The sequence below is a fragment of the Kitasatospora sp. NPDC056184 genome, assembly GCF_042268405.1.
GTDB lineage: Bacteria > Actinomycetota > Actinomycetes > Streptomycetales > Streptomycetaceae > Kitasatospora.
In genome coordinates, this window is the sequence record NZ_JBHJUI010000001.1 from 913,688 (window position 1) to 968,932 (window position 55,245).

At 73.2% G+C, this 55,245-nt stretch carries 53 protein-coding genes and 2 pseudogenes (2 of these 55 only partly in view); 32 read left to right on the forward strand and 23 right to left on the reverse strand.

From position 1 onward, the window contains the following. The 6 genes from ACFC0B_RS03395 to ACFC0B_RS03420 all read left to right on the forward strand — a co-directional run. Positions 1–43: the 3' end of a 4-hydroxybenzoate 3-monooxygenase gene (locus ACFC0B_RS03395; RefSeq protein ID WP_376081466.1), read on the forward strand. Its footprint begins 1,145 nt before the window's first position; only the last 43 of its 1,188 coding nucleotides appear in the window; its start codon lies off the left edge, out of view; its stop codon occupies positions 41–43. 92 nt (positions 44–135) lie between these two features. Next, positions 136–1,881, forward strand: coding sequence for a methyltransferase (locus ACFC0B_RS03400; protein WP_376081469.1), 1,746 nt, complete (start codon positions 136–138; stop codon positions 1,879–1,881). Positions 1,882–2,041: 160 nt separating this feature from the next. After that, a complete protein-coding gene (locus ACFC0B_RS03405) occupies positions 2,042–3,445 on the forward strand; it encodes a uracil-xanthine permease family protein (protein ID WP_376081471.1) in 1,404 nt (467 codons plus the stop codon). Positions 3,446–3,617: 172 nt separating this feature from the next. Next, positions 3,618–4,364 (forward strand): heparin lyase I family protein, encoded by a 747-nt coding sequence (locus ACFC0B_RS03410; RefSeq protein WP_376081474.1) that lies wholly within the window; start codon positions 3,618–3,620, stop codon positions 4,362–4,364. A gap of 28 nt (positions 4,365–4,392) precedes the next feature. Beyond that, positions 4,393–4,956 carry an OsmC family protein gene (locus ACFC0B_RS03415; RefSeq protein WP_376081477.1) on the forward strand — a complete coding sequence of 188 codons (564 nt, stop codon included), beginning with the start codon at positions 4,393–4,395 and terminating at the stop codon, positions 4,954–4,956. A gap of 89 nt (positions 4,957–5,045) precedes the next feature. Continuing rightward, complete coding sequence (locus ACFC0B_RS03420) at positions 5,046–6,617, forward strand: phytoene desaturase family protein (protein WP_376081479.1); 1,572 nt, start codon at positions 5,046–5,048, stop codon at positions 6,615–6,617. A 76-nt stretch (positions 6,618–6,693) separates the two neighbouring features. Here the strand turns inward: ACFC0B_RS03420 and ACFC0B_RS03425 are convergent, their stop codons facing one another. The 4 genes from ACFC0B_RS03425 to ACFC0B_RS03440 form a co-directional block, all read right to left on the reverse strand. Then, complete coding sequence (locus ACFC0B_RS03425; protein ID WP_376081482.1) at positions 6,694–7,401, reverse strand: hypothetical protein; 708 nt, start codon at positions 7,399–7,401, stop codon at positions 6,694–6,696. 9 nt (positions 7,402–7,410) lie between these two features. Then, entirely contained in the window at positions 7,411–7,752 is a 342-nt protein-coding gene (locus tag ACFC0B_RS03430; RefSeq protein WP_376081485.1) for a hypothetical protein, read from the reverse strand. Positions 7,753–7,895: 143 nt separating this feature from the next. Next, a complete protein-coding gene (locus ACFC0B_RS03435) occupies positions 7,896–8,528 on the reverse strand; it encodes a hypothetical protein (RefSeq protein WP_376081488.1) in 633 nt (210 codons plus the stop codon). Positions 8,529–8,700: 172 nt separating this feature from the next. Beyond that, on the reverse strand, positions 8,701–9,840 hold the full coding sequence (locus ACFC0B_RS03440; RefSeq protein WP_376081491.1) for a hypothetical protein: 1,140 nt from the start codon (positions 9,838–9,840) through the stop codon (positions 8,701–8,703). Between the two features lie 543 nt (positions 9,841–10,383). Between ACFC0B_RS03440 and ACFC0B_RS03445 the strand changes: the two genes are divergently transcribed. After that, positions 10,384–11,823, forward strand: coding sequence for a hypothetical protein (locus ACFC0B_RS03445; protein ID WP_376081493.1), 1,440 nt, complete (start codon positions 10,384–10,386; stop codon positions 11,821–11,823). Between the two features lie 211 nt (positions 11,824–12,034). Here the strand turns inward: ACFC0B_RS03445 and ACFC0B_RS03450 are convergent, their stop codons facing one another. Both ACFC0B_RS03450 and ACFC0B_RS03455 read right to left on the reverse strand, forming a co-directional pair. Next, on the reverse strand, positions 12,035–12,271 hold the full coding sequence (locus ACFC0B_RS03450) for a hypothetical protein (RefSeq protein ID WP_376081495.1): 237 nt from the start codon (positions 12,269–12,271) through the stop codon (positions 12,035–12,037). 30 nt (positions 12,272–12,301) lie between these two features. Continuing rightward, complete coding sequence (locus tag ACFC0B_RS03455) at positions 12,302–12,613, reverse strand: hypothetical protein (RefSeq protein ID WP_376081498.1); 312 nt, start codon at positions 12,611–12,613, stop codon at positions 12,302–12,304. Positions 12,614–13,171: 558 nt separating this feature from the next. Between ACFC0B_RS03455 and ACFC0B_RS03460 the strand changes: the two genes are divergently transcribed. Together ACFC0B_RS03460 and ACFC0B_RS03465 are read left to right on the forward strand one after the other, a co-directional pair. Next, positions 13,172–13,519 carry a hypothetical protein gene (locus tag ACFC0B_RS03460; RefSeq protein ID WP_376081500.1) on the forward strand — a complete coding sequence of 116 codons (348 nt, stop codon included), beginning with the start codon at positions 13,172–13,174 and terminating at the stop codon, positions 13,517–13,519. Between the two features lie 227 nt (positions 13,520–13,746). Beyond that, the gene (locus tag ACFC0B_RS03465) at positions 13,747–14,385 is read left to right on the forward strand and encodes an HAD family hydrolase (protein ID WP_376081503.1); all 639 of its coding nucleotides are present in this window, start codon (positions 13,747–13,749) and stop codon (positions 14,383–14,385) included. Here ACFC0B_RS03465 and ACFC0B_RS03470 read toward each other — a convergent pair. After that, complete coding sequence (locus ACFC0B_RS03470; RefSeq protein ID WP_376081506.1) at positions 14,365–15,672, reverse strand: helix-turn-helix domain-containing protein; 1,308 nt, start codon at positions 15,670–15,672, stop codon at positions 14,365–14,367. The two genes, ACFC0B_RS03465 and ACFC0B_RS03470, sit on opposite strands and share 21 nt — an antisense overlap. A gap of 254 nt (positions 15,673–15,926) precedes the next feature. Between ACFC0B_RS03470 and ACFC0B_RS03475 the strand changes: the two genes are divergently transcribed. Beyond that, on the forward strand, positions 15,927–16,313 hold the full coding sequence (locus ACFC0B_RS03475; RefSeq protein ID WP_376081509.1) for a hypothetical protein: 387 nt from the start codon (positions 15,927–15,929) through the stop codon (positions 16,311–16,313). Between the two features lie 195 nt (positions 16,314–16,508). Here ACFC0B_RS03475 and ACFC0B_RS03480 read toward each other — a convergent pair whose 3' ends face one another. Next, positions 16,509–17,879: a tetratricopeptide repeat protein gene (locus ACFC0B_RS03480; protein WP_376081510.1), complete on the reverse strand. Its 1,371-nt coding sequence runs from the start codon at positions 17,877–17,879 to the stop codon at positions 16,509–16,511. Positions 17,880–18,132: 253 nt separating this feature from the next. Here ACFC0B_RS03480 and ACFC0B_RS03485 point away from each other — a divergent pair, with 253 nt between their 5' ends. The 6 genes from ACFC0B_RS03485 to ACFC0B_RS03510 all read left to right on the forward strand — a co-directional run bounded on the left by ACFC0B_RS03485 (position 18,133) and on the right by ACFC0B_RS03510 (position 22,552). Beyond that, positions 18,133–18,543, forward strand: coding sequence for a hypothetical protein (locus tag ACFC0B_RS03485; RefSeq protein WP_376081513.1), 411 nt, complete (start codon positions 18,133–18,135; stop codon positions 18,541–18,543). Then, positions 18,540–18,746 carry a hypothetical protein gene (locus ACFC0B_RS03490; RefSeq protein WP_376081515.1) on the forward strand — a complete coding sequence of 69 codons (207 nt, stop codon included), beginning with the start codon at positions 18,540–18,542 and terminating at the stop codon, positions 18,744–18,746. Before ACFC0B_RS03485 ends, ACFC0B_RS03490 begins: the two co-directional genes overlap by 4 nt. Positions 18,747–18,763: 17 nt before the next feature. After that, positions 18,764–19,213 carry a hypothetical protein gene (locus tag ACFC0B_RS03495; protein WP_376081516.1) on the forward strand — a complete coding sequence of 150 codons (450 nt, stop codon included), beginning with the start codon at positions 18,764–18,766 and terminating at the stop codon, positions 19,211–19,213. Between the two features lie 42 nt (positions 19,214–19,255). Continuing rightward, positions 19,256–19,903, forward strand: coding sequence for a hypothetical protein (locus ACFC0B_RS03500; RefSeq protein WP_376081518.1), 648 nt, complete (start codon positions 19,256–19,258; stop codon positions 19,901–19,903). A 533-nt stretch (positions 19,904–20,436) separates the two neighbouring features. Further along, positions 20,437–21,432 carry a hypothetical protein gene (locus ACFC0B_RS03505; protein WP_376081521.1) on the forward strand — a complete coding sequence of 332 codons (996 nt, stop codon included), beginning with the start codon at positions 20,437–20,439 and terminating at the stop codon, positions 21,430–21,432. 73 nt (positions 21,433–21,505) lie between these two features. Then, positions 21,506–22,552, forward strand: coding sequence for a hypothetical protein (locus ACFC0B_RS03510; RefSeq protein ID WP_376081523.1), 1,047 nt, complete (start codon positions 21,506–21,508; stop codon positions 22,550–22,552). 36 nt (positions 22,553–22,588) lie between these two features. On the opposite strand, the gene ACFC0B_RS03515 is transcribed toward ACFC0B_RS03510, so the two are convergent. Further along, on the reverse strand, positions 22,589–23,239 hold the full coding sequence (locus ACFC0B_RS03515; RefSeq protein ID WP_376081526.1) for a hypothetical protein: 651 nt from the start codon (positions 23,237–23,239) through the stop codon (positions 22,589–22,591). A 53-nt stretch (positions 23,240–23,292) separates the two neighbouring features. On the opposite strand from ACFC0B_RS03515, the gene uppS reads away from it, so the two are divergent. Beyond that, positions 23,293–23,916, forward strand: a complete 624-nt coding sequence (gene uppS / locus ACFC0B_RS03520) for a polyprenyl diphosphate synthase (RefSeq protein WP_376081529.1) — start codon at positions 23,293–23,295, stop codon at positions 23,914–23,916. Continuing rightward, entirely contained in the window at positions 23,913–24,785 is an 873-nt protein-coding gene (locus ACFC0B_RS03525) for a hypothetical protein (protein WP_376081532.1), read from the forward strand. The genes uppS and ACFC0B_RS03525 overlap by 4 nt, the downstream gene beginning before the upstream one ends. Before the next feature lie 20 nt (positions 24,786–24,805). On the opposite strand, the gene ACFC0B_RS03530 is transcribed toward ACFC0B_RS03525, so the two are convergent. Continuing rightward, positions 24,806–25,594 carry an isoprenyl transferase gene (locus ACFC0B_RS03530; RefSeq protein ID WP_376081534.1) on the reverse strand — a complete coding sequence of 263 codons (789 nt, stop codon included), beginning with the start codon at positions 25,592–25,594 and terminating at the stop codon, positions 24,806–24,808. Positions 25,595–25,687: 93 nt separating this feature from the next. Here ACFC0B_RS03530 and ACFC0B_RS03535 point away from each other — a divergent pair, with 93 nt between their 5' ends. The 5 genes and pseudogenes from ACFC0B_RS03535 to ACFC0B_RS03555 all read left to right on the forward strand — a co-directional run bounded on the left by ACFC0B_RS03535 (position 25,688) and on the right by ACFC0B_RS03555 (position 28,569). Next, positions 25,688–26,362: a hypothetical protein gene (locus ACFC0B_RS03535; protein ID WP_376081537.1), complete on the forward strand. Its 675-nt coding sequence runs from the start codon at positions 25,688–25,690 to the stop codon at positions 26,360–26,362. Further along, positions 26,359–26,961, forward strand: a complete 603-nt coding sequence (locus tag ACFC0B_RS03540; RefSeq protein ID WP_376081540.1) for a hypothetical protein — start codon at positions 26,359–26,361, stop codon at positions 26,959–26,961. The genes ACFC0B_RS03535 and ACFC0B_RS03540 overlap by 4 nt, the downstream gene beginning before the upstream one ends. A 208-nt stretch (positions 26,962–27,169) precedes the next feature. After that, a pseudogene (locus ACFC0B_RS03545) lies at positions 27,170–27,325 on the forward strand (glycerol-3-phosphate dehydrogenase); the annotation flags it as partial. Between the two features lie 148 nt (positions 27,326–27,473). Then, a complete protein-coding gene (locus tag ACFC0B_RS03550) occupies positions 27,474–27,929 on the forward strand; it encodes a hypothetical protein (RefSeq protein ID WP_376081542.1) in 456 nt (151 codons plus the stop codon). Between the two features lie 94 nt (positions 27,930–28,023). Continuing rightward, complete coding sequence (locus ACFC0B_RS03555) at positions 28,024–28,569, forward strand: NUDIX hydrolase (protein ID WP_376081544.1); 546 nt, start codon at positions 28,024–28,026, stop codon at positions 28,567–28,569. Positions 28,570–28,825: 256 nt separating this feature from the next. Here ACFC0B_RS03555 and ACFC0B_RS03560 read toward each other — a convergent pair whose 3' ends face one another. Together ACFC0B_RS03560 and ACFC0B_RS03565 are read right to left on the reverse strand one after the other, a co-directional pair. Continuing rightward, positions 28,826–29,494, reverse strand: a complete 669-nt coding sequence (locus ACFC0B_RS03560; protein WP_376081547.1) for a hypothetical protein — start codon at positions 29,492–29,494, stop codon at positions 28,826–28,828. A gap of 208 nt (positions 29,495–29,702) precedes the next feature. Next, positions 29,703–30,725: a hypothetical protein gene (locus tag ACFC0B_RS03565; protein ID WP_376081549.1), complete on the reverse strand. Its 1,023-nt coding sequence runs from the start codon at positions 30,723–30,725 to the stop codon at positions 29,703–29,705. A gap of 96 nt (positions 30,726–30,821) precedes the next feature. On the opposite strand from ACFC0B_RS03565, the gene ACFC0B_RS03570 reads away from it, so the two are divergent. After that, positions 30,822–31,094 (forward strand): hypothetical protein, encoded by a 273-nt coding sequence (locus ACFC0B_RS03570; RefSeq protein WP_376081552.1) that lies wholly within the window; start codon positions 30,822–30,824, stop codon positions 31,092–31,094. A gap of 294 nt (positions 31,095–31,388) precedes the next feature. Next, entirely contained in the window at positions 31,389–32,102 is a 714-nt protein-coding gene (locus ACFC0B_RS03575; protein ID WP_376081554.1) for a hypothetical protein, read from the forward strand. Between the two features lie 384 nt (positions 32,103–32,486). On the opposite strand, the gene ACFC0B_RS03580 is transcribed toward ACFC0B_RS03575, so the two are convergent. The 7 genes from ACFC0B_RS03580 to ACFC0B_RS03610 form a co-directional block, all read right to left on the reverse strand. Beyond that, positions 32,487–33,770: a hypothetical protein gene (locus ACFC0B_RS03580; RefSeq protein ID WP_376081557.1), complete on the reverse strand. Its 1,284-nt coding sequence runs from the start codon at positions 33,768–33,770 to the stop codon at positions 32,487–32,489. Then, positions 33,767–36,238 carry a hypothetical protein gene (locus ACFC0B_RS03585; protein WP_376081560.1) on the reverse strand — a complete coding sequence of 824 codons (2,472 nt, stop codon included), beginning with the start codon at positions 36,236–36,238 and terminating at the stop codon, positions 33,767–33,769. Before ACFC0B_RS03585 ends, ACFC0B_RS03580 begins: the two co-directional genes overlap by 4 nt. 310 nt (positions 36,239–36,548) lie before the next feature. Next, positions 36,549–37,625 carry a cell division protein ZapE gene (gene zapE / locus ACFC0B_RS03590; RefSeq protein WP_376081562.1) on the reverse strand — a complete coding sequence of 359 codons (1,077 nt, stop codon included), beginning with the start codon at positions 37,623–37,625 and terminating at the stop codon, positions 36,549–36,551. Between the two features lie 215 nt (positions 37,626–37,840). Then, the gene (locus tag ACFC0B_RS03595) at positions 37,841–38,299 is read right to left on the reverse strand and encodes a hypothetical protein (RefSeq protein ID WP_376081565.1); all 459 of its coding nucleotides are present in this window, start codon (positions 38,297–38,299) and stop codon (positions 37,841–37,843) included. Positions 38,300–38,324: 25 nt separating this feature from the next. Then, positions 38,325–39,638 (reverse strand): UDP-glucose dehydrogenase family protein, encoded by a 1,314-nt coding sequence (locus tag ACFC0B_RS03600; RefSeq protein WP_376081568.1) that lies wholly within the window; start codon positions 39,636–39,638, stop codon positions 38,325–38,327. Continuing rightward, positions 39,635–40,021, reverse strand: coding sequence for an NUDIX hydrolase (locus ACFC0B_RS03605; RefSeq protein ID WP_376082397.1), 387 nt, complete (start codon positions 40,019–40,021; stop codon positions 39,635–39,637). The genes ACFC0B_RS03600 and ACFC0B_RS03605 overlap by 4 nt, the downstream gene beginning before the upstream one ends. Further along, complete coding sequence (locus ACFC0B_RS03610; protein ID WP_376081569.1) at positions 39,937–40,254, reverse strand: hypothetical protein; 318 nt, start codon at positions 40,252–40,254, stop codon at positions 39,937–39,939. Before ACFC0B_RS03610 ends, ACFC0B_RS03605 begins: the two co-directional genes overlap by 85 nt. Before the next feature lie 271 nt (positions 40,255–40,525). Between ACFC0B_RS03610 and ACFC0B_RS03615 the strand changes: the two genes are divergently transcribed. The 3 genes from ACFC0B_RS03615 to ACFC0B_RS03625 all read left to right on the forward strand — a co-directional run bounded on the left by ACFC0B_RS03615 (position 40,526) and on the right by ACFC0B_RS03625 (position 43,850). Then, on the forward strand, positions 40,526–41,917 hold the full coding sequence (locus tag ACFC0B_RS03615) for a sporulation protein (protein WP_376081571.1): 1,392 nt from the start codon (positions 40,526–40,528) through the stop codon (positions 41,915–41,917). A gap of 202 nt (positions 41,918–42,119) precedes the next feature. Then, positions 42,120–42,278 carry a hypothetical protein gene (locus ACFC0B_RS03620; protein WP_376081574.1) on the forward strand — a complete coding sequence of 53 codons (159 nt, stop codon included), beginning with the start codon at positions 42,120–42,122 and terminating at the stop codon, positions 42,276–42,278. A gap of 303 nt (positions 42,279–42,581) precedes the next feature. Beyond that, positions 42,582–43,850: a hypothetical protein gene (locus ACFC0B_RS03625; protein ID WP_376081577.1), complete on the forward strand. Its 1,269-nt coding sequence runs from the start codon at positions 42,582–42,584 to the stop codon at positions 43,848–43,850. 421 nt (positions 43,851–44,271) lie between these two features. Here the strand turns inward: ACFC0B_RS03625 and ACFC0B_RS03630 are convergent, their stop codons facing one another. Beyond that, on the reverse strand, positions 44,272–44,961 hold the full coding sequence (locus tag ACFC0B_RS03630) for a hypothetical protein (RefSeq protein ID WP_376081579.1): 690 nt from the start codon (positions 44,959–44,961) through the stop codon (positions 44,272–44,274). A 311-nt stretch (positions 44,962–45,272) separates the two neighbouring features. Between ACFC0B_RS03630 and ACFC0B_RS03635 the strand changes: the two genes are divergently transcribed. Together ACFC0B_RS03635 and ACFC0B_RS03640 are read left to right on the forward strand one after the other, a co-directional pair. Then, entirely contained in the window at positions 45,273–46,580 is a 1,308-nt protein-coding gene (locus ACFC0B_RS03635; RefSeq protein ID WP_376081582.1) for a DUF1254 domain-containing protein, read from the forward strand. 189 nt (positions 46,581–46,769) lie between these two features. Further along, positions 46,770–46,994, forward strand: a pseudogene (locus ACFC0B_RS03640) (transposase); the annotation flags it as partial. A gap of 539 nt (positions 46,995–47,533) precedes the next feature. Here the strand turns inward: ACFC0B_RS03640 and ACFC0B_RS03645 are convergent. Together ACFC0B_RS03645 and ACFC0B_RS03650 are read right to left on the reverse strand one after the other, a co-directional pair. Next, positions 47,534–47,953, reverse strand: a complete 420-nt coding sequence (locus ACFC0B_RS03645; RefSeq protein ID WP_376081584.1) for a hypothetical protein — start codon at positions 47,951–47,953, stop codon at positions 47,534–47,536. Between the two features lie 393 nt (positions 47,954–48,346). Continuing rightward, positions 48,347–49,537 carry a cytochrome P450 gene (locus tag ACFC0B_RS03650; RefSeq protein ID WP_376081587.1) on the reverse strand — a complete coding sequence of 397 codons (1,191 nt, stop codon included), beginning with the start codon at positions 49,535–49,537 and terminating at the stop codon, positions 48,347–48,349. A 209-nt stretch (positions 49,538–49,746) separates the two neighbouring features. Here ACFC0B_RS03650 and ACFC0B_RS03655 point away from each other — a divergent pair, with 209 nt between their 5' ends. Together ACFC0B_RS03655 and ACFC0B_RS03660 are read left to right on the forward strand one after the other, a co-directional pair. Beyond that, positions 49,747–50,406, forward strand: coding sequence for a helix-turn-helix domain-containing protein (locus tag ACFC0B_RS03655; RefSeq protein ID WP_376081589.1), 660 nt, complete (start codon positions 49,747–49,749; stop codon positions 50,404–50,406). Positions 50,407–50,537: 131 nt separating this feature from the next. After that, positions 50,538–54,671: a DEAD/DEAH box helicase gene (locus ACFC0B_RS03660; RefSeq protein ID WP_376081591.1), complete on the forward strand. Its 4,134-nt coding sequence runs from the start codon at positions 50,538–50,540 to the stop codon at positions 54,669–54,671. A 33-nt stretch (positions 54,672–54,704) separates the two neighbouring features. On the opposite strand, the gene ACFC0B_RS03665 is transcribed toward ACFC0B_RS03660, so the two are convergent. Beyond that, on the reverse strand, positions 54,705–55,245 hold the 3' portion of the coding sequence (locus tag ACFC0B_RS03665) for an NAD(P)-binding domain-containing protein (protein ID WP_376081594.1). Its footprint extends 230 nt past the window's final position; 541 of the gene's 771 nt are visible here — the last part of the coding sequence; the start codon falls outside the window, past its right edge; it ends in the stop codon at positions 54,705–54,707.

The window sequence follows — 55,245 nt, forward strand, 5'->3', positions numbered from 1 at the left end:
CGCCCAGCAGGACTGGTTCGCGGAGAACTACGTCGGCCTCTGACCGCCGCCGCGAGCGCCCCCGGCCGCTCTCCGCACACCCTCCCCGCACACCCTCCCCGCACCACCCCGATCCCGTACCGAGGACGCACCACGATGACCACCGAGGACGACACGTTCCGCCTCCGTGCGACGGCCGACTTCGTCCGCCGCCACGACACCGCCGCCCTGCTCCCGCTCCTCCTGCCCGACCTCGATGCCGCGCACCTGCGCACCCTCACCCGCCACCTGCGCTTCGTCCACGCCGCGCTGCTGGTCTTCCCGCCCACCGCGGACGCCCTGTGCGCCGACCTGGCCGCCTGCGGCCTGGCCGCCGACACCCCGCCGCTCCCCAGCACCGTCGTCCGCGACCGGCTGGCCGCCCGCCACCGCCGGGAGGCGGCCGCGCTCGACGTCACCATCCGGCGCCCCGCCGTCCCCGGCACCGGCCCGACGCCCCGCACCGTCGAGGTGTTCGCGCTGACGGTCCCGCCCGGCTCGGAGCTGCGCGCGCTCGCCGACCACGAACGGGCCCACCGGCACGAGGCCCACCTCGCCTTCGAGGTCCGCGACCCGGAGCCGCTGCTCCTGCGCGGCCTGTGCGGCCTGCTCGCCGAGTACGGCGCGACCCCCGACGGCGGCGGCCACAACCCCCACGAGGACGGCACGGTCCTCTACTTCACCGCCCCCGCCGCCTCCCGGGCGGGGTACCGACGCCTGGAGCTGTACGCGCCGGGCGACCACCGCGACACCCTCGCCGCCCACCTGGCCGCCCCCGGCGCCCGCCCGCCCGCCGAGACCCTGCTGCGGCTGCTGACCGGTGCGTGGACCACCCAGGCCCTCGCGGCCGCCGCCCGCCTGGGCCTGCCCGAGGCCCTCGACCCGGACGTCCCCGCAGGTCCCGTCGACCCCACCGACCCCACCGACCCCACCGATCCCGCCGACCTGGAGACGCTCGCCCGCCGCACCGGCACCGACCCCCGCGCCCTGGCCACCCTGCTGCGCTACCTCGCTATGCTCGGCGTGGTCGCGCCCGAGGGCGACGGCCACCGCCTCACCGCCGTCGGCACCCTGCTGCGCGAGGACGCCCCGGGCTCGATGCGCCCGCTGGCCCTGATGTACGGCGGCCCCTTCTACCGCTCCTTCGGCGCCCTCGACCACGCCGTGCGGACCGGCGAGCCCGCCTTCGACCACCTCTTCGGCGAGAACCACTTCGACCACTTCGCCCGCGACCCCGAACTCGCCGACCTCTTCGACCGCTCCATGGCGGCGAGCGCCCGGATGTTCGACCCCGTCCCCGCCCACCCGGTCCTCACCGCCGCGGCCCGGTCGCCCGCCGGCGCCACCGTCGTCGACGTCGCCGGCGGCAACGGCGAACTGCTCGCCCGCGTCCTCACCGCCCACCCCCGTCTGCGCGGCGTCCTCCTGGAGCGCCCGCACGCCGTCGAGGCCGCCCGCCGCACCATGGCGGCCGCGGGCTGCGCCGACCGCTGCGACTGCCGCTCCGGCGACTTCGCCGACGTCCCCGGGGGCGGCGACGTCTACCTCCTCTCCCGGGTGCTGCACGACTGGGACGACGACCGCTGCCGCGCCATCCTGCGGCACTGCGCGCGCGCCATGCCGGCCCATGCCGACCTGCTCGTCCTCGAACGCCTGCTGCCCGCCGACGGCTCGCCGTCCCTCGCCACCGCCTGGGACCTCCACATGCTCTGCAACGTCGGCGGCCGTGAACGCCGCGCCGACCACTACGCCGCCCTGCTCGCCGACGCCGGCCTCGCCCTCCTCGCCCACACCTCCCTCCCGCTCGGCGCCGCCCTGCTCCACGCCCGCAAGGACTCCGCCCCCTCCCCGCAGCGGAACTGATCCCGGGTCAGGACGTCCGGGGCCGTCCCGACCGCCGGGCGCGACCGCGGCGGCCGGGAACCGCGCAGGTCAGCAGGGGGGCGGTGGCACGCGAAAGGCCGGGTGACCAGGACAATGGTGCGGACAGTCCCCCGGAAGTACAGAGAAAGCGAACCCCCACATGGATCTCGGCGTGCGCTGGAAGCTGCACGGTGACGGGCGTACGCCCGCACCGGGAGCGGTCGTCCGCCCCGACGAACGGCTTTCCTGGCCCCGAACGGCAGGGCTCGGCGCCCAGCACGTGGTGGCCATGTTCGGCGCGAGCTTCGTGGCGCCGGTGCTGATGGGGCTCGACCCCAACCTGGCGATCATGATGTCCGGCGTCGCGACCGTCATCTTCCTGCTCGCGACCCGCGGCCGGGTGCCCAGCTACCTCGGCTGCTCGCTCTCCTTCGTCGGCGTGGCCGCGGTGATCCGGGCGCAGGGCGGCACCAGCGCGACGGTCACCGGCGCCGTCTTCGTGGTCGGCGTGGCGCTGTTCCTGGTGGGCGTGGCGGTCCAGCGGTTCGGGGCGCGGATCATCCATGCCGCGATGCCGCCGATCGTCACCGGTGCCGTCGTCATGCTGATCGGCTTCAACCTCGCGCCCGTCACCGCCTCGACCTACTGGCCGCAGGACCAGTGGACGGCGCTGCTGGTGATGCTGTTCACCGGCCTGGCCGTGGTCTGCCTGCGCGGCTTCTGGTCCCGGGTGGCGATCTTCCTCGGCCTGCTCTTCGGCTACGGGATCTCCTGGCTGTTCGACCGGGTCTTCGGCATGATCCACTCGGCGGACGGGAGCGGACAGCTCACCGACCACTGGCGCCTGGACCTGTCGGGCGTCGGCAAGGCGGACTGGATCGGCCTGCCCGCCTTCCACGGCCCCTCCTTCCAGTGGTCCGCGATCCTGGTCGCGCTGCCCGTGGTGATCGCGCTGGTCGCCGAGAACGCCGGGCACGTCAAGGCCGTGGGGGAGATGACCGGCGACAACCTGGACGACAAGCTCGGCACCGCGATCTCGGCGGACGGCGTCGGCTCCATGCTGTCCACCGCGCTCGGCGGCCCGCCGAACACCACCTACTCCGAGAACATCGGCGTCATGGCCGCCACCCGGGTGTACTCCACCGCCGCCTACTGGGCCGCGGCGGGCTTCGCGCTGCTGTTCGGCATCTGCCCGAAGTTCGGCGCGATCGTGGCCGCGGTCCCCGGCGGGGTGCTCGGCGGCATCACCGTCATCCTGTACGGCATGATCGGCCTGCTCGGCGCGCAGATCTGGACCAGGTCCGGGGTGGACCTGCGCAACCCGCTGAACCTGGTGCCGGCCGCCGCGGGCATCATCATCGGCATCGGCAACGTCACCCTGAAGTTCACCGACACCTTCAGCCTCAGCGGCATCGCGCTCGGCACCCTGGTGGTCATCACCGGCTACCACGTGCTGCGGGCACTGGCCCCCGCGCACCTCAAGACGCAGGAGCCGCTGCTGGACGAGGGCACCTCCTCCTACGACGCCGGCTCCGAGGACCCGGGGGAGCGGCACACTCCGTAGCGGCGCACCCCTTGGTGGCGCCCAGAGGCGCCCAGTGCCGCCGCCCGGTGGCCCGCCGGCCGGAGAGGTGCCCGAAAGGGCCTTCTCCGGCCGGACCGCTTGGTCCCGCCGCACACGGGGTGGTCGAATCTTCTCCTACGTCCGGAGCGGCCACCCATCCACCGGGAGAAGCATGTCCCTTCTGCCCCGCCACCGCAGGACCACCGTCGGCCTCGCCGCCGCCACCGCGCTCGCGCTCTCCTGCGGCTGGGCCACCACCGACAGCTCCGCCGCCGACGGTCCGGCCGCCGGAGCGGGCACCGTCCTGTGGACCCCGAGCACCGTCAAGGGGCCGTCCTCCTTCACCGGCGTCCAGTGCGCCGCGGGCGGCTTCGGCGTCGTCCAGGACCCCGCCAAGGGCAGCGTGTGGCGCGCCTTCCAGGCCGCCGGCGAGGAGCGCTGCGAGACGCTCGGGCCCGACCTCAAGGAGGGCGACACCTTCTACCTCGGCTGGTCCTCCAAGCTGGACATCAAGGACACCAACAGCCGCTACGTCTTCCAGCTCAAGTGCTCGCCCAGCACCGGCACGGCCAACCACCCGATCGAGATCGACGCGACGACCAAGCGCATCCGCCTCCAGGAGTGGGACACCGACCACGTCGCCCACACCCTCTGGACCGCGCCGACCGCCAACGGCCAGTGGCACTCCTACGCGTTGAAGATCCGCCTGGGCCGCACCGACGGCACCATCGACCTCTGGTTCGACGGCGTGAAGCAGACCTTCACCACGGGCTCGGGCACCTTCACGGGCACCACCTGGGACGGCGACCGCAACTACCTCAAGTGGGGCTCCTACCACCTCTCCACGGGCGACGCCACGAACACCTTCACCAGCCCGGTCATGGCGACCACGCTGGAAGCCGCCACCGCCGGATCATGACCGCGCCCCGGCCCGTACGCTACGGGCCATGACGTACACACCTGCGATACCCCGGCCCGGACTGGCCGAGCACCTGCGTGACAAGGGCGCGGCCATGCGCGACGCCGCCCGGCGGCGGCCGGAGAGCTCGGACTGGGAGGAGGAGGTCGGCGCGGTCTGCGTGGCCGACGACGCGACCGGGGTCCGCAAGGTCCGGGTGGGGGACTGGTCGTTCATCGGCGACGGCGGGCCCGACATCGGCGGGTTCGGCCTCGGCCCGTCCTCGCCGGAGCTGTTCTGCGCCGTGGTCAGCACCTGCCTGACCCACACGATCCTGTGCGTCGCGGCGCTGGCGGACGTCTCCCTGGACCGGGTCGAGGTCCGGGTGAACGCCCGCAACAACGACGCCCGGTTCTTCGGCGTGCCGACCGAGGCACCCGCCGTGCCCTACGACCTGACGGCGGAGGTCGAGCTGAGCGGCCCGGCCGCGCCGCAGGAGCTGGCGGACCTGCTGGCCACCGCGGACGCCCGCTGCCCCATGCTGCGCCTGGTCCGCTCCGAGCACAGCGTCACCGTGAAGCTCGCCGCCGAGGACCGACCCGCCGGGCCCTGACCGCCGGGGACCGGCCCGGCGGGACCGACCCGCCGGGCCGCCGCCCGCCGCTGTTCCCCGGACCGCCCGGGTGCCGTACCGTGCCGGACATGGCGAACTCGTCCTCCCGGCACGACGTCGTGATCGTCGGCGGCGGCCACAACGGCCTGGTGGCGGCGGCGTACCTGGCCCGCGCCCGCTACCGGGTGCTGCTGCTCGAACGGCTCCCGCGGCTCGGCGGCGCGGCGGTGTCGGCCCCGGCGTTCACCGGCGTGGACGCCCGGCTGTCGCGCTACTCCTACCTGGTGAGCCTGCTGCCCCGCACGGTGGTGCGCGAGCTCGGCCTGCGCCTGGAGCTGCGCCGGCGCCGGATCTCCTCGTACACCCCCGCCGTCCGGGACGGGAAGCCCACCGGACTGCTGGTGGACGCGGCCGACGCCGGCCGCACCCGGGAGTCGTTCCGGGCACTGACCGGCACCGACCGCGAGTGGGAGGCCTGGCGGCGCTTCTACGCGATGACCGGGGGCATCGCCGAGGCGGTCTTCCCGACCCTCACCGAACCCCTGCCCGGCCGGGCGGAACTGCGCCGCCGGGTCGGCGACGACGCGGCCTGGACGGCCCTGTTCGAACGGCCGCTGGGCGAGACCATCGAGGAGTCCTTCGCCGACGACCTGGTCCGCGGCGTGGTGCTGACCGACGCCCTGATCGGCACCTTCACCCGCGCCCACGACCCCTCGCTGCGCCAGAACCGCTGCTTCCTCTACCACGTGATCGGCAACGGGACCGGCGACTGGGACGTCCCGGTCGGCGGCATGGGCGCGGTGACCGGCGCCCTCGCGGAGGCGGCCCGGGCGGCCGGGGCCGAGCTGCGCACCGGCTGCGAGGTCACCGCCGTCGCCACCGGCGGTGCCGGAGAGACCGAGGTGACCTACCGCCACCGGGACGGCGAGGCGACGGCCGCGGCCCGCCGGGTCCTGGTCAACGCCGCCCCGGCGACCCTGGCCCGGCTGCTCGGCGAGGAGCCCGGGCCCGCGCCGGAGGGCGCGCAGCTCAAGGTCAACATGGTGCTGCGCCGGCTGCCGCGCCTGCGCGACCCCGCCGCCGACCCGCGCGAGGCCTTCGCCGGCACCTTCCACATCGCCGAGGGCTACCGGCAGTTGGAGACCGCCTACGCCGAGGCCGCGGCCGGCCGGATCCCCTCGGCGCCGCCGTCGGAGATCTACTGCCACTCCCTCACCGACCCGTCGATCCTGGGCCCGGACGCCGTCCGGCAGGGCCTGCAGACCCTCACCCTGTTCGGCCTGCACCTGCCCGCCCGGCTGTTCGCCGACCCGACCGCCAAGGAGCGCGCCCTCGCGGCGAGCCTGGCCCAGCTCGACGCGGTGCTGGCCGAGCCGATCGCCGGCTGCCTGGCCGAGGACGCCGACGGACGGCCCTGCGTGGAGGCGAAGACCCCGCTCGACCTGGAGCGGGAGATCGGCCTGCCGGGCGGTCACATCTTCCACCGCGACCTGGCGTTCCCGTTCGCGGCCGAGGAACCGCAGAGCGCCGCCGCCCGCTGGGGCGTGGCGACGGCGCACCCCGACATCCTGCTGTGCGGCGCGGGAGCGGTCCGCGGCGGCGGCGTCAGCGGGATCCCCGGCCACAACGCGGCCCGCGCCGTCCTGGAGGACCTCCGCTAGCGCGGCACCCGGATCGGCTGCGACCCGGTGGGCGCGGCCGATCCGGCGGAGGCGGGCGCGCCCACCCGGGGTCCGGTCACACGTGCAGCTGCGCGGCGAGCTTCTCGGCCAGCGCGCGCAGCGGCTCCCCGGTCAGGGCCGGGTCCGGGGCGGTCGTCCCGGTGCCCTGGCTGACCAGCAGGGCCAGGTCGCCCTTGCCGGCGACCGGCAGCCGGGCGATGCCGACGGACCCGCGGCCGGGGGTGGTCCGGGCCGTGCCGGGGGCGGGCTGGTCGGTGGAGGCCGCGACCACCTGGTCGGTCGTGAGGCCGCCCGCCCGCTGGATGTAGGGCAGGGCCAGGTTGACCGCGATCCGCTCGGCGGGGGCGGCGAGCACGCCGATCTCCACCGGTGTCGTCCCGGCGGTGTAGGAGCACCACACCTGGAGGGTCTCGGGCCGCGCGGGGATCGAGGCCGCCGCCGGGGTGGGCGTGACGCCGGACGGAAGCGGCCGGGCCTCCTCGGGCGGCACGACCTCGGCCCGCACCGGCCGGCCGCCCGTTCCGTCGGCCGGGGTGACACCGCGCTCGATCCCGACCGCTCTCAGTGCGCCGGCCAGGTCCAGGCCGAACGGGCACGACGCGTCCGGACCGAGGCCCTGCACCGTCGACTTCAGCTTGGCGAAGGTGGGCTTCCCACCGTCGAACGCGGCCTCGGCGCCGCCGGACGACGCGCAGGCCGCCGTCCCGAGCAGAAGTCCGGCCAGGACCACCGGAACGAGCACGGGCTTACGGTCAGTTGTCATCCGGTCAGCCTACGGCGCCGCCACCACCTGCCCGGGGGAGGGGCCGGTGGCGGCGGCACCGTCACCGGGCGTGCCGGGGACGGCGGCCTCCCCGGCGTAGCGGCACGCGCTGCAGGTGTGCCAGTGCAGCCGGGGCCGGGGCCGGTCGGGGTACTCGGCCCCGTGCGGCGCGAGGGTCATGTCGGAGGTGTCCAGGCCGCACAGGGTGCGGGGACCGCAGGCGCCGGAGGCCTCCGTCGGGGCGGTGTGCGCGCGGCGCACCGGGACCTCCGGCTGCGCGGGCGTGTGGTCGGGCCCGAGGAGCCGGATGTTGGTCGGTGTGTCGGGTTCCAGTACGACGACGATGTCCATCTCCTCAACGTGGCCGCAGGACCGGCCCGCCGCACCCGCACGAGGGCATCCGGACCAACCGGACCGCTCCCGCCCGTTCCTGCCCGCTCGCCGTCCGCTCGCCGTCCGCTCCTCGCCCGCCCGCCCGCCGTCCGGGCGCGGCGTCAGAGCCGGTGCTCGGGGCAGGGCGAGTACTCGAACGGCGTCTTGAACCCCTGGACCTGGCGGAGCTGCGCCGTCCAGCGGTGGCCGATGGTGGTGCGGCGCAGCACGAACAGCTGGTTGGCCCGCCGGCGCAGCAGCGCCCGGTACGCGGCCACGGTCTCGGCCCCGTTGTCGGCGAGTTCGCCGACGATGCCCTCCAGGTAGCAGGTGGCGCAGCCGGGACCGGGGCGGTGGCGGTGGCGCGGGATCCCGGCGGCCTCCAGGCCCCAGACGGTGATCGTCCCGTCCGGGCCGACCCCGGCGAGGAAGGCCTCCGGAGCGCTCGGCGCGGCGCAGGCCTCCAGCAGCCGCCGCCGGAACTCGGCCGGGTCGACGGTGACCAGCGGCTTGCGCAGCACGGCGGTGGCGACCACCAGCAGGTGGGCCGCCACGGTGGCCGCGGCGGTCGTGCAGCCGGCGGGCAGCAGCCAGCCGGGTCCGTCGGTCAGGCCGAGTCCGATCGCCACGCCGGACCAGAACACGGCGGCGGCGTAGTCGCGCACCCGGGAGCCGTCGCGCAGCCAGATCCGCAGCGCGGACCAGCCGGCCAGGACCGGGACGGTCACCAGTCCCGCGGTGCCCAGTACGTCCATCGGCCCCCGCCTCCGACTCTCCCCTGTCCGGGTTGTTCCACCCGGGCCCGCCCGCGAACCCGTCTCCCGCGAACTCGCCTACCGCGCAACCGCGTTCGTGGACCCGTTCCCGCGGACCGGGACGGTGCGGACCCGGGACGGCGCGGGCGCCGCCCCGGATCCGCGTGCGGGATCAGACCGCAGAGGTGTACGCGGTGAAGAAGCGGGACGGGACCGGCGAGCCGGAGGCGTTGAAGCAGATCGGGTAGAGGTTCACCGTGCCGGCGCTGCGGTTCCACGGGGTGGCCAGGGTGCAGTGGTCCGGGCCGGGGCCGAAGGCGGTGACCTGCGCGGTGTCCGAGGGCACGGCGATGTTCGGCAGGTTGACGGTGTAGGGGACGGAGCCGGCGAGCGTGTTGACCGCGCCGGAGGAGTTGAAGTTGGTCCCGCCCGGCACGCCGCCGTTGAACCAGAGGTAGCCGTAGGAGTTGGGCGGCAGGGCCGGCCCGTGCACGGCCCGCTTCTCCGAGTAGCTCAGCGTCCAGCGGGTGTTGTACAGGACGTTGCCCGCGTTGTAGCAGTTCACGATGACGGTCTGGCCGGTCGATGACGGCGACCAGTCGGCGACCTTGCAGCGCGCGCCGTTGGCCGCGTCAACGGCGGTGACCTCCAGGTTGCCGGCCGGGGTGGGCTGGCCCAGGCCGGGCAGCCAGACCTTCCAGACGCCGGTGCCGCCGGAGCCGACGGCGTTGGTTCCGCCGGTCGAGTTGTACTGGGTGACCACCGACCCGGTCGGGTTGGCGAAGACGTAGCCGTAGCCGCCGACGGCCGGGGACGGCGCGCCGCTGCTGGTGGTGTAGAGGACGGTGAAGCGGTTGTCCTCGGGCGCCCCGCCCGTGCGGTAGCAGCCGACGGCGACGTCCTGGCCGGTGCCGGCGGTGGCCCAGCCCCGGACCTGGCACCACGACCCGGTGCGGGCGACGGCGGTGACGTGCGCGATGCCGCCGGGGCCGGCGATCAGCGGGAAGTGCACGACGTAGGACCCGGTGCCGACCTTGTCGACCCTCACGGGGTTCGTGGCCGGCGACGGCCAACTGCCCCACTGGCGGCTGGTGTCGGGGACGTACCCCGGCGGCGGGGCCGGGTTGTCGAGGTAGGCGAAGCCCCAGCGGTCGGGCACGGCGGCGTGCGCCGGGCCGGCCGCGGGGAGGCCGACGCCCACCAGGGCGGCCAGCACGGCGAGGACGAACAGCAGGGCGCGGCCGGCGCGGAACGCGCGGTCGGCGGGGACGGGTCTGACCGGTGGTACGGCGGTGCCGGCGTGCATGGGCATACCCCTTGGATGGGAGGAGCGACGGGTGGCCTGCGCGGTGGTGCCCGCCCTGCCGTTCCGCTCGTGCCCGGGGTGAGCCGGCGCGCGGCGGCCGACGGGACGACCGGTCCATCAGGGGGGACCGGCGCTACCCGGTGTCGGCCGGCAGTGTCGGGGTCGGGGGTCAGGCCCGACGGCGCTCACATCGTAGGGGCGCACAGGGCGGCGGCACAGGCCTGCAGCAAGCGCGGCCCGGCCCTTCCCGGCGCACCCGGAGGCCGTCCCTCCGGACACCGGCCGCCCCGGCCGCCCCGTCCGCCGCCGCACCGGCACCACCCGCCCCACCACCGTCGCGCGGCCCCACCCGGGGCCTGACCGGAAACCGCCGTTCCGGCCGGGCCGCCGGGGGAGCCGGCGCGATCCCGCCAAGCTGCCCCGCGCGCCATTGACCCGGGCCGCCCCCGGCGGTTGGCTCGTCCCCAGCCGACCGCCGAGGGGGGCGGGCCGCGCGGCGGCGCTGCGCCGGTCGCGCGGTGAGGGCGCGAGCAGGGGAGGGAGCCCGCCATGACCACCGCACCACGGAGTTCACGGAGTTCACGGAGCTCACGGACGACGAGGGCCGTACGAACGGGGGCACTGCTGGCCGCCGCCGTTCTGGCCGGGGCCGCGGCGACCGGGACGGCCCAGGCCGACCCGGCGGGCAGCGGCCCGCCGTGGGCGCGCACCGCCCGGATCAGCACCGGCCTCGGCGGCGCCCAGCCCGACGGGCAGACCTCGCCCACCGGCCTGAGTGCGGACGGCCGTTGGGCCGTGCTCGGCTCCGACGCCGGCAACCTGGTGCCCGGCGACACCAACGGCGTGACCGACGTCTTCGTCCGCGACCTGCTCTCCGGCCGCACCGAGCGGGTCAGCCTCACCGCCTCGGGCGGACAGGCCGACGCCCACTCCTCCGAGGGCGCGATCGACGCCATCGGCCGCCACGTCGTCTTCACCTCCGACGCGGCGCTGGTCCCGGGCGACACCAACGGCGCCGAGGACATCTACCTCCGCGACCGCTGGACCGGCCGCACCGAGCGGATCACCGCCGGCGACCCGGCCCGCGAGGAACCCGCCCGCGGCTCCTTCACCCCGAGCATCAGCGCCGACGGCCGCTACGTGGCCTTCGCCTCGACCCGCACCGACCTGGTCCCCGGCGACACCCCGCCGCGGGACAACGTCTACGTGACCGACCGCTGGACCGGCACCACCCGCCTGATCACCGTGGGCGCGGACGGCACCCCGGCCAACCGGCCGTCCTTCTGGCCGGTGATCAGCGCCGACGGCGGAAGCGTCGGCTTCATCTCCCGGGCCACCAACCTCCTGCCGCCCGGCGAGGGCGGCGAGCCCGCGGCCGAGCCCGAGCCTGAGCCCGCCGACGCCCCCGGGCACGGCCTCGCCAAGCCCCGCCTCTACCCGTTCTACGTCCACGACCTCGCCACCGGCCGGACCAGCGGCGCCAGCACCGACGGGACCGGCGCGCTGCGCGGCGTGAACAGCGGCACCCTCAGCCCCGACGGCCGCCTCGCCGCCTACTCCCTGCTCGTCCCCGACGAGCCGGACGGCAGCGGCTGGCGGACCCACCTGGAGATCCTCGTCCGCGACCTGCGCACCGACACCGTGCGCCGCCTGCCGACCGCCCTGCCCGGCACCCGCACCACCGGCCACTCCTACGACCCGGTGATCGCCCCCGGCAACCGCTGGGTGTACTTCACCTCCTCCGCCGACAACTTCGTCGCGGACGACACCAACGGCGCCGACGACGTCTTCCGCCACGACCTGTGGACCGGCCGCACCGAACGGGTCAGCCTCTCCTCCGACGGCACCCAGTCCACCGGCGCCTCCTACACCGCCGTGGTCGGCGGCCTCGGCACCACCGTCCTCTTCTCCTCCGAGGACGGCACCCTCGTCCCCGCCGACACCAACGGCTGGACCGACGCCTTCAGCCGCCACGTCCTGCCCTTCTGACAGCGAGGATGCTCATGGGCGTCTCCCGGTGGGGTCTGCCCCGTCTTCCGGCTGACCCCGGGTCCTCAACGGGATCTGTCGGCCCCACCCGGGAGGCGTTCGTGTTGCATCCGCCGGTCCGGCTTGCGTGACGACGGTGTCCGCCTCGACTGCATCCTCGCCGCGCCGTGCCACCGTGCCGCCGGTGGCCTCGTCGGTGGGAACGCCCTTCTCAGGTCCGTTTGGAGGCGAGTGTCCGGGTGGCCAGGTCGACGCGGTAGTTCTCGACCACGTCCGTCAGGCGTCCGACCACCTCCTGAGGGTCGCCGTCGGTGCTGACCTCCGGAACGTCCAACTCCGTAACGCGCTCACCCGCCTGCGGCCGAAGGCGGGCCACCGGTGCGCCGGGAGGGGACGCCACGAGGGCGGAGATGAATCCCTGCTCGTCGTGTACGACAGAAACGCGCATGTCGAGTTCCTCCAGCGATCTCGGGCGCGGTCAGGTGGTGGTACGGGTGAGGTAGGCGGTGTAGGACGTGACGGTCCCCTGCCCGCTCAGCCCGCTGTTCCTCGGCTTCGCCCAGAGGTAGGACTGGACATTGCCGATGTCCCCGGAGCCGATGTCCGTCTTGCCCACCGAGACGTCGTCGAACGTCAGCCAGTAGAGGGTCTGCCGCAAGTCGGTGACGGGGTGGGCGGACAGGGTGAAGGTGCCCTGGTCGAAGAACGGATCAGGGCCCCACGTGACCTCTGAGCGGGACCCCGGGGGCAAGGTCTGGACGAAGTAGTAGGAAAACGTCTGAGTGGCCATCGCGTCCTCCTGGATGCGCGGACGTCCGGATCGGCGCCTGCCGCGGTTCCCGGAGCCCTGCCACTCGTGTGCCGCGCGTCGTCCGCGCCGGCTGCCCGAGGTACTCGCGATCGGGCCTCATGTGCAGCCGAACCGCCGGCCGCGCCGTTTACCTTCTCTCTTCACGGTCATTCCCCCGGCCCAGTGCCGCAAGTCGATCAGGCCGGTGCGGTTCCACACCGGCCGGAGTCCGCGCGGCCCCAGGTCAGGCCGAGGGCGTCATCCTCCATGTCCTGCTTCACCGGTGTATCGGCGGGCCCGCCATTGCCAACTCCGACCCGGCTCAACCGCACGGTCGGAAGCACCCCACCGCCTGGCCCGTCCGGGGCGGCGGAACATCGGGGCGAACGCCGGAACACGGCCGCCCTCGCCACGGCGCGGGCCCGTGAGGCTCGGGCTGCCGCCTCCTCCTCTTGCTGGAGCGCCTGCGACCGCACCTGGCGGCCGGCCACATCACGGGGCTGGACATCTCCGCGGTGGTGCTGGCCGCAGCCAGGTACCGCATGCTGGGGTGGCGACTTGGACCTGATGGAGAGCGGTGTACTGTCCCGGCCCGAGCTGCCCGACAACATGGAGCTGTACGCCTCCTACGCCGAGATGGCCATTGCCAACGGCGTCAGCCCCGATCTGCCCTCGCCGCACGTTGCTGCCGCGTCGCGGCTCCCGGACGACTTCCTCCCGTGTGCCCCGGGCAGCGCCACCGGCCGGACCCGGCCGGACATCGGGTGCCCTCAACGGCGTCAAGGTCTTCGACGGGGGATGAAGGCCCGCGGGGTGTCCAGCCCGGACCGCGCCTACGGCGCGCTCATGGCCAGCTACGAGCCCGAAGACCTGTTCGGACACCGCCGCATGGGCCTGATCAACTGAGTTGGCCCAACACCATGGCGCCGTGGGTCGGCTGATTGTCGATGATGCAGGTCAGAGTGGTGATCGGCTGGCTACGGCCGACGACTGGAGGCTCGGCCGGGTCGCCCGCCGAGGACGGGCCGCAGGCTCCTCCTGCTCCCGCGCGGCCTTCAGGGAACAGGGGCCGGCGTAGTCACATCTGGAGGGAGCTTGTTCCCGAAACGTGCTGGGCGGCCTAGGCTTCCGGGATGACGACATCTCCGGCGACTCGGTTCGGCGCGGTGGTATTCGACTTCTTCGGTGTCTTGACTTTTAACATGGTCGAGGTGATCCAGGGATTCGAAAGCCGGGAGAAGATCGTCCACGGTACGTTCCTTCGCGGGTGGGCCTCCCCCGAGGGACAGGAGCTGTTCCGCCGACTGGAGCTCGGCCAGATCACGCAGGAGGACTGGAACTCGGGTTTCGGCGAGCTGATCGGTGTCGAGCCTGCCGACTTGATGGCGCGGTACCTCCACGACGCCTTCCCCGCCTACGCGGTGCTCCAGGTCGCTCGTCAGGCGCGTGCAGCCGGGATCAAGACGGCGGTGCTGTCGAACTCGCTCGGTCGCCAACCGTTCGACCCGTACTCCGGGTTCGACCTCACCGGTGTGTTCGATGCGGTGGTGCTCTCCGCGGACGTCGGCGTCCGCAAGCCGGATCCGGCTGTCTTCCGGATCGTGTTGGACCGGCTTGGTGTGAGCGCGGATGAGTGCGTGTTCGTCGATGACAGCGAAACGAACCTGGAGGTTGCGGCGCGGCTCGGCTTCACGCCGTTGCTCGGGCTGGACGAAGACGTGGTGGCCCGGCGCCTGCGCGAGCTGCTGCACCTACCCGGCGGTGGCCTGTAGGAAGTCCGCGACGGGCCGGTAGGCGGCGTGCGGGGCAAGTTTGGCCCGCAGCCCCTTGAGCTGGGAAGAGGAGCGGGCCGAGTCGACGGAGCCGAGGCAGGTAGCCGCCTGCCAGGCGGCGGCGACGGCCGCATCGAGGTCGGTAAGGGCGAGGCGGGCCTCAGCGGCGCGGGCCAGGTAGATGACGTGGCTGCGGGGGAACTCCTCGTTGACGCTGGGGTGTGCCCGCATGCCGGCCTCGAAGCGGCGCAGCGCCTCGGCCGGGTCGCCGAGGTCGAGCGCAGACGAGCCGGCGATCATCTCCACCTCCGAAGCGGTCACCCAGTAGAGGAAGTCGGGCTCGTCGTCCTGCGGGCCTTTGTCGAGCATGGCGTGTGCCAGGTGAAGTTGGCGAGCGGTCGCCGCCTTGGCCCCGGTCTTCGACAGCGCGCGGGCGGTGCGGGCGGCGAGCATGGCCTCCATGAGGGGGGTGCTGTGCCGCCCGAGCTGCGATCGGGCTGTCTCCAGGAGCGCCACCGCGCTGTTGGCCTGGCCGGTGGAGTAGAGCTGGACGGCCGCGAACGAGAGCGTGTAGGCGCCCCCGGCCGTGTCGCCTGCTTCGGCGGAGGCGCGCAGGGACGCGTCGAAGTACCGCTGGGCATCGCCAGGGCGGTGGCCTTGGTCGAAGGTGCACCAGGCGACCTGCCGCGCCGCTTCGCCGGCGAGACGGAGCAGGCGGTTCGCGGCGGCCCCGTGGTAGCGGCCGGCTTTGAGGAGGGTCACCGCGAGGGACAGCTCCCCGGAGGCCTGCTCGCGGACATCCTTGCTGCCGAGCTCGTCGTCCATCCGACGCAGGAGCTCAAGTCGACCCGCCATGTTGGCGAGCAAGGCCGTGCCCCCGGTGCTCCGCGTGCCCTCGGCAGCAGCGCTGGGGCGGGTGGGAAGGGCCTTGGCCCAGTTCCCCGCTGACACCGACAGTGCGGCTCCGGCCTTGACGAACCCCCGGCGATCCACTCGTCCGCTTCTCCCGTTCACGAGGTCAGTGAGGACCGGCAGAGTCGCCCCGTCCTGACCCCACGGAACGGCGGCCGGCACGGTCCCGTCATCGGCCAGCTCGCTTGCGAACCGTCCGTCCGTTCGCAGCGCCCGGTCGTAGGCCGCGGCCACGTCGACGGTCACCGACCTGTTCCCGTTCTCCACGTTGCGCAGGTACGCCGGGGTGAAGCTCGTTGCCTGGGCGAACTGCTCCCAGGACATCCCGGACTCCCGGCGCGCCTGGCGCAGATCGTTCCGTAGTCGCTCGGACATCGCGACGCTCCTCAGGATTTGGGATCGCTCATGGATCGGCATCCGCCATTGTTCCGGGGACGCTGGCGGTGTGTGCTTGGTTCAGCACAGATCGCCACCTGCACCAGCTGACGATTCGTCATCACTATCCCCCTGGAATCGTGTTGGCCCTGACCTCGAAGAGATTCCTCTCTAGCTCTTCCCCGCATCTGTGCCGTCCGCCCGCTTCGTCGCCGCAATCGGGCAGGTCCCCGTCCCCCTTTCGGAGTAACACCATGCTCAAACCCGCTTCACACAGCAACGGCACCACCAGAGTCGCCCTCTACGCCACATCGGAGGAGATCTCGCGCCCGCTGACCGCGCTCGGGCAGTGCGCGGAACTGGCGCAGCTCCGGCGCTGGGCGGTCTCGTCGTGCGAGGAATTCTGGGACTGCGCGCCGGTCGGTCGTCAGCGGCTCGACGCCAGGATGCAGTGGGGGCGGGCCTTGCAGCAGGCCGAGATCGGCATGGTGCAAGGGGTGGTCGTGCACCGGCTGGCGGACATGGTTCCGGACGCGGAGGCCTACGCCCGGCTCGCGGACTGGGCGGCCGACAACAGCGGCTCCTACGGCCAGCTGCACCTGGTGGGCCGGGCGCGGACGTCGTCGCTGGTGTCGGCGTGAGCACCGGGAGCGCGGTCGAGCAGGCACAGCAGGCCGCAGCGGAGCCCGCCGCGACTTTGGAGAAGCTGGCCTACGCCGTGATGCCGCAGGTGTGTGGTGGTGGACCTGATGGAGTGCGCGTATCCCCCGTACGTGCGGCGGCTGCGCGGCCGAGTCGTGACCAGGGCAGAGCGTCCTGGCCCGAGGTCCGTACGGTCAGGCCGCGAGCAGTGCGTCCCTGGCCTTCTCCGCCAGGGTGCCCGCCCCGCGTACGCCGCGGGTTCGGTAGCCGGCCATCGTCTTGCTGACGGTCTTGATGGACGCCGTGTTCCGCTCGGATGCGATCCCGTCCATCAGGTCCAGTGCCTCGTGCCATGCTGCCACCGCCTCGTCCATGCGGCCCTGCTTGTCCAGGGTGCTGGCCAGTTCATGCATGGTCAGCGCGTGGATCCGGCGGAACTCCTCCGGGTTGCGGCCGACCAGGGCGGCGCGGCGGTGCCGTTCGGCGCCGCTGTGGTCGCCGAGTTCGGACAGCGTCTTGCCGGTGTGCGAGCTGATGGTGGCGGCGACGGGTCCCACGGCCAGGGCGTACTGCGCCACCGGGTCGCCGGTGCGGCCGAGGGCGTCCTCGGCCGCGATCAGCGCGGCCGCGGCCTTGGTGCCCTGCCGTGTCGCCCCGTAGGCGCGGGCGGTGGTGATGAGCAGCAGTGCCCGGGTCTGGCTGTCGATGTGGCCGGCCGAGCGGCGAAGCGACTCCTCCGCAAGGTCGACGCAGTGGGCGGGCTGCTTGAGGTTCAACGCCTGGTGGGCGAGGGCGCGGAGCATCCACGCGCTGTGGCCTCGGTAGTCGGACTCGCACGCCAGCTGGTAGCCGAGCAGGTAGTAGCGCTGGGCGGCGCCTTCCTGGCCAAGATCGTGGTGCTTCCAGGCCAGGAGGTAGGCGAGTTCGGCGGTGGCGTCGAAGGCGTCCCGGCGCACGGTGTCGTCGCCGAACTGGCCGCGCAGCAGCGGTACCGCGGCGTCGGTGAGGTAGAAGGTGGCGGCCGCCAAGCCGTGGCCGCCGCCGAGCTGTTCGTCGGCGGCCCGGAACGCGCGAATGGTCTGGCGGACGGCCGCGATGTCGGCTCGGCCGACCCTGGTGCCACGCTCGTTGCTGCGCAAGGTGCGGGCGACGGCCTCGTGGTCGTAGCCGAGGGGCAGGGCGAGGGCGGCGGAGACGTAGACGGCGCGCTGCAGGAATGTTCGGCGGCTGGTGTCCATCAGGGTCCTCCCCAGGTCGGTGGTCGCGGCGATCGGATCCCCGGCCAGCACGGGAGCGTCCTGCGGCTGGTCGCCGTAGCCGATCTCCTCCAGTGTGACCACCTGCCCGGTGAGCTGAGCAAGGGCCTGCACCAGGTAGCGCGCGGACCGCCCCTTCGGGCGCCGGCCACTGCACCAGTTCGCGACGGTCGACTTGGTCGTCCGGACGTCCGGTTCGCCGTTGATGGCGGCCTGCTGGCAGTGGGCACGGGCCACGGCGTCGAGCCTCAGGCCATGGTCGGCGATGAACCGGTGCAGTGCGGTCCTGGGCTGCTCGGATGCCGTCATGAGTCCCACTCCGTGCTCGGCTGAAAACCCGGAAAACCACTTTCCGTGGTGACGACTGTACCCAGAGGAAGGAACCCGGTGTTGAGTATCACGTGTGCCGCTCAACGGCCACACGGTCGTCATCAAGGCGTCTGAGGCGCCGAGTTGGCCCCCCCGAAAAGGGGCGCCCCTCCAGCTCTTCCCCCGTATCTGCGCCGTCTGCACGCTTCACCATTGCAGTCGGCCAGGCTCCCGTCCCCTCCGGAGTATCGCCATGCTCAAATCTGCATCACACAACAGCCCCATCAGCAGAGTCGCCCTCTACGCCACGTCGGAGGGGATCTCGCGCCCGCTGACCGCGCTGGGGGAGTGCGCGGCCGCGGCGCAGCAGCGCCGTTGGGCGGTCTCGTCGCGTGAGGAGTTCTGGGACTGCGCGCCGGTGGGCCGGCAGCGGCTCGATGCCCGTACGCAGTGGGCGCGGGCGCTGCAGCAGGCCGAGATCGGCACGGTCCGGGGGATCGTCGTGCACCGGCTCGCTGACGTCGTCCCGGACGCCGAGGCCTACGCCCGGCTCGTGGAGTGGGCGGCTGACAACAACGTCTTCCTGCTGTTCGTGGACGGCGGCCCGTACGGGCCGTTGCACCTGGTGGGTCGGGAGCGGGCGTCGTCGGCGGTGTCGACGTGACGGCCGCAGGCGCGGTGGAGCGGGCGGAGCAGGCGGCGGCCGCGCTGTCCGCGGCGTTGGCCCGGATCGGCTGCGCGTTCCCGACGGTCGACGCCTACCCGGAGCCGGTGGGGCCGGCCGGGGAGGCGATGGTCCGGATCGGGCTGGTGCCCGCCGCGACCGCGACGGAGCTGGCCCGCTTCATCGACGAGCACTCGCCGTAGAGGAGGAGGGGAGCGGGATGCACGCGATGGACCTGATGGAGACCGCGACCAGGGCGAACGCCCCGCGTCTGCGCCGCAGGGTGATCGGGACGCTGCGGTCCTGGGACGTGCCACTTGACGACGACACTGCCTTCGCCGTCGGCGTCGTCGTCAGCAACGTCTTCGGCGCGGCTCTGCGGCCTCCGAGGTGGCAGGGGCAGTTGGCCACCGTCCGGCTGGTCCTTGTCGGCCGGGCGCTGACCGTCGAGGTGCTGACCGGCACGGGTGCCTTCCCGACGCGGCGCACACCGAGCGCCGGCCGGCTCCCGGAGATCCTGGCCATCCACACCACCGACACCGGGATCGAGCAGCGTCTGCGCGGCACGCGGGTGTGGGCCACCACCCTGCTGCCCGCGGGCGCGCCTCGGCGCCGTGCCCGCCACCGCTTCCGGCGCCTGCGGCACCGGTGGGCCCGCGCCTTCTCCTGAACCAACTCGTGCTTCCGACTCATCGATGTGAGGGATCCGACCGTGTCCGCCCCGCTCCAGGAGTTCGCCTCCGCCCCGTTCCCGCCGCTGGTGTCGGCCCTGCCGCCGGCCAACCCGGATGGCTTGCGCCGGCTCGCCGGCCTGCACCCGGACCCGCCGTCGTGCCTGGACGCCTGGGCGGACGGGCGCCTGGCCGGGATCCCGTACGAGCGGGTGTGGGCGCTGCGGGTGACCGCGACGGTCGGCTACCGGCTGCTGCACGTGCTGGCCGAGCACGGGCCCGTCCTGCACACCTTCTCCACCGGGACGGTGTCCTTCCTGACCGTTCCGGACCGGTGGGTGGCAGTGCCACCGGAAGTGGGCGAGCTGCTCACCGAGGGGGTGCTGCCGTGTCCGGCGCCGGGCCGCGCGCTGCCCAGGCGCAGGCCGGCGCCGCCCGTCGCCCACAGGAGTCCCGGCGGGGAGGAAGCAGTCGCCCGGGCCGCGGACAGGCGGCCGTACTGGATGGTGGAGCCGGACGGCAGCGGCGGTCTGTGGGACCCGCCGGCGCTTCTGGCCGCCGTGTGCGACGAGTACGACTTCCTGCACGGCCTGCCCGACGACGAGCGGCACGACAACGCGCCGACGCCGGTCGCGGGCCCGGACGCGGATGCCTTCGCGCGGTTCCACGCGGCCGCGCGAAGAGCCTGAGACTCCCCGGGGCGCTGTCGGCGGGGGCCGCCGGCACCTCGGGGGTTCACCTTCCACCGCGTTCGGGGCGGGTGGAAGGGCGGGGCGGGAGAGCAGCGCGCCGACGGCGCGCCAGGTTCACCGCTCCCGGCGGACACCCGGCGCGCCTTCGCGCGGGGTGCCTCCGCGAGCTGCCGCCGCCGGCGGGAACGGTGCGGGCGGCGGCACCCCGGGTGGGGGCCGGCGTCATGAGGGTGGGCCGGCCCCCACCACCTCCTTCACCCCACCCCGGCCCGCGCCCACCCTCGGGCCGGGCCCCCGAATGCCGGGCTGCCCCGGCGTGATGACCACCCCGTGTGCCGAGCGGGCACACGGGGCGACGGCCGACGGCCAGGGCGCGACCCGCCCACGCCGACCGGCACCGCGACGGCCCGGCCAGCCCGGTGTTCTGGGGAGGACATCGGACCGGGACGGCCGGGCCGCCGCGGCCACCGAGCCGATGCAGAGCCCCTTCCCCTTCCCCTACCGACCCGCGACCGGACGGCCCTCTCACCGTGACCGATACCCCCGGCCTGCCGCCCCTGGGCGACGACGTTCTCGGCCGCCAGCTGCGCCACCTGCGCACATGCCAGAACCGCACTCCCGGCGACATCGCCCACACCGCCAACCGCCTCGCCCCCGGAGCCCCGCCCATCACCCCCCGGGACGTCCAGGAGGTGGAGGCCGGCCGCGGCAGGGCGCTGCGCGAAGCGGCGGCCGCCGGCCGCCTGGGCGCCTTCCTGGGCGCCTACGACACCGGCCTGGTCGCGCTCGCCGACATCCACCACGCCGCGACCCAGGCCGCCCGAACCGACCTGGGCCGTAGCTGGTGGGACGACGGGCCCGGCGCCCCGCACCGCTACCAGCTCCTCGAACGCGCCGCCGAAAGCCTGCTGCTGGCCGCCGTCACCGCCGTCCCCGCACCGCTTCTGCGCACCCACCTGGCGAGCCGGGCGCTGGTCCTGGAGGAACCCGACGGGCCGGCGACGGCCGCGGCGCTGAAGCCGCGGACGCTGGCGCCGGGCGGCTGCCCGGTATGCCGGATCTACCGGGCGGACCTGCTCGTCGACGGCGGGCCAGTCCTGGTGTGGCGCCAGGCCCTCGCGCGGGCCCGCAAGACGGCCTTCGACCATCGGATCCTGCGGTCCGGCGCCGACACCGTCCTGCTCCTGGCCGAAGACCTGCTGCACCCCGAACACAGCGGACTGCCCGTCGGCGTGCACGCCGACCAGATGTCCCACCTGGCACACCTCGCCCGCACCACCCGCCTTCAGGTGCGCATCCTGCCCCAGACCACCGGCACCGACCTGCGGTTCGACACCACCGAACTCGTCCTGAACGGACGCACCGTCACCGCCAGCCCCGACGACACCCTCGTCGACTACCTCGACGGCCAGGACACCACGCTCCACCAGGCCGTCGAGACCTCCCACGACCCCCAGGACAGCCTCCGCCTCCTGGAGAAGGCCGCCACCGGAACGCTGCGCCGAGGAGGACGTTCCCCATGGTGACCACGCGCCCACCCAGGAGGAGCCAGGCCGAGGCGACCGTCCGCGGCCACGACGACAAGGTGACCGGGCGGCCGTGCCCGACCTGCGGGCGCGCCGTCGCGCTCACCGCCGACCAGCACTCCGTCCTGCTCTACATCGCGGCGGGCTGGACCGCCGCCGCCATCGCCGCCCACACCGCCGGCGCGAACGCGACATCCACAGCCAGTTCGTCGCCCTGCGCACGGCCCTCGACGCCGCGACCATCGTGCAGGCCGTCGACACCGGCTGCCGCCTGGGACTGATCCCGCTCGCCCTGCCCACCCCCGACCTCGCCTCCCTCGGCGACACCCACATCACGGTCATCGCCCTCGCCGCCGCCGGCCACACCATGGCCGAGACCGCCCAGGTGACCGATCTGAGCGAACGCGAGGTCGGCGCGCTGCGCAATGCCGTCTACGGCGCGCTCGGGGTGTCCGACCCGGCGGCCGCGGTCGTCGTGCTGCACGCCCTCGGCAGGCTCCCGGCCACCCACCCCTGCGCGCGCGCCGGCTGCATCGAGGCGAACCGCCAGACGGGACCGGAGGCCGTCCGGGACGCCGTCCGGCGCGGCTTCGAGCAGCTGCTGCGGAAGGCCGACACGCAGGCGGCGTACGCCACCGCGGTGCGTCGCCTGCACGCGGTCACCTCCCGCCTTGACACCGCCACCCGCGACCTGCAGCACGCGACCGACATGGTCGCGGCCGCCGAGGCCCAGGCGCAGCAGGCCCTGGGGCAGGCCCATTCCGTCGCCGAAGCCCTGGACCGTCTGGCCGGTGCGTTTCCGCTGGTGCAGGACGCGATCCGGCAGGCCCGGGAGGCCGGCCGCATCGCGGCCAAGGCCGACGAGCGGGCCCGTGATCTGCTGGTCGCGGTCAAGGAGGGCAGGCAGCAGGCGGAGGTCCTGGGCGAGCTCATCGGGGACGCGCGGCTGATGTGGATGGACATGGGCCCGGCAGTGAAGACGCTCGCCGAGCACCGCACGACCACCGGGCCCGCTGTGCCCGGGCGGGTTCCGGACGATCCTGCCTTCGGCGGCCGGCCGCCGATCCCGCAGGAGTGCCGGCCGTGGCGCCGCTGGGCGGCCGACGGGCAGGAGGGGTAGTCCGTGGCGGTGTTCTTCTTCGACCGGGCGAGGATCTCAGCGGCCTGCGAGGACCCGACCGGCGTGGTGGACGAAGTCCTCGACGTCCGATTGCCCGCGCCAGGGCCCGAACGCGGTGGTGGCCTCGCGCAGGTAGCCGCGGGCGCGAGCGGAGCGCACCGGCGAGAGGATTGCCACTGCCCGGGTGCCGGCGGTCAGCGCGGAGGAGAGGTCGCCGATCTGCAGGTGGGCGACGGCTTCGACGGTGTGGCGGATGCCGGTGGCGCGGGCGAAGTCACTCGCCGACATGGGCCCGGCCTGGACACTCCAGCGCAGCGCGGCCGAGGGCTGGCGCAGGTCGGTGTGGATCTCGGCGGCGTCCGTGCTGAGCCGCTGGTGGGTCATGTAGGCGAGGTGCACCGGATCCCGGTCGGGTCGTACGGCATCCAGCAGGTGCTCGCACTCGGCGAGCGCCCGGCCGGCCGCCGGGGAGTCGCCGGCCCGGCCGTGCGCGCGGGCCTCGGCCAGTTTGATGAACGCGAGCGTGCGGGGCGCGGCGTGGCGGCGGGCACGGTCGAAGGCGCCCTGGGCCATGTCGATCGCCTCCTGCGGGTAGCCGCGAAGCATCGCCTGAAGGCTCATCGTCGCCAGGGTGTACGCGCCCGCCTCGACGTCCCCCGCTGCCCGGGCCAGGCGCAGGGACTGCACAGCACTTGGGGATCGTCCTTGACGGGAACCGGCGCTGGGCCCGCCGCCACGGAATGGCCACCCCCACCGACGGCCACCGCATCGGCTTCGCCCGCACCCCCCAGGTCCTGGACTGGGTGGACCGGGCCGGGATCCCCCACGTCACCCTGTGGGTGCTCTCCACGGAGAACTTGCGCCGCGACCCGGCCGAGGTCGAGGTGGTCATGGACGTGCTCTGCGAGACCGTGCGCCGTCTCGCCCTTCAGGAACGGTGGCGCGTACGACACCTCGGCACGACCGACGGCCTGAGCGAACGCCTCAAGCGCATCCTCGCGCTCGCCGAAGAACACACCGATCGGCCCGCCCGGATGACCGTCAACCTCGCCATCGGCTACGGCGGGCGCCGCGAGATCGTGACCGCCGTGCGCGCCGCCCTCGCACACACCATCCAGCACGGCGCCACCGCGGCCGAGGCCGCCGAACACCTCACCCCCGAACAGATCACCCGCCAGATCGGCAACGGCCGGCCCGAGCCGGATCTGATCATCCGCACCAGCGGCGAACTGCGTTCCTCCGGCTTCCTGCTGTGGAGCGCAGCCGACGCCCGCTGGTGGTTCACCCCCACCCTGTGGCCCGACTTCGACCGCCGCCACCTACGACGCGCCCTGATCCACTACCGAAAGGCCCAGCAACGATGAACACCACCGCCACCCACCCCCACGACCACAATGTCGGCGGTGGCCGGATCGTCACCCTTCTCGGGACCGACGCCGCAGGCAAGGACACCGTGGCCACCGCCCTGTGCACCAGGATCGAACAGCTGGGCGGCAAGGCGGAGAACATGGCCCGCCGCACCTACCTGCTCGACCAGCCTGCCGGCCACGCCGCCGACCTCAACCGCACCCTCTACGACGGCGCACTGAGGGCCTTCTACTCCGGCGCCCTCACCCACAACGGCACCGAACTGGCCGCCGAGATGCCCTCCACCGGCGACCTGCGCGACCGCACCCTGGAACAGCGACTGGCCGGTTCCGAGATCACCCGCAACGACCCGCGCACCATGCTCACCAGCGCGGTCACCGAGATCGCCGGAGCCATGGCCTACTGGCAGACGGTGCTCCACCCGCGCGCCGCCGAGACCGGCAACGTCCTCGTCGACTCCTGCCACCTCATCCGCTCCGTCATCAAGACCTGCGCCATCGTCCAGCACCACTGCGGGCCCGGCTCACTGCTGCACCGGCAGGCCGAACAGACCATGGACACCGCCGCCACCCTGCTGCGCCCGACGTCGGGACTGGTCGTGCCGGTGGTGCTGCGGGTGCGCCCGGAGGTGGCGTACGAGCGGCGCACCGCGCAGTTCGGGCGGCTGGGCCCGCTGGAGCACTACGGGGCGGTCGGCGGCTACGCGACCCGCGAGGCCTTCCTCGACCTCCAGCACCGGGTGCAGCGGGAGCTGGACGAGCGGGTGTGCGCCGACTGGCGGTGCGTGGTGGTGGACATGAACGGCGACGTCTCGTGGCCGGCGGCGGTCGACCAGATCCTGGCCGACGGGCGGATGCGGCCGTGACCGCCGCCGGCCCGCCGCGGCTACTTGCCGAAGCGGCGTTCCCGCAGCCCGTACGAGCGCAGCGCCCGCAGGAAGTCGACGCGGCGGAAGTCCGGCCAGCACACGTCCTCGAAGTACATCTCGCTGTACGCGCTCTGCCACAGCAGGAAGCCGGACAGCCGCTGCTCGCCCGAGGTGCGGATGATCAGGTCCGTCCGGTCGGCGCCGTGGCTGTTGTAGAGGTTCGCGCTGATGTGGTCGATGTCGATGGTGTCGGCGAGTTCGGCCGGATCGCCGCCGGCCTCGATGTGGCGGCGGAAGGCGGTGCGCACGGCGTCCACGATCTCACGGCGGCCGCCGTAGCCGACGGCGACGTCCACCAGCATGCCGCCGCGTGCCTCGGTGGCCGCGGCGGCCTCCTTGAGCGCGGCGGCATGCTCGGCGGGCAGCAGGTCGAGACTGCCGATGACCCGCACCCGCCAGGGCATCCCGGATGCGGCCAGGCCGGCCACGGTGTCCTGGATGATGCCGAGCAGCGGAACCAGCTCCTTCTCCGGCCGTCCCGCCATGTTGTCGTCGGACAGCATGAACAGGCTGACGTGCTCGACACCGGCGTCCTGGCACCAGCCCAGGAACTCACCGACCTTCGCGCCACCGACGCGGTACCCCTCGGCGACGTCCCGGTGGCCGGCCGCCCGCGCCCACCGCCGGTTGCCGTCCAACATGATCCCGACGTGCCGCGGCGGCTCCATCCCGGCGAGCCCCTTGATCACCCGGCTCTCGTACAGCGGCATCACCGCGTCACGCATCCACGTGGGCAGCAGGCCCATGACCCCTCCTCGGACAAACCCGGATCAACTGGACGATAAGGGTAGCAGGGAAACCGTCAACTCCCTTACACGTCAAGGCGCTTAGGAGTGAACTTGAAGACCGTGACCGACCTGGACGTCCGCCTGGACGCCGTGGACTGGGGCGACCCGCGGGAACACGTCATCGACGCCGCCGCCATCCTGCGCGACCTCGCCGACAACCGGGAACTGCTCAGCTCCCTCGTCCACGGGGTGCCGGACACCCCGCGCCTGATGGCGCGCTCCGAACAGCACCCGGTGATGACCCGGCTCCTGCTCACCGAGCACCCCGAAGCCCGCTGGTGCCTGCGCCTGCACTACTTCCACGGCGCACTGCGCGACCTCACGCCGCACACCCACAAGCGCCCCTTCGTCGCCCGCACCCTCACCGGGAACTACCTGCACGCCTGGCACCGCCGCACCGACGGCCGAGAAGCCGGCCCCTTCACCAGCGCCGAGCTCACCCCCGGGATCATCGCGGTGGAGAACGCCGGCACCGGCTACGGCCTCGGCGACCCCCTGATCCACCAGACCATCATGGAGGCCGGCACCGCGACGCTGTTCCTGTCCGGCCCCGACGGACAGCCCACCTGGTGGGCCGCCGAGGACGACCTCAACGGCGGCGTCCAGCAGATGAAGCAGGACGACGCCTCCGGACGCTCCTTCCCCCTCACCCCCGAAGGCCACACCACCGTCGCCCGCGACCTCGCCGAACGCGGCATCATCACCGCCCGGACGGAGCTCCTGTGACCCCCGCCCCCGCCTACACCGCCGTTCCCAAGCCCGTCCTCGACCTGCTCGACCTCTCCGGCCACGCCCGCGACGTCCCCGCCGCCGGCGCCCCCCTCGCCCCTGGGTGGCTCCCCTCCATCATCACCGTCGTCCGCGCCCTGCTGGCCGACGCCGACCCGAACAACGCCCACCGCTCCTACACCGGCCACGGCCGCACCGACCTCTACCTCGGCACACACGACCAGGACTCCTGGTACCTGCGCCTCGCGGCCGACAACCACACGGCCCCCACCGCCGCAACCGACAAGGCCGCCGTCCTCACCCTGACCGGCACCGCCCTCCTGGAGGGCTACGCCAACGAGACGCGGGCAGAGGCCGGCCAGCCCCAGTACATGCGCGAGTTCGGACCGGAGTCGGTGCACTTCGTCTACCCCGGAACCGTGCACACCGCCGAGCTCAGCCACGACGCCTGCCAGCTCGTCGTCGTCCGCGGAACCCTCACCGTCCACGGCACGGTCCTCACCGGCGACCAATACCTCGACGCAGCGCTCGAAGCCCGCGAATACCTCGCCGCCACGCTCACCACCACCTCGACCGCCTCTCTTCCCACCACATAGCCGTAGCGCAACGCGGGGCGGCCGAACGTGCGACCGGCCGCCCCGCGTAGTCCACCCAGACCGAGGTCATGCTCACAGAGGCCGAACGCACACTCCCCACCCTCGCCGCCGCCCCTGACCGGCACGCCCCCGTCTCCGCCGCTCAGTACGCTGCCGTGAACGGGCCCGCCGGCGCGGGCACCGGATCCACGACCCCCTGGAGGTAGGGATGACCCGCGTCGCAGTGCTGTGGGCCGGCTCGTGGGGAACCGCGTTCGCGCAGGTCCTCGCCGACGCCGGGTGCGACGTCGTCCTCCACGCGCGCCGGCCCGAGATCGCGGACACGATCAACACCCGCGCGCAGAACCCCGACTACCTGCCCGGTATCGTCCTGCCCCACGCGGTGAAGGCCACCACCGAGGCGGACGACGCGCTCATCGGCGCCGTACTGTCCGCCCTGCGCTTCAAGGCCCAGACCCTCGACCCCGTCGACCGGACCGCCGCCGCCCCACCTGCGCGAACGCGTGATCCCGATGGTCGGTGTCCACACCCGCGCGCTCCTGGCGGCCGGCTACCCGGCCGCCGCGTTCTTCTCCCGCGACTTCACCATCGACACCGGCCAGATCGTCAACCAGGGACGCTCCCTCCACCTCTTCCGGGGCCTGGCCGCCACCGACGGCGAGCCCATGACCCTGCGGGAGGAACGCGGCTTCGGGCAGGCCAGCCTCTCCACCGTCCGCGGCCCGATCTGGCGGATCACCCCGCTGCCCTGGACCGACAGCCGCCTGCCGCTCGCCGTCACCGGCCGCAAGAACCCGCCGACCGAGCAGCCCACCGTCCTCATCGAGGAGATGGACCCCTGCCACCTCGCCCCCGTCATGCGCTCCACCGGCCGCCGGCTCCGCCAGTTCACCCTCACCGGCGTCGAGATCGAACACATCGCCCAGACCGACGCACGCGCCGCCCAAGGATTCCCCGGGGCAAGCTAGAACACCCCAACCTACCGACTCCTCCCAGTCGTTGATTCGGGAGACCGCTGGAATCCCCCGGCACACGCCATCCCCACCGAGGAGAACCAACCCCATGAGCACCACCGAAGCGACGACGCCCGAACCGTTCAGCAGGATCAAGGTCCGCGTCACCGGCCTGGTCTTCTGCGGCAACGACGTCGCGCTGCTGCGACGGGACCGGGCCGACTCCGTGCACTACACCACCATCGGCGGCAACGTGCACGACGGCGAGGACTACCGCGAGGCCTTGTACCGCGAGCTCGAAGAGGAACTCGGCCTCGGACGCGACCTGGCGTCCACCGAGCCGGAGCTGATCTGGATGGCGGACGCCATGATCAGCCGGCCCGGCTCGACCCCGCCGCCCCGCAAGTTCCACCTGATCTACCGCCTCCACGTCACCCCCGAGGTCCGCGCCCGCCTCGCCACCCAAGAGTTCGATGAACTCCCCGACGGCAGCCACGAGATCGGCACCATCGAGTGGCACGACTACCGCAAGGTCGACGACCTGCCGCTCTTCCCGCCGATCGGCAAGCAGATCGCCGAGCTCGACAACCCCACCGCACCGGTCCGTAGCTTCGAGCTGGAACCGATCACCGACGAGAACTACACCTGGATCTGACACCGGCCAGCCTGCGGGCCCGACGCCCACGACCCCTCCGAGGGCCTCACGTTCGAGTGGGCCCCTCGGAGGGGTCCGGTGTCCCCCAGCGCAAGGGCGCGAGGATGCCGACCACCACGCCGCAGCGGCAACCAGCCTCGCCACAACCATCCGCTCCGCCCGCCTCGACCTTGCCCCCGCCGAGATGCGTACGATCGCCACCGCGGCCCAACCACCACCAACGCTCGCGGATACCCGCAGGCGCCCGGGCCGCTGATCAACGCCCCGAGAGCAACTCGGAGAGCGTGGACGCGGCGATGCCCAGCTCCGCGCGGGCCGCAGCCTGGGAACCGTGGTGCTCGACGAGGCGCTGCGCGGCGATCCCGCGCTGCGCTCGGATGTCGGCGGCGACAGTGTGCCGCAGCAGTTCGGTGACCGTGGCGGCCGCGCGTACAGCGGCCCGGGCCTGTTCGGCGTCGGCGCCGGCCGGGAGCGCGAGGGCTTCGACGAGACGGCGGGCGTGCCGGGCGGCGAGCAGCACCGGCGGAAGCCGGTCCTCCCACGTCTCGGGCAGGCGGTAGACGAGCCGGGCGGCGGTGGCCCCGTCGATCTCCGCGAGTTCTCCGTCGTGCTCCACCACCGGGTAGCGGCCGCAGCGGGTGACGAGCATCATCGCGAGGCCCGGGCCGCTCACGCGGTGCGCGTCGTGGATGTCGACCACCCGGGCTTGCCGCCATTCGTGGTGCGGGCCGGTGACGACCTGGAGGTGCCGGCCGTTGGTCGGGCCGGTGATCCTCCAGGAGTCGTTGGCGACCAGCGGGTCGGTGAAGGTTTCGCCGGCGGCGAGCCGCTCGTGCAGTGCCTCGGCGTCGATAGCGACCAGGCCGTCGTGCCAGCCGTCCGGCTCGCGCTGTGCGAGTTCCCAGCCGCGGCCGCCGACCTGCACCGCGCCGGGCCGGTTGCCGACGGCGGCAGGCGGATCACCGTCAGGGTCGCCGCCGGCCCGGTGGCGCGCACGCGGGATTGGGCCGACGGGTGCCGCCGCCCCGCTGGGCTTCGCTCGGAGGCAGCGACGACGCCCTACCGGGCGCCTGCACCACCAGCCGCCCGTCGAACCCCCGCAGCGTTCCGGGGCCCGGCCCTCGCCCGACTCCTCACCGCTCCCTCCGGTCGCCGGACTCCAGCTCACGCAACTTCTCGGCCGCGGCCAGGGCGGCCTCGCTCGCCCGCCCCGCCAGATCCTGGGCCTGCCCGGCCTCCTTCTGCGCGGCCAGCACTCGCTCCTCGGCCGGGCCGAGATCCTCCCGGGCGCGCTCGTCGCGCCGCTCGGCGGCGGCGAGCGCCTCCCGGGCCTGCTCGGCCTCGTCCCGCGCCTTCTGCCGAGCGGACTCGGCGTCGGCGAGCACTCGCTCGGCGGCATCGCGCAGGTCGGCCGCTTCCCGCCCGGCCCGCTCCGCCGCCTCTGCATCCTTGCGCGCCTGCTCCAGGACACGCTCGCGTTCCCGGTCGCGTCGGCGCTGTTCGGCCTCGGCCCGCTTCCCCGCGCCGTCCGCTCCATCGGCCGCCCGGTGCGACGGCGCCGAACCGGCATCCGACGATGGCCGGGTGCCGTGCACCCGCGCCGGTCTCCTCCGTCCCGGGGCAGCCGGCCCGGGCGCTGCCTCTGCCGCGCTGATACCCGGCCCGTTGGCTGCGGTGCCGGGCCAGGCCACCGGCTCCAAGGCGGCAGCGAGGCGGCCCGCGGCGAAGGCCTCGGCGGCGTCCGGATCCGCGAGCGCCGCGCTCAACGTCCGCTCCACCTCGTCAGCGGCCTCCGTGCCCAGCGGATGCCCGGCATCCTCGGCCGCTCCCCTTGCCCGGCTGAGCAGCTCCCGCACCAGCTGCCGGCGCCGCTCGCCGAGCACGCGGAGCCGGTCGCCGGCGAGCTGCTCCTGCGCGGCCCGCAGCTCCTCCCCGAGGTCCAGGAGTTCGGCGACGAGGTCTTCGTGGTGGTGGGCGAGGAGGTTGGCGGCCCACGCGGCCTGGGTGGGGCGGCGCAGCGCCCGGATCCGTGCGGCGAGGGGCCGGTCGGTCTTCTTCAGCCGGTCGGCGTGCCGGTTGCGGGCGGCGGTGAAGTTGCCGGGAGCGAGGGTGTAGAGCTCGTCGGCGATCCGGTCGAAGTCGCTCTGGGCGGTCATTGCCTCGGACTCTACGGCCGGCGGGCCGTGCGGGCAGGTGGTGGCCGCGGCCGAGTGACGGCCCGGGTGTCGGTGGTGGTTGGGATGCTGGCGGGCATGGACGACGACGAGGTGCTGATGCGGGGCCGGGTGTACGGGGCGGACTACGACGAGGACTGCGGCCCGCGGCCCGGGCGCGAGTACCGGGAGCTGTGCGGAGGCCCCCTGGACGGCCTGCTGCTGGAAGTGACCGGCTGGAGCGCCGGGCAGCTTGCCGACGGTGCCGCGCTGCTGACGGAGATCGGCCGCTACGGTGCCGGCGGCCGGGCCCGCTACGTGCTGCGGGCCGCAGACCCACGCCGCTGGGACTGGGCCGGCGACACCCCTTGACCGGTCTGGCGGGGCCGCGCGCGGGGAAGGTCGGCGTCCTGGACGCGAGCGGGCGAGACCTTCCGGCTGTCCCCGTTCGGGACCGTCACCACGTACCGGACCACCTGCATTCACGGGGGCGTCGGTGTGATGGGCGGGGAATGGGGAACGTATGACCTTCACAACCGGGTTCCACCGTGTACGGCAGCGGCCCGAGATGATCATCGGCGGCGGGGTGCCGAAGGCGGGGACGGGCCGGTGGGCCGGTGGCGTCGTCGGCTGGTGCCCCTCCCCACTCGACGAGGAGGGACCCGGATGAACCTCAGTGCAGCCGCCAGGGCGACGGCACTTCTCGCCGCTCTGCTGGCGGGGGTGGCCGCCTGCGGTCCGGCCGGGAGCGGAACGGTCGCGGATCCCTCCGCTACGGCCGCCGCGCCGGCCCCGCCGTCCGGGGACGCCCCCTCCGGGGACGCCTCCGCCGGGGCTGTCGCGGTCGGCGGCTCGTCGGCCGGGTTCCCGGACGCGCTGAGGCGCACGGTACTGGAGCAGGCGGCGCGGGACGGGCGGTCGCCCGCGGGCGACCGGACCGTCCTGGCCGATTTCGACTCCGGGCACCGGCCCTACCTCGTCTGGCAGACCGAGGACACGGGTGACATCTGCGTCGCCCGGACGAGCGACGGGGGGTCCGCCGTCACCCAGTGCTCCAACGCCGCGGAGCTCGCGACCAGGGCCGTGCCGGGGGTCGCGCTGTTCCTGAGTGCCCGATGGGCCGAGGTCGAGGGCCGGCCGGTGTGGAACGTCCTGCTGCTGTCCAGCGGCGAGACGGTGGACCGGGTCTCCTGCGGACAGCGGGACTTCGCCGTGCGGAAGGCCTTCACGGCCGAGGCCGGCGGGGTGGAGCGGACCGTCTACACCGCGACCGTGCCGGACGCGCTCGGGGGCGAGTACCGGGCCGCGGTCCGGCGCGGCGACGGGCCGGCGGTGGACGTGGCGCAGATCGACCCGGGGAACCACGCCGGCCAGTGCTGAACACGGCCCCGCCGTGTGGCGCGGACGCCACCCCGGCTCCTCTCCGGGAGAGAAGGGGCGGCGATTGCGCCGCCGAGGGCCGGCTCCGCCACGGAACCGATCGCAACGGCCCCCAATGTGACCGGTCCCGCAGACGGCCCTCCCACCGTCGATCCTCCCCAGCGCCAGATCCGGACCCAGGCTGCCCGGGAGGTGTTCAGCGCTCCTGCCCCGGTGCCGACCGGCCTGTCCTGAAGGCCGGCGGGCGCGTAGTCCGACACACCTCGCCGCGGGAAGGAAGCGATGCTGGTCCGGGCTCGGTCGTCGTCGCCGTCGGCCGCGGGGTCCTGCGCGCGACTTCGCGGAACCGCGACAGCCGTCGGCGGCTCGACGCGGCGGACCGGTTCACACCGGTAGTCGGCCGACCACGATGGAGTAGCCGCCGACCAGTTCGCCCTGGGGTGAGGTGAGTGTGAAGCGGAGGAGGTGCTGGGCGTCCTCCGGCCCGCCGAAGCGTTTGGCCAGGGTGGCGGTGCGCAGGTCGTCGATGCCGAGCGCGTTCATGAGGCCGGGGACCAGCGCGTGGGTGAGCGGTGCGTCGATGACCTGGCCGATGTCCCTCCAGACGTTGGGTCCGAGGTGCTCCAGCAGCATTCGGGTGCCGCCGGGTTGTGCGAACGGGTGCACCTTCGCCGGTTCGAGCCCGACCAGCCGCGCCAGCCGTTGGCTCGGGACCACGACCGTGTTCCCGTCGAACTCGAAGGCCGTCAAGAGGTGCGCCGATGCCCCGATGTCCACCCCGCCTTGAATCTCGCCCAGTTCCGGCACGGTGGCCTCCCGTCCGCCGACTGCCATGAGCAGCGGCCGGGCCGCTGGTCCGCCGTGGGTGAGTTCGAGCGTGAAGCCCCGTGGCAGTACGCGTCCCGCGAGCAGGGCGATCAGCGGCTGGGCGTCCTCCTCGGGGCCGAGCACGGTCAGGTTCCGCTGCCCGACGTGGCGGTACTTGTTCACGAGCAGGGCTCCGGTGAAGTGGTCGGCCGGGCAGCTGACCGAGGCCAGCATGCAGGAATGACCGATCAGCTCCGGATCGACCCTCCAACGGCGGTCGAGCTCGACGATCGCGACGCAGCCGGGATCGCGGCGGTCCTTCAGATCGACCCACGCGCCGCCCAGATGATGCTGCTGGTAGTACGGGTCATCGGTGTTGGCTGCGCCGAAGAACCCCGTCGCGACCGCCCACGCCTGCACATGCACGCCGACGCCGGGGAACAGGCCCAGGTTCCACACCCTGACGAACACCCGGTAGGCGCGTCCCGCAGCCGGCGAGACGACCAGCCGCCCCGGGTCGAACGGCCCGGTGTACGAGGCGTCGATCAGCAGCAGGTCGGGGGACTCCCAGCAGGGCGTCGGGGGCCAGATCGGGCGCTGGCCGCGGTCGCCCGGCGAGAACGCGCGCACCAGCAGGTACGGATAGACGTCCTCCCGGTGGGGCCGGTGTTCCTTGGCGATGGTGGAGGCGAGCTTGCGCCACTCTTCGGCGCGGCCGGGATCGGGGACGAAGTCCTTTTTCGGGTCCGGGCCGTCGGGGTGCTCGGGTGGACGGCCGACCACCTCGGGCGGGTCCTCGCCGCGCTGGCGGCGCAGTTCGTCGAGGTCGAGCGCGGGGTGTTCGGGCCGAGAGCCGTTCATCGGTCTCCTCCGAACGTTCCCTGGGGCCACTGCCGGCCGAGGTTCAGATCGTGCGGTTTGCCGGCGGGGCGGCACGGGTCGTCGCCGTCCTCCGGCGGCGGGACGTTCTTGCGGGCCAGGTAGTGCGCCTTGAGATCGAGGTGCGGGTCGTACCACTGGCTGTCCAACGGGTGCCCGGCGCCGTCCGCCTGGCGCGGGTTGTCGTGGCCGGCGTGGAAGAACTGCGGCGGCGTGCAGGGTTGCGGATAGCTGAAGTCGCTCTGCGCGGTCGGGGAATGGTCCGGGACGCACTCCCACACGCCGCGCTCGCCCGGTCGGGGACGGCCGAGGTGGTGGCGGTCCCAGTCCCAGCAGTGCCAGGCGTAGCCGCGGTCGCTGTCCAGGTTGAAGTCCGGTACGCCGAACTCGTCGTTGTGCCGGTCGGCCAGCATCCGGGCGACCAGGTAGGTGCCGTAGTCGACCGGGCCGCCGAGGTGCGCGTCGTCCGGCAGGAGCGCGTCGAGCGCCTCGAAGGTCTCCTGCGGGCTTGCGCATTCCTCCAGTCGTGCGCGCGCGCCGTCGTGGCCGGCCAGCGCGCTGAGCAGGACGGTGCTCGGCTGCCCGGCGAGGTAGGGGCCGACGTGGGAGGGTGCGCCCTCCTGCGGTACCCACCGCCCGGCCTGGTTCCTCAGCGGGTAGCGCCAGGGTGCCACCCATTCGCTGGGTCTGAACTCGGCGCCCCCGTCTCCGGCATACTTCAGGTCTCCGGTCAGGCCCAGCGCGTGGACCAGGTCGATGTCCGAGACGTCGTCGGGGTGGTCGCGCACGATGTTGCGCGGATACGCGGGGTCCAGGCCGGATGCCGTGTGGCGGGTCAGCCGGCCCGAGGGTTCGGTGACGATCTGCTGCGGAGTGCCCGTCCCCAACGGGTCGTCCAGCGCCGAGATGACGGAGAAGATGCCGCCGGCGGTGCCGAGCACGGTGAGCCCGGGAGCGATCTCCTCGGGCTTGGGCATCAGGAAGCCCGACATGACCAGCGCCCGGCGGGCCAGCATGAACAGGTTCCACGCCGGCACGATGACGGTGTAGTAAATGACCTCACGGGCTGGGAACGTGGAGGCGTCCAGGATCAGGCCCGGCAGGACCGTGGCCAGCCAGAGGGCCACCTCGGCGAGGTAGACCGCCCACGCGAAGATCGCCAGGATCAGGTCCAGCAGCGAGAAGTCGTCATCGTCGTCGACGTCCGCGCCGCGTGCCGGGTCGTCGTCGACACCCCCGCCTCCCGGGGGCGTGGGGAAGGAATGGTCGGTGAAGAGTTCGGGCGGTCGGGGTTTCGCGGGACTGAGGCCGTCATGGCAGACCAGCTTGAGGTAGCTGTAGGCGATGTCCCACATCTGGGCCATGGCCTCGGCGTTGGGGCGTCCGTCGGGATCTCCCGCACCGTCGGTCGCGGAGAACGGCGGGTCCTGGGTGAGGATCTTCGGTCCGTCCGGGTGGACAGCCGCCATCGCGGCGAGGACGGCGTCGGTGAGGTGGCCGGGCAGGCCGCCGGAGTCGAGGTCGAACAACGCGGCGCGTTCCGCGGCCGGCGTCGGGCCGTCCGAGGTGTCGTACGCGGGGAATCCGGTGAAGTAGTCGTAGGCAGGTCCGTCGTCCCGTCCGGTGTACGGGGCCTCGCTGCGGCGGCGGAAGGCGAGCCGGAAGTGCAGCGCGCTGGTGCCGTACTCGCCGTAGCACGGGCCGGAGTTGACGGCCGAGTAGTTCTGGCTGTCGATGTGGTTCTCCACCAGGTGGTGGCGCTGCCAGTGGTCGCGGTACGGTCCGCCGGCCTTGGCGTTGGTGAACGGGTGGCCTGCGACGTCGGTCGCGCAGTGCGTCATCCAGCCGACCGCGAAGGCCGTCCGGGCATCCGCGTCCGCGCGTTCCTCGTCGGTGGTGGCGGCTGCGCGGGCGGCCCGGGCCTGGCGGAAGAGGACGAACGGGAACTGGTAGGTGCGCCGGTAGTGGAAGACGTCGGACCAGTAGAAGGCGCTGTCGCCGTAGCCCTGCGGCACACCGGAGGTGAGGGCGCCGAACCAGTCGCCCATCTGAGCCAGGAGCCCTTCGAACGCCTTCATCACGGCAGCCGTGAGCTCGTCCAGAACCTGGGCCAACTGATTGGACAGCCCGCCTGTGAGCTGGGAAGCGAGCTGCGAGGCGTTGGTACTGATCGGACCAATCCACTTCTCCCACTTGCTGACGAACTCGTGGTCGATCTCCTCCCACACGTCCAGCGCCCACCCCACGACCTGGCGGATCACACAGCCGGTGGTGTCCGCGAAGTCGGGCAGCAGGTAGAAGAGGTCGGGCCCGAGCGAACCGAGGGCGAGATAGTTGCGCCAGGTGTGGCAGACCTCGCCGATCTCCTGGGCATCGGCCACACCGATCATCACCCCCGGGGGCACTGAGCCGGCGCGCAGCCGTTCGGCGGTGTCCTGAGCAGCCTGCATGTGAACGTACCAACCGGGCATGCCCATTCCTCCCATCGACGGGGGTGGAGACAGTGCAACCGTCGTGGTGATGGCCGGACCTTTTCAGCCTGGCACACAAGCCCTGCTGCCGCAGCCGGGCCGCCGCCCTGTTTCATCAGGACATCGGATGACCGTGATGACTCCGCCCACCCGACCCCACGTCCGCCTCCGGTCCCGGCCTGCCGCGCTGCTCGCCCTGGCCGGGTCGCTGCAACCGCACCGCCTCCCGCTCAGGCACCGCGTGGCTCCAGCAGGACTTCTCCGTTCCCGATGGTTGCTCGGTGGGCGCTCAGCCGGCGGCCTCCTGAGCCGGCCGGCGGAGGAGGGCGAGGCGGCTGGCGGTGCGGTCGAGGTCGCGCATGAGGGTGGAGTCGGTGGAGAGGCCGGCGAGCGGATCAGCGCCGACCAGGACCAGGCGGACGTCGCGGTCGCAGCAGACGTCGACCAGGTTGGCGAAGCGCCGACGGCCGTCGGGGGATGCCTCGGTGAGCGCTGGGACGCCGTCGAGGACGATGGTGGGGAAGCGGTCCGCGAGTGCGAGGTAGTCCGCGACGGCGGTGAGGCCCTCGCACAGCTCCTGGAAGCCGAACCACACGTGGTCCTCGCGGACTGCCCGGGCCGACAGCTCACGGTGGTGGGCGGCCACCGAACCCGCTTCCCCGGGCCCGGGCGGAGTGAGACCGACCGAGGGCTCGTCGCCGGGGCGGAGACGGGCGCCGAGGCCGAACCCGTGAGCGCGGTCCGACCGGGGCTGCTGCCGGAAGTCGACCGGTCCGGAGACATCGAGCACGTCCATCCGCTCCTCGATCAGCCTGATCGTCGGCTCGAAGAGGTGGTGGTACAGCGGGTCGGGCATCAGCCCGGCGGGCGGGTAGTTGGATGTGGTGACAAGAGTGATTCGCCGGTCCAGCAGGGTGCGGAGGAGATGGGCGACCAGCATCGCGTCACCCGCGTCGTGGGCGTGGAACTCATCGAAGACGAGAATCCGGCAGTTGCCGAGCAGCTCGTCCACGGCTCGGTCCACCGCCGTGCCGTCCGCGGTCCGACTCTCGGTGTGGTGGGCGACACCCTCGTGCAGTCGGCGGAAGAAGTCGTGGAAGTGCAGCCGCCGCTTGCGTGTGGTCGGGAGCCCGTCGAGGAAGGTGTTCACCAGCCAGCTCTTGCCGCGGCCGACGGGGCCCCAGAGGTAGAGATGCCGCGGACTGCGGCGCAGCCGCCAGGCCGGGTGGGCCAGCTCGCCGGCCAGCCGGCTGAGTCGTTCGACCGGGAACTCCTGGGCGGGGTCGAGCGTGAATCCGTGCTGCTCCGCGGCCTGGTGGAAGTGCCCACGCATCGCCTTGTACTGCTTCTGCACCCTGTCCGTCACGGGTCCGGACCATAGCAGGGCATCAGAACCACCGAGATCACGGGGAGTTGCCCGGCCCGCGGCCCCTTCGTAGCTCCTCCGGCCTGCGGCGGGACTCGACCGAACGTCCCGCACCCGCCCGACCGCGATTCCCCTTCCCGGGCCGTTGACCAGCGGTAGTGGAGAAGTCCTGCCGGAGTATCAGCCGGTGTGCGCGTGTGTTTCTCGCCTGCCGGTCAGTGCCAGTGGGCGCGGTGGACAATCCGGTCAATGACGGCCGCAGCCCGATCCGGATGACCCTCCAGCCACCTGCCGAGGTGTTCCCGTACGGCCCGTTCTACGCAGGCGCGCACGACGGCATTGCCCAGCACGTCCCGGATCGCGCCATGGAACTCGGGGTCGTCCAGTTTCACTGACACCACGGCCGTCAGACCGGCGCCGATCCGGTCGGCAGCGAGATCGGGGTCCATTACCGCCAGCAGCCGGCGCTTCCGCGCATACGCGTTGACTGCCGCCGCCACCCCGTCGCGGAAGCCGCGCTCGTGCGTGCCGCCGCCGGTGGGCCGGCTGTTGGCGAAGCTCTGGACGCGCTCTTCGTCGGTGTCGCGCCACCTCAGGGCCACTTCTACTGTTCCCGCCATCTGCGGGTCCTCATGCTCGAAGTCGATGATGTCCCGGTCGCCGCCGGGTGACACGCCGTTCGTCTGCTCCCCCTTCCCGTCAGGGGCGGCCGAGGGCTCGGAAGGTCCAGCCGGCCGCGCGCCAGCGGTTCGCGTCGAGGGTGCCGCGGGCGTCGATGACCTTGGGGACGGCGGTGTGACGAGCGAGGTCGGCCGGGTCGGCGTCGGAGTACTGGGGCCAGTCGGTCAGGTGCAGCAGCAGCCCGGTGCCGGTGACCGCCGATGCCGGGTCGTCGGCGTAGTCGAGCCGGGGGTGGGTGCGGCGGGCGTTCTCCATTGCGGCGGGGTCGTGGACGGTGACCTCGGCGCCGGCACGCTGGAGGGCGTCGGCGACCGCGAGGGCCGGGGAGTCGCGGATGTCGTCGGTGTGGGCCTTGAACGCGGCGCCCCAGACGGCGATCCTCTTGCCGGCCAGGGCGCCGCCGAGCACCTCGCGGGCGAGTTCGACGGTGTGCTCGCGCCGGCGCCGGTTGACCGCCGCGACCTGGCGGAGCAGGCCGGTGTCCGCGCCGAGCTCCTCGGCGCGGTGGGTGAACCCGGCGAGGTCCTTGGGCAGGCAGCCGCCGCCGAATCCGAGGCCGGGCCGCATGCCCTTGGCGCCGATCCGGTGGTCGTGGCCGAGGGCGAGGGCGATCTGCTGGACGTCGGCGCCGGTCTTCTCGCAGAGTTCGGCCATCGTGTTGATGAAGGAGATCTTGGTGGCGAGGAAGGCGTTCGCGGCGCCCTTGATCAGCTCGGCGGTGGGCATGTCGGTGACGATCAGCGGTGAGCCCTTGGCCAGGACGTCGGCGTAGACCCTCCGGAAGACGGCCTCGCTGCGGGTGTCGCCGTCCTCGATGCCGAGCACGATCCGGTCCGGCTCCAGGGTGTCCAGGACGGCGAAGGACTCGCGCAGGAACTCCGGCGACCAGGCCAGGCCGACGCTTGCCCCGGCGCGGACGTGCTGGTCCAGGGTCTGCCGCAGACGGGCGACCGTGCCGACCGGGACGGTGGACTTGCCGATGATCAGCGCGCCGTCGCCGAGCCGGGGGGCCAGGCGGCGGACGGCGGTGTGCAGATGGGTGAGGTCGTACGCGCCGCTGCCGTCCTGCTGGGGGGTGCCCACGCCCAGGAAGTGGACGTCGGCGAAGGCTGCGGCCTCCGCGTAGGAGTCGGTGAAACCGAGCTGTCCGGTGGCGGTGTGCTGGGCGAGCAGGTCGTCCAGGCCGCGCTCGACGAACGGGGCCCGGCCCTTGTTCAGGGCGTCGACCTTGGCGGTGTCGGTGTCCATGCCGAGGACCTGATGGCCGAGCTCGGCCATCGCGGAGGCGTGGGTCGCGCCGAGGTAGCCGCAGCCGATCACGGTGAGCTTCACGAAGGTGTCCTTCCAAAGGGGGCAGGGCCGGGCGTCCGGTCGGGCGCCCGGCCCCCTCGATGGACGGGGGTGTCAGGTGCCGGGTCGGGCGGCCGGGAAACGGTGTATGTCGTCGCGGATGAACGGCGGGAGGGCCGGATCGGGTAGGTGCTCGGGGGCGAAGAACCGGAGACTGACGTCCTCGGCCAGTGGCAGCGCACTCTCGTCGCCGCCCAGGAGCCGGCGAAGAAGGTGATGCTCTGCCCCGGGCCGTGGACGTCCCGGATCCTGAAGAACTCGGCAAGGCCGTCGCCGACGGTCAGGCCGGTTTCCTCGTCGAAGGCGCGAACGATCGCCGCGGCCAGGCTCTTGCCGGGGCCGCAGCCGCCCGTCGGTAGGTGCAGGTCTCGCCGTTGAAGGCGCGGACGATGCTGCCCGCGGGGTCCTGGCAGGGGCCGGGATCGGCGGCGGTGTCGACGATCAGCAGGGTGTTCATGGACAGCACCGCCCGGCCGTCGGCCGAGAGCAGGCGCAGGGTGCCGTCCGGGCCGCTGTGGCGCCGAGTGGTCCCCACCGCCGTGACCGTCGTCCCGTGGCGGGCGGCGTCCGCGCCGGCCGGTCCTGCGATTCCGTACATCTGGTTGTCACCCCTGAGCGTGAATCGGTGGTGGCCCCCGCCGGGAGGTGATTCCCCAGGTCCCGGCAGAGGCCCGGAACACCAGGCAACCGTCTGACGGCCGGTGTGGGCAGGGCTCGCAGGGGGGCTCACAACTCGCGAATCCGGTCCACCACGAGCGGTGGAGGCAATACCCTCGGTGACCCGGCCTCCGTGCCGGGGGATACGACTTCTCGTGCCCAATCGAGTACGACTCCCCGTGCCCAGCCGGGGAACGGATGAGGGGGACGCCGTGGCGTCGACCACCCGCCGGGCCAAGCCGCCGAACCACGCGCTGGCCCGGATGATCGAAAAGTGTGAGGGTGCCAGCCACAAATCGCTGGCCCACCGCGTGAACCAGCTCACCTCTGAGGCCGGGCTGACCACGACATATACGCACACCTCGATCGCGAACTGGTGCCGCCGGGGCATGGTCCCCGACTGGCCGGTGCCAAGGCTGCTGGCCCGGGCAATCGGCGAACGGCTCGGCCGGCCAGTGCAGTTGGCGGAGATCGGTATGGCCGACGCGGAGACACCGGACGCCGAGGTGGGGTTGGATTTCCCGCGAGACCCCGCCGACGCCGTGCGCGTCGCCACTTCGTTCTGGAGTTCCGTGAACCGCCGCGACTTCCTCACCGGATCCAGCTTCGCCGTCGCCTCGTTCACGACCCCGGTGACCCGGTGGCTGGTGAACCCGGCCGACGAGCGGGCCGACCACCGCGGCGGCGCCCGCGTCGGCCGGGCCGACCTGGACGAGCTCCGCGACGCCGCTGACGAGGCCCGCCGCTGGGACTCCAAATACGGCGGCGGCAACTGGAAGGCGAACTCCGTCACCGACTGTCTCCAGCACCGGGCCGCCCCCCTGCTGACCGGCACATTCTCCGACGCCGTGGGCCGCGAGCTGTTCTCGGCGACCGCCCAGCTGTCGCGCTTGGCGGGCTGGACCGCCTTCGACGTCGGACAGCACGACGCCGCCCAGCGCCACTTCATCCAGGCCCTCCGCCTTGCCAGGGCCGGCGGCGACGTGCAGCTCGGCTGCTATGTGCTCACCACCATGGCGATGCAGGCCCTGCTGCGGGGCTTCCCCGGCGAGGCCATCGACATGACCCAGGGGGCCTTCGCCCGCGCCGAGGGACAGGCAGCCCCGAGGGTGCTGGCCTTCACGAAACTCATCGAGGCCCGCGCCCATGCCCGCGACGGCAACGCGAGGGCGGCGGCCGCCGCGCTGGCCGCCTCCGAAACTCTGCTCGACCGGGCCCGCGACCGCGCCGAGGAGCCGGCGTGGATCGACTTCTATCACCACGCCCGGCTCTCGGCGGACGCGGCCGAGGTCTTCCGCGACCTGAAGAGGCCGAAGGAAGCCCTGGCTTGGAACGCTCAGGCCGCCGCCATGCCGACCGGGGTGTTCACCCGCTCCGTCGGCATGCGCCTGGCGATCGTCGGAACCGCCTACCTCCAGAGCAAGGACCTCGACCAGGGTCTGGAGCTCGGCAACCAGGCCGTCGACATCCTTGTTCGCGTCCAGTCCAGCCGGGCCAAGGACTACGTCCGCGAGTTCAACGCCGCCCTCACCCCCTGGCGGCGCGGGACGGCGGTCCGCGACTTCCTCCACCGAAGCCGGACCGAGCTCGGCGTCCCGGCCTGACCCTGGCCGGTTCCGGCGGTGGCGCTTCCGGGACCAGCGGGCCGACCAGCGTCAGACCCGGTCAGGACACGGGGAAGCGAAGGGCGGGCCAGACCGGTCGGACCCAGGTGCCGGGTGGTGTGGGTCGAGACCGGGGGACCCTGGCCTCCAGGGCGATCCGGCGGACCACCTTCGACCAGGTCCACAGCGTCAGCGGCTGTCCGTGGTTGCGCCGGGACTCCGACAGGAACAGCGGCTGCTGCAGTTGCTGACCGTCCGCCTCGGCACGTCCTACCTGCGCAGCGGCCTGGCCAAGGCCCGTGACGACCTCGTGGCACGCGGCCGCCTCGTCCTCGACCGGATGGCCGCCCAGCGGCCGTAGCCGCGCCGAGCACGGACCCGCCTCCAAGGGGTCGCCGATCCGGACGTCACCGCCTCCGCCTTGAGCGCCGGCCGCTCTCCGGCCGGCCTTCCTGGCGATCTGCTGGGGGACGGTCTTCGCCCGCGCCCTCGACCACACCCTGCCGGCCGCCGGCCTCACCGCCCTGGCAGGCGCCGCGCTCGTCGCGGCCCTGCTGCGCCGCCGTCCGGAGACCGCCCCCGACCCCGGACGGGGTCGCACCGCCGCCTCCCGCATCTGATAACACTGGCAGTCCGCGACCGGCCACAGAACGGACCTCTCCCCATGGACGACGGGAACCACGCCACGGCAGGCGGCTACTGGGATCCGCTGCCGACCGCCCGACGTCTGCTCGCCGAGGACCGGCACCTGGACCAGTTCGGCGGGCTCTGGCGGGAGCGCAACTGGCGCAACGTCCCCGGCCCGTTCTACGGCGCCGACACGGACACCATGGAGATGGGACGGCACGACGCGCCCTTCCACATCGTCTACGACGACGGCGGCCAGGAGTTCGTCTACCGCCAGCCGACCGACCCGGCACAGGTCTACGACCTCGTGCACGGCTGCTTCTTCGGCCACGGCGGCTTCGCGATGGACGGTGACGACCACTGGACCGTCCCGGCCGTGCGCGACTGGTGGCAGGAGCGCGGCCGGGTCCGGGAGTGGGCCGTCGCGGCCGCCGACATCCAGGCGCGGATCCGCGGCGAGTACCGGGAGCACCACCGGGACGCCGCGCAGGGTCTGCGCGACTACATCGCCTATCTCGACCGCGGCCTGGACGAGTACCTGCGCGGCTACCTCTTCTGGCTCGCCGAGCGCCGCCCGCCCCGCGCGGGCGAAGCCCGGCCAGATCTGGGATCGCCCCGCCGCCGCACTCCCGTGCCGCCCGCCCCACCGGCCACCGGCGATCCGCTGCTCGCGGGCTATTTCGTGGCGGCCCCCGAACCGCTGACCGGCGTGGACGTCCCGCACGAGCGGCTGACCACGGCCTGCGACTGCCTGCTCGACCGGCTGCCGGTGGACGGCTGCTGGTTCGACACCCCGCAGGAGGCCCTGGACGCCTGCGCGACGATCCAGCTGCCCGCCGGAGCCCGGCTGTTCGCGCTGCTGGTACCCGCCGAGCACACCGCCGGCCTCGTCTCCGCCATTCGCGCGTCCGCGGTGTACGAGCCGGTGCTGCTCGCCCACCTGGACCGCCCGGCCGGTGCCGGCCCCGCTCCCGAGCCGGCCGGGGGCGGGCGCGAGATCGGCTGGGAGGTGCTCGGCTACGACGGCGGCATACTCCACAGCTGGCTCTGCAACGACCTCTACCAGGACGCCGTGCGCGACCTCGGGGTGACCGCCGACGAGCGCGGACTCCTCCCTTCCCGCGAGCCCGCCGACCGCCTCGCCGACTGGGCCAACGCCCTCGACGACACCGAGCCGGTCACCTGGTTCCCGGCCGCCCTCGTCGAGTGGGACACCCCGATCGAGAGCCGGTTCGTCCCGATCGTCACCGGGCCCCCCGTCCCCACCCCCGTCCCCTGGTGGGAACGCCTCCTCGGGCTCTCCTAGGAGTGCGCTGTCAGGTGGTGGTGACGTGGAGGTGTCAGCCGGTGAAGGAGTGGACCTCGAAGTGGTCCAGGCCCCAGGCGGGTCTTCAGCTCGTGGTAGTTGTGTTCGATCCTCCAGCGTGACTCTGCCGATCGGACCAGATCCGTGGGCGGGATGTCGGTGGGCAGGTTGGAGATCCAGTACTTGACCGGCTCCGCCTCGTTCTTCGGCCATTGCGCGATGAGCTCATCGCCGCGCTGAAGCCCTTGCGTCAAGTCGCGCTCCGTCCGGAGCGGCGGTCAGCACGTGCTCGCGCAATGTGACTGGGCGGGTGCGGTATCGCGGCAGCGGCCGCGGGCCCAGGCCGCCGAAAGCGGGCCGATATGGTTCGGCGTTCTCCCAAGGGGCGGCCCTCTCATCCGATCGCTTCTGCGGGCCGCGCCTACGGCGAATCCGGTCGGGAGCGGAGCTGGGACGGTGCGTCCGGCCGGCCGGGCACGTACGGCCTGCCCTCACGGTCGGCCTCGGTGCCGTCGGGGTAGCGAAGGCACTCGGTGGTCGCGTAGACCTCCAGAGCGCCGCTGGGGAAGGCGACCACCCCTGCCCTGACCACCACGCCGTCGTCGGCGGCCGGGGGCGTCAGCTTCAAGGAGGCGTCCCCCGCCTCGGCTCCGGCGTAGGACACGGCCTTCCACCCGGCAGCCGTCAGGGTCCGCTCGGCCCTGGCCATCGCCTCCGCGGCCACGGTCGCAGGCACGCCCTCCAGAGCCCAGCTCTCGTTCACGGCGGCCGTACCGGGCTCGTTCGGCGGGGAGTCGCTCAGGACGGAGGACAGGTTCCCCAGTCCGCGGGGGTGGCAGTTGTCGATGGTGGCCTCGATCCCGCCCCCGGGCCAATCGGGGTCGAGCCGCGCCTGCGGCAGCTGCAGCGCGTCGTAGATCGTCTGCGTCTGCGCGTCCAGTCGCTGCGCCACGGCCACGGGATCCGCGACCGGGAACGTCTCGCCCCGCCACAGGTCGATGGCCTTCAGGCCGGCGAGGAACATCCCTCCGACCACCAGCACACCGGCCGCGCCGAAGCGCGCCGCCCTCCACTTCTGGCTGCTCGCGACGTCGAGCTGTCGACTGGTCATGGCGTCGATGCTCCCCGCCGGGCCGTCCCGCCGCATGAGTACCCGTACTCAACCCCCAGGCGTCGACGGGAAGCACTGTTCTGTCTCGTCGATCCGCCCGGCGCGGGTGAGGCGGGTACGGTCCCGGAATGACCGGCTCGGCGCGCTTGCCGCGGGCCACCCCGACTGACCGTTTCAGAATGACTTCCGCAGGCACACCGACGGTTCAGCAGCAGCCGGCTTGCGAGGCGCTCTGGCGCCGCGGGTCGTCCGACGACAGACTGTTCATGGCTCTCGGCTAGGGGGCCGTCACGCTCTGGAGGCGTTGAGGCATGAGCATGCTGTCGGCTGATCCGCGGACCCTGGCTCGCGAGGCGTACACCTACCTCTACCCGCTGGTGATGATGGACGTCAGCCGCCGACAGGCCACCTCTCCCATGGCAACGGAGAAGCCGGGCTACGGCGCGCCGAACGAGTTCCACCACCTGCGCGAGTTCCCTTCGGCGGAGTTCCGGGCCGTGGTGCGGCCGAACTTCGACACGCTGTACTCCAACGCCTGGCTGGACCTGACCGCCGGCACGGTGGAACTGCGCGTGAGTGACACCGCGGACCGGTACTTCATGCTCCCGCTGATGGACATGTGGACCGACGTGTTCGCCACCATCGGCAAGCGCACCACCGGGACCGGCGACCAGGACTACCTCATCGTCGGCCCCGACTATGACGGCACTCCGCGGGCCGGGGTGACGGTGCTGCGGGCACCGACCCCCTACGTGTGGATCATCGGCCGGACGCAGACCAACGGCCCGGCCGACTACACCGCCGTCCACAAGGTCCAGGACGGCTACACGCTGAACGCGGTTCCGCCGCGCGAGTACGAGCTCGACGATCAGATCGACGTGGAGGCCGACGCGCTCGCCCTGGTCAACAACCTCAGCGCGGTCGATTTCTTCACGTGGGCCGCCCAGACGCTGGCGGCCAACCCGCCCCACGCTGCGGACTTCTCCGTCCTGGCCCGGATCGCGAACCTGGGCATCGTGGCGGGCCAGGAGTTCGACCCCGGCCGCTTCACCGAGGCCGACCTCGCCGAGATCGACGCCGGCGCGCAGGAAGCCCTCGCCCAGATCCTCGGGTCGATGGCCGGCTTCGGAACCGCGGCCAACGGCTGGCGGACTTCTCTCGACACCATGGGCGCCTACGGCAACAGCTATTTCAAGCGCGCAGTGGTCGCCGCCGGCGGCCTCGGCGCCAACCCTCCCGAGGATGCCGTCTACCCTGTACTGGCCACCGACGCCGACAGTGAGCCCGTCAACGGCGACAACGACTACCTCCTGCGGTTCGAGGCCGACGCGATGCCGCCCGCCGGCGCCTTCTGGTCGGTCACCATGTACGACGGCGAGGGCTACCAGGTCGCGAACGAACTCGACCGCTTCGCCCTCGGCGACCGCGACACCCTGGACTACGACACGCAGGACGGATCGCTCACCATCTACATCTCCCAGCACAACCCGGGGCCGGACCGGCTGAACAACTGGCTGCCCGCCCCCTCCGGCCCACTCGGCATCACGATGCGCCTCTACGCACCGAAGCCCGAAGCCCTCGACGGGACCTGGAACCCGCCCGCGGTCACCAAGGCATAACCGATCGCCTCGCAACGGATCGAGACCGGCTCTTGCGCCCGGTGATCTTGTTCGCCAGGGCACCCCGGTGCGCACCGATCTTGTTCCAGACGACTTGTGAGAGCGGTTGGCCCCGCTGCTGCCGTCCGCTCCCAAGCACCGTCGCCGACACCCTGGGCGGCTTCGGGCTTCCGCAGTCCCGCCAATTCGAGGCCTGCCCGGGCGTGCGACATCAAGCCGATGATCGCCCGACGGGGCATTGCCCACGGCTCAGGGCTGGGGAGAGTCCGTTGGGTCGTAGAGCGCGCCTTTGACTGGCTGCACCAGTTCAAACGACTCCGCATCCGCAATGGGCGACGCGCCGATCTCCATCAAAGCCTGCTCGATCTTGCCTGCAGCATCATCTGCCTCCGACGACTGCGAACAGCATCCTGAAACGGCCAGTAAGCCCTGCACCCGGCCCGCGAGGGGCCGGCGGTGCCTCGCGGTGCGACTCGGTCTTGGGTTCCGCTCCGCCCTTCTCCCTGTTCTGTGCCGCCCGCTGTCGCGGGTGTGGGCTGGAAGGCCCTGGAGGGGCTAACTCCCGGTGAATCGGTGCAGCAAGTTAGTGCGAAATGTAACGGTAAGTCGAAAAATGCTTTTCGGAGCCGGGGGATTTTCTGTCCGGGCCGCACCGTGGGCTCTGCGCGGGGTGACACCGGGGTTTCGGCTGGTCCTCGTACCTTCCTGCATGGGTGTGCGGGCGGTCTTCCGTGTGCTGCGGGCCCTGGGTAAGTCGGCTTTGGAGGAGCTGTGTCGCGACGCTGACCGTGCGCATCGCGGGGCCGAGGACCTCTGTCTCAGGGCGGGTGCTGCTTCGCGCTCGCGACAACAACCCCTTCCGCCTCTGCGGGCTGCGCCGCGACCTCGCCGGGGGCCTTCATGGTGACCTGTCCCCGCGCACTCACTCCGGGCCTCGCGGTGATCGGCGCTGCCTACAGATCGTCCATAGAGGCGCCAAAGCCGGAACCCTCGTCCCAGGCCACTGTCGCCCACAGATCGCGCGTTGCACGCCAAATGGCCGAGACGGACTGCCAGTCCGTCTCACCACTGAGAGTCAGCCCGACCATCACATTGCTACCGGCCAGATCGCCGCTCACGACTTCGGCCTCGTCACTCTGCAAGCAGAGTGCCAGCACGTCAGGCCTTGTGTTGACCTCAACGCGGGTCGATGCGGTCGAGCGGCTCGGCCGCGATGCGGCCAACTCGAAGCTGATCCAACCAACGCCCCCGCGGCGGTCACCAACCTCGTGGATGAGCGGGTCAGCCTCCATGACCGCTGCGAGCAACTCCTCGCACGCATGATGGGCAACCGGATTCGAGGAGTGTCCGAACAGCCGGATCAGATACGCCACAGCTCCTCCAGCCTCCGAGGTGACGAGCGCCCTGTCTCGTCACCGGAGGCAGCCATCGATCTCGTCCGGAAACATAACAAGGTCAAGCCTTGGTCCGGAAACCTGAGGCACGCTCTCGTGCGAGTACGGGCTCACATCTTCCTGGTCACGGCGAGAACCTTCCGCGGGCGCGCCGGAATCCTCGCCGTGACGGGCTGGGGCGCGGGCTGTGCGAGCACGTCTTCGGCGCCTGCGCGCCTGCGGGGCCGTGTGCGCCGGGATCGCGATCGGCGGGGATGAGCTCCACGGGGCGGCCGGGGCGCTGGACGAGAGCCCCGGGTGCGTCAGGCTGTCGGTGGGCGTGGGCTTCCGCGGGTTGTAGGTCCATACGGGACCGGGCGGCTCGTCGCCCGGTCAGGGGGTCCAGGTGACGGGGAGGCTCTTGACGCCGTGGATGTCGGCGGCTTCGGGGCGGAGGGGGATGTCCTCGGGCGGGGCGGCGAGGCGGAGGGTGGGGAAGCGGTCGAGGAGGGCGCGGAGGGCGACGCGCAGTTCGATACGGGCGAGCTGCTGGCCGAGGCACTGGTGGACGCCGTGGCCGAAGGCGAGGTGGGTGCCGTCCTGGCGGTGGAGGTCGAGGGTGTGGGGGTCGGTGAAGCGGTCGGGGTCGCGGTTGGCGGTGTGGTAGGAGAGGACGACGGTCGTGCCGGCCTCGATGGTCACGCCGGCGAGTTCGACGTCCTCCAGGGCCGTCCGCATGAAGCTCTTGGCGACGCTCAGGTACCGCAGCAGCTCCTCCACGGCCTGGTCGGTGAGGGAGGGATCGGCGCGCAGGGCAGCGAGTTGGTCGGGGTTCTGGAGGAGGGCGAAGGTGCCGAGGGCCAGGGTGTTGGCGGTGGTGTCGAATCCCGCGGAGAGCAGGATGAGCGCGACGCCCTGGAGCTCCTCGTCGCTGAGGTCGCTGTCGGTGAGGTCGCTGAGCACGTCGTCGGTGGGGTGGGCGCGTTTGGCGGCGACCAGCTGGGCGAGGTAGCGCTGGGTGGCGGTGTAGGCGGCGAGCAGTTCGTCCGGGTCGGCCTCCCCGTTGAGGAAGGTCTCGATCTGGCTCTGGAAGGAGTCCCGGTCCTCGTACGGGACGCCCAGCAGCTCGCAGATGACGATGGCGGGGACGGGCTTGGCGAAGGCGGTCACCAGGTCGGCCGAGGGGCCGGCCTGTTCCATGGCGTCCAGGCAGTCGGCGGCGATCCGCTCGACGCGTTCGGTGAGCTGCCGCATCCGCCGGGCGGTGAACCGGCCCACCAGGGGCTTGCGGTAGCGGGCGTGCTCCGGGTCGTCCGTGAGCAGGAACTCGCCGGGCGGCGCGGGCGGGAGGGCGAAGTCGACGACGTTCATCAGGTCCTTGCGGGAGCTGAAGCGCGGGTCGGCCAGGACCGACCGGACGAGGTCGTAGCCGGTGATCAGCCAGCCGGGGTTGCCACCGACGTGGGTGAAGGGACTGATGGGGCCCTGCCGGCGGGCTTCGAGCAGCTCGGCCGGAGGGTCGAAGGGGCAGCCGGACCGGCGGGTCGTCGGCGGTGTGGTGGCGGTGTGCGGAGATTCGCCCATGGCGGGTCCTCGGCTCGTGGGGAGGTGCTTCCGGCATACGTTCGGTATATCTCGAAAGCTACGTTGCGTTCATGGTGTCGTCAATTATGGAATTTGCATATGTGCAGCTGAGAGGCCATAAATTGATGCAATGAGGCTGCGCTCGAATGCAATGGGCCGTTGCAATGGATGGCGGCGAAGGCAATACTGGCGGCATGCCAGGAGGACGCTTGACCGCGCAGGACCGCCAACGGATCTCGGCCGGACTCTCCGACGGGCTCTCCTACGCGGAGATCGCCCGAAGGCTCGACCGGCCGACCTCGACGATCAGCCGGGAGGTCGCGCGCAACGGCGGCGCCTCCGGCTACCGGCCCCAGCTGGCGCAGCAGGCGACGGCCCGGCGCGCGCGGCGCGGCACGCCGTCGGCGCCGCCCGCGTCCGGGCCGGCGGTCGACGCGGTGGCGGAGGGGATCGTGGAGGCGGCCGTCAGGTCGGGGATGCCGAGGATGACGGCGCGCGTGCACGTCGACCTGCTGCTCTCCGAGGAAGGCCGGCGCACCGCCGCCGAGTTGACCCGCCGACTGCGGGTCAGTCCGGCCTCCGTCTCCGTGGCGGTCAACCACCTCGTCGAGAACGGGTACGTCCGCCGCGAGCGCGATCCGCAGCGGCGCCGCGACGTCTACGTGCTCGACGACGACGCCTGGTACCGGTCGATCGTGATCAGCTCCCGGCAGACGCTGGAGACGGCGAGGGTCGCGGCGGACCTCCTGGAGACGCTGGGAGCGGACAGCCCGGTGGCGCAGCGGCTGGGCAAGGCGGGGGCGTTCCTGGAGCGGGTCATCCAGGACATGCTGGACTCGGCCGAACGCTGGCGCGGTCTGCTGTCCTGACGCGCAGCCGGACCGGGCATCCCGGTCCCCGGGGCGGCTCGGCCCGGTGGTCCGCCGTCCGATAGATTCTGCGGACTGTTGATCGGCGTACGAAGCGGCTGTGAGCTGCGGGTTCGATACGGGGGCACGGCATGCGGTCGGGGCGGGAGCGGGAGCAGGGGCGGCGGGTGGCCGACCTGCTGGAGTGTTGGCGGGCGATCGAGCTGTTCAGCCCGCCGAGCATTCCGGACCTGCCGCGCAAGCGGCGTGCGGGCAGGCCCCGGGCCTCCGACACGTTCGTCGTGGACCTCACGCCGGGGGCGGGGCAGGCGGCGCCGGTGCTGCCGTGGTCGGCGGAGCATCCGGACACGGCGCCGTGGCGGGCGCCGCGCGGGATGGTCTGGCGGCACGAGGTGTACGGCGGGCTGTTCGAGCTGGAACTGCTGCGGCAGGCGATGATCGCGGTGCTGCCGGCGGGGACAGAGCCGGATCCGGGGGTGCCGCAGGAGGAACTGGTGCTGTCGGGGCGGAGCGCGATGTTCGCGCTGGTCCTGGACGAGCACGGGCGGCCGGTCGACGGGACGTCGGTGGTGTCGGCGTGCGCCTGGGCGACGGGCCGGCTGTTCGACCCGGGGCCGTCGGCGCCGGGGTGGCTGGACGGCTTCGAGGAGCTGGGCGAGGCGTTCGAGGCGGCGGTGGGGCAGTTGGCCGCCGCGCCGATCTCGTACGCCGCCGGCGGGAGCCGCGCCGCGGGGGAGGGGTCGTCCGGCCCCCGGTCGGAACCGGTCGCGGACGGCGTGGTGGAGGGTGCCGCGGCCCGGGGCTGGCGGCAGGTGCTCGCCGAGGTCCTGGGCGGCGCGGCGGTGGCGGCGGTCGGGGTGCTGCTCGGCGAGGCGGCCGGGGTCGCGATCCAGGGGGCGGCGGACCCCTTGGTGCGCCGGGTGGCGGAGTGGGTGGCGGCGCGCCGTCCGGTGCAGGACGGTGTCACCGGGACCGCCGGGGAGGCGGCACCACCGGCAGGACGGACGGAGGCGGCGGAGCCGGCCGCCACGGAGCCCGCCGACGGGACCCGCCCCGAGCTCCGGACCGTCGCGTTCGCGGACCTCGTCGCCCTGACCGCCCAGATCGCCCACCTCTGCGGCGTCCAGGAGCGCCTGGACCCGCGCGCGATCCGCGTCTGCAGCCGGCTCGTCCGCCTCCCGCGCGACCCCGAGGCCAGGCCCACCGCCGCGCAGCCGTTCCTCAACAGCCTCCTGCCGCCCGACCTCGCCCGGGTCCGGGCCGCGCTCAAGGACGGCGACAAGGGCAAGGGCGGGGAGAAGGGCAAGGAGGGCGGGGGCGGCCTCGGTCCCGCTCTGGAGGCGTACCTGGCGTCCCGCGCCGACATCGCCGTCCACGCCCGTACCGACCTGCGGGAGGACCGCCGGGCCGTCCTGGACGGCGTCGACCCGGCCCTCGTGCCCGCGGGGCGCTGGCCGGCGAAGGCGGCGTACCCGCTCGCGCTCAGCCAGCAGTTCGCGGTCAACCGGATGCTGGCCGACCGGGAGGGGACCGACGGTGGCCTCTTCTCCGTCAACGGCCCGCCCGGGACGGGCAAGACCACCATGCTGCGCGACCTGGTCGCCGCCCTCGTCGTCGAACGGGCCACCGTGATGGCCTCCTTCGAGCGGCCCGAGGACGCGTTCGTCGGCCGGGCCTGGCGCGGCAAGGACCGGCTGGGGCGCCACGCGCGCTTCGTCGCGGCGCTCGACCCCAGGCTCACCGGCCACGAGATCGTGGTGACCTCCTCCAACAACGGCGCCGTGGAGAACGTGACGGCCGAACTGCCGGGCGCCGCCGCCCTCGACGAGTACTGGCACGGCGGCCCCGACCACTTCTCCGACCTGGCCTCCGCCCTGCTCGACGGCGCGCCCGCCTGGGGCCTGGTGGCCGCCGTGCTCGGCAACAAGTCCAACCGGACGAGGTTCGCCCAGCGCTTCTGGTGGGGCCGGCTGTCCGAGGCGGAGGCCGACGCGCGCACCGCCCGGGGGTTGCCCCCGCTGCGCGGCATGAACGCCGTCCTGGGGGACTGGGTGACCCCGGGCGTCCCGAGGCCCCGCACCGGGCGCACCCCGGCCGCGGCACCCGCCCAGCCGTCGCCCGCCTCGTCGTCCGCTCAGCCGTTGTCCGCCCAGCCGGCACCCGCGCAGCCCGGACCCGCCCAGCCCGGACCCGCCCAGCCCGGACCGGCGCAGCCGGTGCCGTCCTGGCCGCAGGCCGTCGCCGCCTTCGAGGCCGCCCGGGCCGAGGTCGAACGCCTGCGCGCCGAACGGGCCCGCCTGGCCGCCACCCTCGCGGACACCGCGCAGGCCCGGGGCCCGCGGCGCGTCGACGCCCTGCGCGCCGCCCTCACCGCCGCTGACCGGCGCGCGGCGGAGGCCGAGGCCCGGCACGCCGACGCCGCCGCGGCCGCCGCCGGCGCCCGGACCGCCTCCCTCACCGCCGAAGCCGCGCACGACGCCGCGACCCGGGACATCCCCCGGGCCCGCGCCGCCCTCGCCGAGGCCCGCGCCGACCTGGCCGCCGCCCGCGAACGGGCCTCCCACCACCGGGAGTACGTCGAGGCCCTGACCGCCCGGCACGAAGCGCCGTCCGAAACCGGACCGGGCCTGCGCTCCGGGCTGCGCCGCCTGCTCCGCACCGCCGCCGAACGCCAGGCCGCCGAGGCGCAGCACGAACGCACCCAGGCCGAGATCCTCGACCTGCTGGTGCAGCAGCGCTCCGCCCTGGAGGACGCCCAGGAACACCTCGCCCGCTGCGTGCGCGCCGAGGACCTCGCCGCCTCCGATCTGCACACCCGCTCCACCGCCGCCGTCGACGGGGCCGCCGCGGTCGCCGACCGGGCCCGTGCCCGGGAGGCCGAGGCCCGTACGGCGGAGGCCGCCGCGCTGGAGGCCGTCCGGCGGGCCCGGCACGACGCCGCGGCCGCCCGCGGCGAGCTGGACGCCGCGACCGCCGGCCTCGACGCCGCCCACCGCGCCCTGCGCCGGGCCGCCGCCGACCTGCCCTCCCTGCCCCTGGACTGGCTCCACCTCGACGACCGGGAACAGGAACTCGGCTCGCCCTGGTCCGACGAGGCCTGGTGCACCGCCCGCAGCGACCTGTTCATTCGCGCCCTGGACCTGCACCGCGCCTTCGTCGCCGCCAACGCCAAGCGGGTCCGCGGCAACCTGCTCGTCCTGACGGAGCTCATGGCCGGCACCAACGGCCCCGTCCCCGACGAGGAGGTGCTGCGCGCCTGGCAGACCCTCTTCCTCCTCGTTCCCGTCGTCTCCACCACCTTCTCCTCCATCGGCAGCATGTTCGCCCGTCTCGGCAGGGGCGCCATCGGCTGGGTGCTCGTCGACGAGGCCGGGCAGGCCACCCCGCAGGCCGCCGTCGGCGCCCTGTGGCGCGCCCGCCGGGCCGTCCTCGTCGGCGACCCCCTGCAGCTCGAACCCGTCGTCACCATGCCCGCCGCCCTCCAGCGCCGGCTGCTGCTCGCCCACGGCGTGGACGAGGAGTGGCTGCCGTCCGCGACCTCCGCCCAGGCCGTCGCCGACCGCGTCAACCGCTACGGCACCTACCTGCCCGACCCCACCGGCGCCGACGGGTCCACGGTCTGGGTCGGCTCGCCCCTGCGTGTCCACCGCCGCTGCGAGGACCCGATGTTCACCGTCAGCAACGACGTCGCCTACGGCGGTCTGATGGTGTACGGCACCCACCCCCGGCCCTTCCCCGACGAGGACCACGACGGCCTCCTCCCCAGCCGCTGGCTCGACACCCCCGACCCCGCCCGCGACGGCGACGCCCCCTGGGGCGAACGCGACCGCCGCGCCCTGGAGTTCGTCCTCGGCCGGCTCCACCGCCACGGCGCCGGCCCCGACCGGCTGCGCATCATCGCCCCCTTCCGCGCCCTCGTCCGCGAGGCCCGCGAGACCTGCGCCGAAGCCGGCTGGACCACCGAGCAGTTGGACGAGCGCTGCGCCACCGTCCACCGGGCCCAGGGCAAGGAGGCGGACGTCGTCATCCTCCTCCTCGGCAGCAACCGCCCGGGCGCCCGAGCCTGGGCGGCCGGCAGCCCGCACCTGCTCAACGTGGCCGCCAGCCGGGCGAAGCGGCGCCTGTACGTCATCGGCGACCGCTCGCTGTGGGCGCCGCTGCCCCACTTCGACGTCCTGGCGGGGGAGTTGCCGACCTACGACCACCTCCGTGACCGCGACACCTGGCCCCTCGACGGGCCCGACCCGGGGCGGGCCTCCGGGTAGGCCCCGGGTCCGGGCCCGGACATCGGCGGGCTGCTACCCCAGATCGTCGAGGAGGCCGTCCAGGGCCTTCTTGAGGGCTGCGGCGTTGGCCGGGTCGAACCAGGTGGTGCGGATGCGTTCGTTGCTGCCGTTGGGTGTCTCGTGGTCGGCGGCGAGCCGGTGCAGGGGGCGGGTCCCGTCGCCCAGGGAGCGGCCGACGTTCTGGAAGAGGCCGCGCACGTAGCGGTCGGCGGCGTCGGGGGAGATGCCGTGCTCGGCGGCCCAGGAGGTGAGCGTGGTGAGGTAGGCGTAGTGGGCGGTGAGGGTCGAGGTCAGCGCGGAGAAGACGTTGAAGGCGTCCTGGTCCGCGACGGGGAGCACGCCGCCCAGCCGCTCGAAGAGCGCGTCCACCACCGGGTGCGAGGGGAAGGTCACGGTGACGGAGCGGCGCTCGCGCACGGCCGGCAGCGGGATGGCGCCGACGATCGCCGCGCCGGTGGCGAGGGTCCGGCGCAGGTCCTCGGTGGGGACGCCGGCCATCAGGTTGACCACGGTCCGGTCGTCGGGCACCGTCAGCCCGGCGAGTGCCTCGCGG

Excerpts from the sequence above, each read along its gene's own strand:
- ACFC0B_RS03400 (WP_376081469.1), top strand. The coding sequence starts at position 136 with ATGACCACCGAGGACGACACGTTCCGCCTCCGTGCGACGGCCGACTTC.
- ACFC0B_RS03405 (WP_376081471.1), top strand. The coding sequence starts at position 2,042 with ATGGATCTCGGCGTGCGCTGGAAGCTGCACGGTGACGGGCGTACGCCC.
- ACFC0B_RS03410 (WP_376081474.1), top strand. The coding sequence starts at position 3,618 with ATGTCCCTTCTGCCCCGCCACCGCAGGACCACCGTCGGCCTCGCCGCC.
- ACFC0B_RS03415 (WP_376081477.1), top strand. The coding sequence starts at position 4,393 with ATGACGTACACACCTGCGATACCCCGGCCCGGACTGGCCGAGCACCTG.
- ACFC0B_RS03420 (WP_376081479.1), top strand. The coding sequence starts at position 5,046 with ATGGCGAACTCGTCCTCCCGGCACGACGTCGTGATCGTCGGCGGCGGC.
- ACFC0B_RS03425 (WP_376081482.1), bottom strand. The coding sequence starts at position 7,401 with ATGACAACTGACCGTAAGCCCGTGCTCGTTCCGGTGGTCCTGGCCGGA.
- ACFC0B_RS03430 (WP_376081485.1), bottom strand. The coding sequence starts at position 7,752 with ATGGACATCGTCGTCGTACTGGAACCCGACACACCGACCAACATCCGG.
- ACFC0B_RS03435 (WP_376081488.1), bottom strand. The coding sequence starts at position 8,528 with ATGGACGTACTGGGCACCGCGGGACTGGTGACCGTCCCGGTCCTGGCC.
- ACFC0B_RS03440 (WP_376081491.1), bottom strand. The coding sequence starts at position 9,840 with ATGCCCATGCACGCCGGCACCGCCGTACCACCGGTCAGACCCGTCCCC.
- ACFC0B_RS03445 (WP_376081493.1), top strand. The coding sequence starts at position 10,384 with ATGACCACCGCACCACGGAGTTCACGGAGTTCACGGAGCTCACGGACG.
- ACFC0B_RS03450 (WP_376081495.1), bottom strand. The coding sequence starts at position 12,271 with ATGCGCGTTTCTGTCGTACACGACGAGCAGGGATTCATCTCCGCCCTC.
- ACFC0B_RS03455 (WP_376081498.1), bottom strand. The coding sequence starts at position 12,613 with ATGGCCACTCAGACGTTTTCCTACTACTTCGTCCAGACCTTGCCCCCG.
- ACFC0B_RS03465 (WP_376081503.1), top strand. The coding sequence starts at position 13,747 with ATGACGACATCTCCGGCGACTCGGTTCGGCGCGGTGGTATTCGACTTC.
- ACFC0B_RS03470 (WP_376081506.1), bottom strand. The coding sequence starts at position 15,672 with ATGTCCGAGCGACTACGGAACGATCTGCGCCAGGCGCGCCGGGAGTCC.
- ACFC0B_RS03475 (WP_376081509.1), top strand. The coding sequence starts at position 15,927 with ATGCTCAAACCCGCTTCACACAGCAACGGCACCACCAGAGTCGCCCTC.
- ACFC0B_RS03480 (WP_376081510.1), bottom strand. The coding sequence starts at position 17,879 with ATGACGGCATCCGAGCAGCCCAGGACCGCACTGCACCGGTTCATCGCC.
- ACFC0B_RS03485 (WP_376081513.1), top strand. The coding sequence starts at position 18,133 with ATGCTCAAATCTGCATCACACAACAGCCCCATCAGCAGAGTCGCCCTC.
- ACFC0B_RS03495 (WP_376081516.1), top strand. The coding sequence starts at position 18,764 with ATGCACGCGATGGACCTGATGGAGACCGCGACCAGGGCGAACGCCCCG.
- uppS (WP_376081529.1), top strand. The coding sequence starts at position 23,293 with ATGGCCACCCCCACCGACGGCCACCGCATCGGCTTCGCCCGCACCCCC.
- ACFC0B_RS03525 (WP_376081532.1), top strand. The coding sequence starts at position 23,913 with ATGAACACCACCGCCACCCACCCCCACGACCACAATGTCGGCGGTGGC.
- ACFC0B_RS03530 (WP_376081534.1), bottom strand. The coding sequence starts at position 25,594 with ATGGGCCTGCTGCCCACGTGGATGCGTGACGCGGTGATGCCGCTGTAC.
- ACFC0B_RS03550 (WP_376081542.1), top strand. The coding sequence starts at position 27,474 with ATGGTCGGTGTCCACACCCGCGCGCTCCTGGCGGCCGGCTACCCGGCC.
- ACFC0B_RS03555 (WP_376081544.1), top strand. The coding sequence starts at position 28,024 with ATGAGCACCACCGAAGCGACGACGCCCGAACCGTTCAGCAGGATCAAG.
- ACFC0B_RS03565 (WP_376081549.1), bottom strand. The coding sequence starts at position 30,725 with ATGACCGCCCAGAGCGACTTCGACCGGATCGCCGACGAGCTCTACACC.
- ACFC0B_RS03570 (WP_376081552.1), top strand. The coding sequence starts at position 30,822 with ATGGACGACGACGAGGTGCTGATGCGGGGCCGGGTGTACGGGGCGGAC.
- ACFC0B_RS03575 (WP_376081554.1), top strand. The coding sequence starts at position 31,389 with ATGAACCTCAGTGCAGCCGCCAGGGCGACGGCACTTCTCGCCGCTCTG.
- ACFC0B_RS03580 (WP_376081557.1), bottom strand. The coding sequence starts at position 33,770 with ATGAACGGCTCTCGGCCCGAACACCCCGCGCTCGACCTCGACGAACTG.
- ACFC0B_RS03585 (WP_376081560.1), bottom strand. The coding sequence starts at position 36,238 with ATGCAGGCTGCTCAGGACACCGCCGAACGGCTGCGCGCCGGCTCAGTG.
- ACFC0B_RS03610 (WP_376081569.1), bottom strand. The coding sequence starts at position 40,254 with ATGTACGGAATCGCAGGACCGGCCGGCGCGGACGCCGCCCGCCACGGG.
- ACFC0B_RS03625 (WP_376081577.1), top strand. The coding sequence starts at position 42,582 with ATGGACGACGGGAACCACGCCACGGCAGGCGGCTACTGGGATCCGCTG.
- ACFC0B_RS03630 (WP_376081579.1), bottom strand. The coding sequence starts at position 44,961 with ATGACCAGTCGACAGCTCGACGTCGCGAGCAGCCAGAAGTGGAGGGCG.
- ACFC0B_RS03635 (WP_376081582.1), top strand. The coding sequence starts at position 45,273 with ATGAGCATGCTGTCGGCTGATCCGCGGACCCTGGCTCGCGAGGCGTAC.
- ACFC0B_RS03650 (WP_376081587.1), bottom strand. The coding sequence starts at position 49,537 with ATGGGCGAATCTCCGCACACCGCCACCACACCGCCGACGACCCGCCGG.
- ACFC0B_RS03660 (WP_376081591.1), top strand. The coding sequence starts at position 50,538 with ATGCGGTCGGGGCGGGAGCGGGAGCAGGGGCGGCGGGTGGCCGACCTG.